42 protein-coding genes and 1 other RNA gene are annotated in these 44,238 nt (G+C 60.3%); 25 read left to right on the forward strand and 18 right to left on the reverse strand.

What is annotated here, in order from left to right:
- The first annotated feature begins 547 nt into the window (after window positions 1-547).
- On the forward strand, window positions 548-2,440 hold the full coding sequence (locus tag BMY98_RS22360) for a cytochrome c/FTR1 family iron permease (protein WP_074892562.1): 1,893 nt from the start codon (window positions 548-550) through the stop codon (window positions 2,438-2,440).
- 27 nt (window positions 2,441-2,467) lie between these two features.
- Window positions 2,468-2,950, forward strand: a complete 483-nt coding sequence (locus tag BMY98_RS22365; protein ID WP_074892563.1) for a YaiI/YqxD family protein — start codon at window positions 2,468-2,470, stop codon at window positions 2,948-2,950.
- A gap of 50 nt (window positions 2,951-3,000) precedes the next feature.
- Here BMY98_RS22365 and elbB read toward each other — a convergent pair whose 3' ends face one another.
- Window positions 3,001-3,681, reverse strand: a complete 681-nt coding sequence (gene elbB, locus BMY98_RS22370; RefSeq protein WP_074892564.1) for an isoprenoid biosynthesis glyoxalase ElbB — start codon at window positions 3,679-3,681, stop codon at window positions 3,001-3,003.
- Between the two features lie 135 nt (window positions 3,682-3,816).
- On the reverse strand, window positions 3,817-4,446 hold the full coding sequence (locus tag BMY98_RS22375; RefSeq protein WP_245760108.1) for a DedA family protein: 630 nt from the start codon (window positions 4,444-4,446) through the stop codon (window positions 3,817-3,819).
- A gap of 518 nt (window positions 4,447-4,964) precedes the next feature.
- Between BMY98_RS22375 and ppk1 the strand changes: the two genes are divergently transcribed.
- Window positions 4,965-7,187, forward strand: a complete 2,223-nt coding sequence (gene ppk1, locus BMY98_RS22380) for a polyphosphate kinase 1 (protein WP_074892566.1) — start codon at window positions 4,965-4,967, stop codon at window positions 7,185-7,187.
- Here ppk1 and ppx read toward each other — a convergent pair.
- From ppx to BMY98_RS22405, 5 genes are all read right to left on the reverse strand, one after another.
- Window positions 7,174-8,676, reverse strand: coding sequence for an exopolyphosphatase (gene ppx / locus BMY98_RS22385; RefSeq protein WP_074892567.1), 1,503 nt, complete (start codon window positions 8,674-8,676; stop codon window positions 7,174-7,176). The two genes, ppk1 and ppx, sit on opposite strands and share 14 nt — an antisense overlap.
- Before the next feature lie 322 nt (window positions 8,677-8,998).
- Window positions 8,999-9,733 (reverse strand): amino acid ABC transporter ATP-binding protein, encoded by a 735-nt coding sequence (locus tag BMY98_RS22390; protein WP_074892568.1) that lies wholly within the window; start codon window positions 9,731-9,733, stop codon window positions 8,999-9,001.
- Complete coding sequence (locus BMY98_RS22395) at window positions 9,720-10,370, reverse strand: amino acid ABC transporter permease (RefSeq protein ID WP_074892598.1); 651 nt, start codon at window positions 10,368-10,370, stop codon at window positions 9,720-9,722. Before BMY98_RS22395 ends, BMY98_RS22390 begins: the two co-directional genes overlap by 14 nt.
- Window positions 10,367-11,032, reverse strand: coding sequence for an amino acid ABC transporter permease (locus BMY98_RS22400; RefSeq protein WP_074892569.1), 666 nt, complete (start codon window positions 11,030-11,032; stop codon window positions 10,367-10,369). Before BMY98_RS22400 ends, BMY98_RS22395 begins: the two co-directional genes overlap by 4 nt.
- A 23-nt stretch (window positions 11,033-11,055) precedes the next feature.
- Complete coding sequence (locus BMY98_RS22405; RefSeq protein WP_074892570.1) at window positions 11,056-11,841, reverse strand: transporter substrate-binding domain-containing protein; 786 nt, start codon at window positions 11,839-11,841, stop codon at window positions 11,056-11,058.
- A 266-nt stretch (window positions 11,842-12,107) separates the two neighbouring features.
- Here BMY98_RS22405 and BMY98_RS22410 point away from each other — a divergent pair, with 266 nt between their 5' ends.
- From BMY98_RS22410 to BMY98_RS22440, 7 genes are all read left to right on the forward strand, one after another.
- Entirely contained in the window at window positions 12,108-12,812 is a 705-nt protein-coding gene (locus tag BMY98_RS22410; protein WP_074892571.1) for a FadR/GntR family transcriptional regulator, read from the forward strand.
- Between the two features lie 122 nt (window positions 12,813-12,934).
- Window positions 12,935-13,264 (forward strand): thioredoxin TrxA, encoded by a 330-nt coding sequence (trxA, locus tag BMY98_RS22415; protein ID WP_074892572.1) that lies wholly within the window; start codon window positions 12,935-12,937, stop codon window positions 13,262-13,264.
- A 228-nt stretch (window positions 13,265-13,492) separates the two neighbouring features.
- On the forward strand, window positions 13,493-14,752 hold the full coding sequence (rho, locus tag BMY98_RS22420) for a transcription termination factor Rho (protein WP_037016529.1): 1,260 nt from the start codon (window positions 13,493-13,495) through the stop codon (window positions 14,750-14,752).
- A gap of 96 nt (window positions 14,753-14,848) precedes the next feature.
- Entirely contained in the window at window positions 14,849-16,807 is a 1,959-nt protein-coding gene (locus BMY98_RS22425) for an acyltransferase family protein (RefSeq protein WP_074892573.1), read from the forward strand.
- A gap of 70 nt (window positions 16,808-16,877) precedes the next feature.
- Window positions 16,878-18,344: a 4-hydroxy-3-polyprenylbenzoate decarboxylase gene (ubiD, locus tag BMY98_RS22430; RefSeq protein ID WP_074892574.1), complete on the forward strand. Its 1,467-nt coding sequence runs from the start codon at window positions 16,878-16,880 to the stop codon at window positions 18,342-18,344.
- Entirely contained in the window at window positions 18,344-19,312 is a 969-nt protein-coding gene (locus BMY98_RS22435; RefSeq protein ID WP_074892575.1) for a CDP-6-deoxy-delta-3,4-glucoseen reductase, read from the forward strand. Before ubiD ends, BMY98_RS22435 begins: the two co-directional genes overlap by 1 nt.
- Before the next feature lie 212 nt (window positions 19,313-19,524).
- Window positions 19,525-20,199 (forward strand): gamma-glutamylcyclotransferase, encoded by a 675-nt coding sequence (locus BMY98_RS22440; protein WP_074892576.1) that lies wholly within the window; start codon window positions 19,525-19,527, stop codon window positions 20,197-20,199.
- 162 nt (window positions 20,200-20,361) lie between these two features.
- On the opposite strand, the gene glpT is transcribed toward BMY98_RS22440, so the two are convergent.
- A complete protein-coding gene (gene glpT, locus BMY98_RS22445) occupies window positions 20,362-21,711 on the reverse strand; it encodes a glycerol-3-phosphate transporter (RefSeq protein ID WP_074892577.1) in 1,350 nt (449 codons plus the stop codon).
- A 217-nt stretch (window positions 21,712-21,928) separates the two neighbouring features.
- On the opposite strand from glpT, the gene BMY98_RS22450 reads away from it, so the two are divergent.
- Window positions 21,929-22,918 carry a WaaS/CpsH family glycosyltransferase gene (locus BMY98_RS22450; protein ID WP_074892578.1) on the forward strand — a complete coding sequence of 330 codons (990 nt, stop codon included), beginning with the start codon at window positions 21,929-21,931 and terminating at the stop codon, window positions 22,916-22,918.
- Here the strand turns inward: BMY98_RS22450 and BMY98_RS22455 are convergent.
- Entirely contained in the window at window positions 22,915-24,057 is a 1,143-nt protein-coding gene (locus BMY98_RS22455; protein ID WP_074892579.1) for an acyltransferase family protein, read from the reverse strand. The two genes, BMY98_RS22450 and BMY98_RS22455, sit on opposite strands and share 4 nt — an antisense overlap.
- Window positions 24,058-24,310: 253 nt before the next feature.
- Between BMY98_RS22455 and BMY98_RS22460 the strand changes: the two genes are divergently transcribed.
- Window positions 24,311-24,946, forward strand: a complete 636-nt coding sequence (locus BMY98_RS22460; RefSeq protein WP_074892580.1) for an energy transducer TonB — start codon at window positions 24,311-24,313, stop codon at window positions 24,944-24,946.
- A gap of 65 nt (window positions 24,947-25,011) precedes the next feature.
- Here BMY98_RS22460 and BMY98_RS22465 read toward each other — a convergent pair whose 3' ends face one another.
- Window positions 25,012-25,989: an NADPH:quinone oxidoreductase family protein gene (locus BMY98_RS22465; protein ID WP_074892581.1), complete on the reverse strand. Its 978-nt coding sequence runs from the start codon at window positions 25,987-25,989 to the stop codon at window positions 25,012-25,014.
- A 135-nt stretch (window positions 25,990-26,124) separates the two neighbouring features.
- Here BMY98_RS22465 and BMY98_RS22470 point away from each other — a divergent pair, with 135 nt between their 5' ends.
- Window positions 26,125-26,535, forward strand: coding sequence for a flagellar basal body-associated protein FliL (locus BMY98_RS22470; RefSeq protein WP_074892582.1), 411 nt, complete (start codon window positions 26,125-26,127; stop codon window positions 26,533-26,535).
- 16 nt (window positions 26,536-26,551) lie between these two features.
- On the opposite strand, the gene BMY98_RS22475 is transcribed toward BMY98_RS22470, so the two are convergent.
- Complete coding sequence (locus tag BMY98_RS22475) at window positions 26,552-27,001, reverse strand: EVE domain-containing protein (protein WP_074892583.1); 450 nt, start codon at window positions 26,999-27,001, stop codon at window positions 26,552-26,554.
- 194 nt (window positions 27,002-27,195) lie between these two features.
- Here BMY98_RS22475 and BMY98_RS27040 point away from each other — a divergent pair, with 194 nt between their 5' ends.
- Window positions 27,196-27,345, forward strand: a complete 150-nt coding sequence (locus tag BMY98_RS27040; protein WP_108121165.1) for a hypothetical protein — start codon at window positions 27,196-27,198, stop codon at window positions 27,343-27,345.
- A 51-nt stretch (window positions 27,346-27,396) separates the two neighbouring features.
- Here the strand turns inward: BMY98_RS27040 and BMY98_RS22480 are convergent, their stop codons facing one another.
- The 4 genes from BMY98_RS22480 to BMY98_RS22495 form a co-directional block, all read right to left on the reverse strand.
- Complete coding sequence (locus BMY98_RS22480; RefSeq protein WP_074892584.1) at window positions 27,397-28,026, reverse strand: 5-formyltetrahydrofolate cyclo-ligase; 630 nt, start codon at window positions 28,024-28,026, stop codon at window positions 27,397-27,399.
- 101 nt (window positions 28,027-28,127) lie between these two features.
- Window positions 28,128-28,306, reverse strand: a non-coding RNA gene (gene ssrS / locus BMY98_RS22485) — 6S RNA.
- A 31-nt stretch (window positions 28,307-28,337) separates the two neighbouring features.
- The gene (locus BMY98_RS22490; protein WP_065987460.1) at window positions 28,338-28,661 is read right to left on the reverse strand and encodes a cell division protein ZapA; all 324 of its coding nucleotides are present in this window, start codon (window positions 28,659-28,661) and stop codon (window positions 28,338-28,340) included.
- Window positions 28,658-28,867, reverse strand: a complete 210-nt coding sequence (locus BMY98_RS22495; protein ID WP_037016503.1) for a TIGR02449 family protein — start codon at window positions 28,865-28,867, stop codon at window positions 28,658-28,660. The genes BMY98_RS22490 and BMY98_RS22495 overlap by 4 nt, the downstream gene beginning before the upstream one ends.
- Window positions 28,868-29,016: 149 nt before the next feature.
- Between BMY98_RS22495 and BMY98_RS22500 the strand changes: the two genes are divergently transcribed.
- The 8 genes from BMY98_RS22500 to gcvH all read left to right on the forward strand — a co-directional run bounded on the left by BMY98_RS22500 (window position 29,017) and on the right by gcvH (window position 38,161).
- Window positions 29,017-29,574, forward strand: coding sequence for a YecA/YgfB family protein (locus BMY98_RS22500; protein ID WP_074892585.1), 558 nt, complete (start codon window positions 29,017-29,019; stop codon window positions 29,572-29,574).
- A gap of 81 nt (window positions 29,575-29,655) precedes the next feature.
- A complete protein-coding gene (gene pepP / locus BMY98_RS22505) occupies window positions 29,656-30,990 on the forward strand; it encodes a Xaa-Pro aminopeptidase (RefSeq protein WP_074892586.1) in 1,335 nt (444 codons plus the stop codon).
- Window positions 30,987-32,174: a 2-octaprenyl-6-methoxyphenyl hydroxylase gene (gene ubiH, locus BMY98_RS22510; protein WP_074892587.1), complete on the forward strand. Its 1,188-nt coding sequence runs from the start codon at window positions 30,987-30,989 to the stop codon at window positions 32,172-32,174. The genes pepP and ubiH overlap by 4 nt, the downstream gene beginning before the upstream one ends.
- Window positions 32,175-32,223: 49 nt before the next feature.
- Window positions 32,224-33,444, forward strand: coding sequence for a 2-octaprenyl-3-methyl-6-methoxy-1,4-benzoquinol hydroxylase (locus BMY98_RS22515; RefSeq protein WP_074892588.1), 1,221 nt, complete (start codon window positions 32,224-32,226; stop codon window positions 33,442-33,444).
- A gap of 274 nt (window positions 33,445-33,718) precedes the next feature.
- On the forward strand, window positions 33,719-34,720 hold the full coding sequence (locus BMY98_RS22520) for an extracellular solute-binding protein (protein WP_074892589.1): 1,002 nt from the start codon (window positions 33,719-33,721) through the stop codon (window positions 34,718-34,720).
- A 137-nt stretch (window positions 34,721-34,857) separates the two neighbouring features.
- Entirely contained in the window at window positions 34,858-36,474 is a 1,617-nt protein-coding gene (locus tag BMY98_RS22525; RefSeq protein ID WP_074892590.1) for an ABC transporter permease, read from the forward strand.
- Window positions 36,475-36,628: 154 nt separating this feature from the next.
- Window positions 36,629-37,711 (forward strand): glycine cleavage system aminomethyltransferase GcvT, encoded by a 1,083-nt coding sequence (gene gcvT, locus BMY98_RS22530; RefSeq protein WP_074892591.1) that lies wholly within the window; start codon window positions 36,629-36,631, stop codon window positions 37,709-37,711.
- A 66-nt stretch (window positions 37,712-37,777) separates the two neighbouring features.
- Window positions 37,778-38,161 (forward strand): glycine cleavage system protein GcvH, encoded by a 384-nt coding sequence (gene gcvH, locus BMY98_RS22535; RefSeq protein ID WP_074892592.1) that lies wholly within the window; start codon window positions 37,778-37,780, stop codon window positions 38,159-38,161.
- Between the two features lie 93 nt (window positions 38,162-38,254).
- On the opposite strand, the gene BMY98_RS22540 is transcribed toward gcvH, so the two are convergent.
- Window positions 38,255-38,572 (reverse strand): DUF2388 domain-containing protein, encoded by a 318-nt coding sequence (locus BMY98_RS22540; RefSeq protein ID WP_074892593.1) that lies wholly within the window; start codon window positions 38,570-38,572, stop codon window positions 38,255-38,257.
- A 275-nt stretch (window positions 38,573-38,847) separates the two neighbouring features.
- Here BMY98_RS22540 and BMY98_RS22545 point away from each other — a divergent pair, with 275 nt between their 5' ends.
- The gene (locus BMY98_RS22545; RefSeq protein ID WP_074892594.1) at window positions 38,848-39,618 is read left to right on the forward strand and encodes a glucose 1-dehydrogenase; all 771 of its coding nucleotides are present in this window, start codon (window positions 38,848-38,850) and stop codon (window positions 39,616-39,618) included.
- A 14-nt stretch (window positions 39,619-39,632) separates the two neighbouring features.
- Window positions 39,633-40,682, forward strand: coding sequence for an L-idonate 5-dehydrogenase (locus BMY98_RS22550; RefSeq protein WP_074892595.1), 1,050 nt, complete (start codon window positions 39,633-39,635; stop codon window positions 40,680-40,682).
- 285 nt (window positions 40,683-40,967) lie between these two features.
- On the opposite strand, the gene tfpB is transcribed toward BMY98_RS22550, so the two are convergent.
- The gene (gene tfpB / locus BMY98_RS22555; protein ID WP_074892596.1) at window positions 40,968-42,752 is read right to left on the reverse strand and encodes a type IV pilus assembly ATPase TfpB; all 1,785 of its coding nucleotides are present in this window, start codon (window positions 42,750-42,752) and stop codon (window positions 40,968-40,970) included.
- Between the two features lie 112 nt (window positions 42,753-42,864).
- Entirely contained in the window at window positions 42,865-43,212 is a 348-nt protein-coding gene (locus BMY98_RS22560; protein WP_074892597.1) for a hypothetical protein, read from the reverse strand.
- 146 nt (window positions 43,213-43,358) lie between these two features.
- On the opposite strand from BMY98_RS22560, the gene BMY98_RS22565 reads away from it, so the two are divergent.
- Window positions 43,359-43,829, forward strand: a complete 471-nt coding sequence (locus BMY98_RS22565; RefSeq protein ID WP_065987447.1) for an Lrp/AsnC family transcriptional regulator — start codon at window positions 43,359-43,361, stop codon at window positions 43,827-43,829.
- The last annotated feature ends 409 nt before the right edge of the window (window positions 43,830-44,238 follow it).

Below are 44,238 nucleotides of genomic sequence, written 5' to 3' on the forward strand. Positions count from 1 at the left end.
CGACACCCTCACCTTTGCGGTGTGACGGCTGAAGTCTTCCCGGCTAAAGCCGGTCCCACTAAAAGCATCGCGCTCGTCCAGTGGAAATGGCAGTGCTTGCTCGGGAATGCATTGTGTCAGTCACCGTCATGTCACAGACCCATCGCGTTCGCGACCGTCGTAACCTCCGATTGCTCCTACAGGTGATTCGCGTGCAACGCGGATGTCGGGCGCGCACACGAAGTTGTAGGAGTGAGCTTGCTCGCGAAAGCGGTGTTTCAGCCACGGCGATCTTACAGGCCCACCGCGTTCGCGACCGTCGTAACTTCCGATTGCTCCTACAGGTGATTCGCGTGCAACGCGGATGTCGGGCGCGCACACGAAGTTGTAGGAGTGAGCTTGCTCGCGAAAGCGGTGTGTTGGACGACAGGGTTAAAAGGGTTAGTGACGTCTTCCCGGCTGAAGCCAGTCCCTCAATTGAGTCACGGTTATCAATGCAGCGCTTGAGTCCCCAGCGGCGAACATGAACAATGGCAACCCTTCGCATTCCTATTTGAGATCCACCCCCATGTTCCGCTCCCGCTTATTGCCCTGCCTGAGCCTCGTGCTGTTGAGCCTGTTCAGCTTCGGTGCCTGCGCAGCGCCTGCCGAGGACGCGGCTCAGGCTTTGCATTTACTCGATTACATCGGGGCGGACTACCCGGCGACGGTCGCGAACGGCAAGGTCGTGGATGACGCCGAATACCGCGAGCAGGTGGAATTTCTCGCGTCGCTGCAGGGCACGATCGCCGGGTTGCCGGCAAAGCCAGAGCGCGCAGAGCTGGAGCAGGGCATCTCAGCGCTGTTGAATGCGGTCAACCAGAAGCAGGAAGGGGCGCAGGTGGCTCGTCAGGCGCGTCAGTTGGGCGCGAAACTGGCAGTGGCGTACGAGGTCAGCCAGGCGCCGGTGATTACCCCGGATCCCGCACGTGGTGCGCCCTTGTATGCGCAGTATTGTTCGGTGTGCCACGGCGATGCGGGCGCGGGGGACGGTCCGGCCGGTATCGGTCTTTCGCCGCCTCCCGCCAATTTGCGCGACGCAGCGCGGCTCGACCGCCTGAGTCTCTACGACATCTACAACACCCTCGGGCTGGGCATTGAAGGCACTGAAATGCCAGCGTTCGCGGACCAGCTGGATGACCGTCAACGTTGGGACGTCGCCACTTACATCGCAGGCTTCAGCGCGGACTCCGCTGCGAAGCAGGACAAACCCTACAACCTCGCTGATCTCGCGCGGCAGACGCCCGCTGAAGTCAGTGCCGTCGAAGGGCCGCAAGCCGCAGCAAGTTTCCGTGCACAGCGCGCACAGCCGCCTCAGGTTCAACGCGGCCCGGCGCAGCTGCTCGATTACACCAGCGCAACCCTCGACAAGAGTTTGGCCGCGTACCAGTCCGGTGATCGCGAGCAGGCGTATGACCTTTCAGTCGCGGCCTATCTGGAGGGCTTTGAGCTGGTGGAAAGCTCGCTCGACAACGTCGATGCGGCCGTGCGCAAGGACACCGAAAAAGCGCTCATGGCTTATCGGCAGTCGCTTCAGGATGGCCTGCCGGCAGCCCAGGCGGCGCAGAAGCTCGCTGAGGCCAAGGTCAAGCTCAAGAAATCGGCCGACCTGCTCGGCAGCGATGGCCTGAGCACCTCATTGAGCTTCATCTCCGGTCTGCTGATCCTGCTTCGCGAAGGCCTGGAGGCGATTCTCGTGCTCGCGGCCATTCTCGCGTTCCTGCGCAACACCGGTCAGCAATCGGCGGTGCGCAGCGTCAACGTCGGTTGGGGACTGGCGTTGCTGGCGGGCCTGGGCACGTGGGCGCTGGCAGCCTACGTCATCGATGTCAGTGGCTCGCAGCGCGAGCTGCTGGAAGGCGCGACGGCGCTGTTCGCCAGCGTCATGGTGCTGTGGCTGGGTGTGTGGATGCACGACCGACGTCATGCCGCCGCCTGGCAGGATTACATCAAGAGCAGCCTGGTGGGCGGCGGCGGGCGTTTCGGTTTCGCGGTGTTGGCGTTCTTCTCGGTCTACCGCGAGCTGTTCGAAGTCATTCTGTTCTACGAAACCCTGTGGCTGCAGGCAGGGCCCGCTGGCCACAATGCCGTTGTGGCCGGGGGCGCTACAGCGCTGGTGCTGCTGGTCGGCTTGGCGTGGGTGATCCTGCGGGGTTCGGCGAAGCTGCCGCTGACGCTGTTCTTCGGCATCAATGCCGCGCTGCTGTGCGCGCTGTCGGTGGTGTTCGCCGGCCATGGCGTGAAGGCGCTGCAGGAGGCCGGGATTTTTGGGACGCGTCCGGTGCCGTTCTTTGAATTCGACTGGCTGGGCATTCATGCCGACGCCTATTCCCTTGGCGCGCAAGCCATAGCGCTGTTGGCAATTGTGATGCTGTATGGCCGCAGTTGGCTAGCGGAGAAGCGCCGCGCGGCCATTGTCTAAATTCACTTTCTGAAATCGGAGTCGCGTATGCGCGTCTGGATCGATGCCGACGCCTGCCCCAAGGCCGCAAAAGACCTCGTCATCAAGTTCGCCCTCAAGCGCAAGTTCGAGGTCGTGCTGGTGGCGGGGCAGAGCCAGATCAAGCCGAGCCTGACCTTGGTGAAGTTGATTGTCGTGCCCAGCGGGCCGGATGCGGCTGATGATTATCTGGTCGAGCACGCCGTGCCGGGCGAACTGGTGATCTGCAGCGATGTGCCATTGGCGGACCGGCTGGTGAAGAAGGGTGTTGCGGCGCTCGACCCACGGGGCAAGGAGTTCGATGCGCAGAACATGGGGCAACGCCTGGCGATGCGCAACCTCTTCACCGATCTGCGGGAGCAAGGGCAGGCCAGTGGCGGGCAGGGCGCCTATGGCGAGCGGGAGAAACAGGCATTTGCCAACTGCCTGGACCGGATCCTGACCCGGCTGGCGCGAGAGTATCCCGCGCCGCCAGCAAGCGAGAACCCTTAAAGCTGCACGTCGCTGAGCGGCAGATGCGTCAGCACCCGATCTTCAAAAGATCAGTCGTCAAGGCGGTCTTCGTTTTCCTGTACCAGCTCCAGCACCCGATCCACCAGCTTGTTGATCCCGGATGCCGCCTCACCAATGGACGTTGCAACCATGTAAGCCGGTGTGCTCACCAGTTTGCGATCCTTGTCCTCGACGATCTCCGTCACCTCACAGTCCTGATGGGTCCCGCCCATGCGGGTAATCGCTGCGGCAGTATCGGCGTCGTTGCCGATCGTGCAGGTGACGCCTGGCCCATAGATTTTGGCGGCCAGCGCCGGCGAGACGCAGATGAGCCCGATGGGCTTGCCGGCTGCTGCGAACGCTTCGGCCATCGCCAGCACTTCAGCCTGGACCTTGCAGCCAGCGCCCTGGGTAGAGAAGTTCGACAGGTTTTTTGCGGCACCGAAGCCACCGGGGATGATCAATGCATCGAATTCAGTGACGTCGGCTTCGCGGATGTCTTCGACGGCCCCACGGGCGATGCGGGCAGATTCGACCAGCACGTTGCGCGACTCGGGCATCTCTTCGCCGGACAGATGATTGATGACGTGGTGCTGAGGGATATTGGGTGCAAAGCACTTCACTGCGGCGCCGCGCTGATCAAGGCGCAGCAACGTCAGCACGCTTTCGTGAATTTCCGCGCCGTCGTAAACGCCACAGCCAGAAAGAATAACGGCCACTTTTTTGGTCATTCGCGTGTTCCTCTCTCGGGCGCTCCGGCTCGTAGCCGGTTACGCAGGTCAGCATTGCGCTGATTGTCGCAAGCCATGAGCCTAGGACAACGCCGTCAGCGAATGTCTCCAGCTCCGTAGGCATGCGCCGAGGATTTACTCGTCAGAGGTGTTCCTGGCGTCTACATGGACTTGGGCGTTGGCTGCGACGGCCAGCTTTTCTTCGCGAGCGATGCGTGCGTTTTTAATGCGCCGGCGAACCCACAGCAGCACACCGATCACCAGCAATGCGCCCAACACCCACAGTTCGTACTTCTTGACGTTGCCCAGCAGGCCTTCGAGCACGGAGCCGAACTTGTACGCCGCCGCGCCCAGCGCCGCTGCCCATACCGCTGCGCCGATGCCGTTGAGCAACAGGTAGCGCCCCGGTGGATAGCCGGACAGCCCGATAGCGACCGGCATGACCGTACGCAAGCCATAGACAAAGCGGAAGCTCAGCACCCAGATGTCGGGGTGGCGCCGGATATGCTCCAGCGCGCGATCGCCCATCAGCTGCCAGCGAGGCTTGCGCGCCAGAAGCTTGCGGCCATGCTTGCGTCCCATGAAATACCAGAGCTGGTCGCCTGCGTAGCTGCCGAAGAAGGCAACCACCACGACCAGATTGATATCCATGTATCCGCGGAACGCAAGAAAGCCGGCAAGCACCAGAATGGTCTCGCCTTCAAAAAAGGTCCCGAGGAAAAGGGCGAAGTAGCCAAATTCTTGTAAAAAATGCTGGAGCATCATTTGGGTGCTGGCGAAATGAACGCGCAGCCTAACGCGCCCAAGGCATTCAGGAAAGTATGCAAATGTGTCACCGCGTTAAAGTTTCCTACGTTCGGGAGCGATTGTTCGCGCGAAGAGCGGGTTTGTGTCGTACACGTTACGTCGCAATTACGCCTGTCACGTGAGTGTCATAATCGCCGCTTATAAATGTCACGCTTGCCCGCCTGGATGGGCGCGGATCCCTTCCTTGCACGTTGCCCTCTATCTGGCGCCACGCGAATGTTTGCAGTTCAGGGCTTGCACCGTACGGAGAAATCCGTAGCGTGGAGAGTCAAACCGCTCACAGCATTGAGCCTGACGCCGGTCGCCACGCCCCGCGATATCGACCCAGGCTGCAACTATCGTCAGAACCGCTGCCCCCTGGGCGTGACCGTTGTTCCACGCGGTACGTCACCACTGTTGTGGCGCAAGCGGCATTCCGAGATCGGCCGTATGCGCGGCCCAACTGTTACAAGGCCAATTGCCTTACAGGATTATTCATGAGCACCGAAGGATCTACCGAAGCCGCAGTCGGGCTTGACCCTCAGCCCGTCAATCAGGAAGTCACTCCTTTGGTCGAGCCGACCATTGAAGTGGTCCCCGTGCTGGAACCGCCTCATCCGGCCCCGCATGCCATCGCGGTGCCCAATCTGGATGACAGCAGTCTTTATATTCATCGCGAGCTGTCGCAGCTGCAATTCAATATTCGCGTGTTGGAACAGGCGCTGGACGAGTCCTACCCGTTGCTTGAGCGGCTCAAGTTCTTGCTGATTTTCTCCAGCAACCTCGACGAATTCTTCGAAATTCGCGTTGCCGGGCTCAAGAAGCAGATCACCTTCGCCCGCGAACAGGCCGGTGCTGACGGTCTGCAGCCTCATCAGGCGCTGGCGCGCATCAGCGAACTGGTGCACGGCCACGTGGATCGCCAGTACGCCATTCTCAACGACATCCTGTTGCCGGAGCTGGAAAAGCATCAGGTGCGCTTCATTCGCCGTCGCAACTGGAACGCCAAGATCAAGGCCTGGGTGCGCCGTTATTTCCGGGACGAGATCGCGCCGATCATCACGCCGATCGGCCTGGACCCGACGCACCCGTTCCCGCTGCTGGTGAACAAGTCGCTGAACTTCATCGTTGAGCTGGAAGGCATCGACGCCTTCGGCCGCGACTCGGGTCTGGCGATTATCCCGGCACCGCGCCTGTTGCCGCGCATCATCAAAGTGCCGGAAGACGTGGGCGGCCCGGGGGACAACTATGTCTTCCTGTCGTCGATGATCCATGCCCACGCCGATGACCTTTTCCAGGGCATGAAGGTCAAGGGTTGCTATCAGTTCCGTCTGACCCGAAACGCCGACCTGGCCCTCGACTCCGAGGACGTAGAAGACCTTGCCCGCGCGCTGCGTGGCGAGCTGTTCTCTCGTCGTTACGGCGATGCGGTGCGTCTGGAAGTGGCGGACACTTGCCCGAAACTGCTGTCGGACTACCTGCTCAAGCAGTTCAATCTGAGCGAGACCGAGCTGTATCAGGTCAACGGCCCGGTGAACCTGACGCGGCTGTTCAGCATCACTGGCCTGGACAGTCACCCCGAGCTGCAGTACATGCCGTTCACCCCGGCGATTCCGAAGCTGCTGCAGAACAGCGAAAACATTTTCAACGTGATCAGCAAGCAGGACATTCTGCTGCTGCACCCGTTCGAGTCCTTCACACCGGTCGTCGATCTGCTGCGCCAGGCGGCGAAAGACCCTCACGTGCTGGCCGTGCGGCAGACGCTGTACCGCAGCGGTGCCAACTCGGAAATCGTCGATGCACTGGTCGACGCCGCGCGTAACGGCAAGGAAGTCACCGCCGTCATTGAGCTGCGTGCGCGTTTTGACGAAGAGTCGAACCTGCAACTGGCAAGCCGCCTGCAAGCGGCCGGTGCCGTGGTGATCTACGGCGTGGTCGGTTACAAGACCCACGCCAAGATGATGCTGATCCTGCGCCGTGAAGCCGGTGAGATCGTGCGCTACGCCCATTTGGGTACGGGCAACTATCACGCAGGCAACGCGCGTCTCTACACCGACTACAGCCTGCTGACCTCGGACGATGCGCTGTGCGAAGACGTCGGCAAGCTGTTCAGTCAGTTGATCGGCATGGGTAAGACGCTGCGCATGAAGAAGCTGCTGCACGCGCCGTTCACCCTGAAGAAAGGCATGCTGGACATGATTGCCCGGGAGACGCAGTTCGCGTCCGAGGGCAAGCCTGCGCACATCATCGCCAAGTTCAACTCGCTGACCGACCCGAAGATCATTCGCGCTCTGTACAAGGCCAGTCAGACCGGGGTCAAGATCGACCTCGTCGTGCGCGGCATGTGCTGCCTGCGGCCTGGCGTGCCGGGCGTGTCCCACAATATTCAGGTGCGCTCGATCATCGGTCGCTTCCTTGAGCACACGCGGGTGTTCTACTTCCTGAATGGCGGTGACGAGCAGATGTTCCTGTCCAGTGCTGACTGGATGGAGCGCAACCTCGACAAGCGCGTCGAGACCTGCTTCCCGGTGGAAGGCAAGAAGCTGATCCTGCGTGTGAAGAAAGAGCTGGAAGGGTACCTGACCGACAACACCCATAGCTGGCTGCTGCAGCCGGACGGGCGCTACATTCGCAGCACCCCGACCGGCAACCAGAACGCCCGCAACGTGCAGGCGAGTCTGTTGGAAAAACTCAGCAACCCGGTCCTCAGCGTACGTTGAGGATGATGCCGACTCGGGTCAGCCACTCCGCTTCGAGCGCGAAGTCGGCCTGAGTCAGCTGGTTGTTTTCCAGCCAGCCATCCGGGAACACGATGTCCAGGTGGTTATCGTTGGCAGTCAGCACAGGCTGCGGCATCTCTTGGGTGCCGCGAATGTGGTGGAACAGAATCGCGAAGCGCAGCAGCACGCACAGTCGGATCAGCTTCACGCCTTCGTTGCCGAACTCGGCAAACTTATCCTTGGGAATATTGCGACGATGACCGCGTACCAGCAGCGCGAGCATTTGCTGGTCTTCGCGTGAGAAACCGGCGAGATCGGAGTGCTCGATCAGGTACGCGCCATGCTTGTGGTAGTGATAGTGGGCGATGTCCAGCCCCACTTCATGGACCTTGGCGGCCCAGCTCAGTAACTCGCGATACGCATTGTCCTCAAGCTCCCACGCCTTTGCCACTTGCTCCAGCGCCGACAGGGCCTTGCGCTCGACACGGGCGGCTTGTTCCAGATCAACGTGGTAGCGCTCCATCAGCGAGCTGAGGGTGCGTTCGCGCACGTCTTCGTGGTGATGGCGGCCGAGCAGGTCGTAGAGCACGCCTTCACGCAGCGCGCCTTCGCAGTGGTCCATGCGCTTGAGGTCGAGGGCGTCGAAGATCGCTTCGAGGATCGCTAGCCCGGCCGGGAAGATCGCCCGACGATCAGGCTTGAGGCCTTCGAAATCGATTTTGTCCACTTCGCCCAGCTTCATCAGCTTGCGCTTGAGCCAGGCCAGGCCTTCGGCGTTGACCTCGCCATTGCCGTGGCCGCCGGCTTTCAGCGCCAGGCCGATGGCGCGAATGGTGCCGGAAGAACCGATGGCCTCATCCCACGTCAGGCGATGCAGCGCGTGCTCGATGCTCATGATTTCCAGCCGCGCGGCGGTGTAAGCCTGGGCGTAGCGCGCCGGGGTGATCTTGCCGTCCTTGAAATAACGCTGAGTGAAGCTGACGCAGCCCATCTGCAGGCTTTCGCGCAACAGTGGCTCGAAGCGCTGGCCGATGATGAACTCGGTGCTGCCGCCGCCAATGTCGGCGACCAGGCGTTTGCCGGGCGTGTCGGCCAGGGTATGGGAAACGCCCAGGTAGATCAGTCGCGCTTCTTCACGTCCGGAGATGACTTCCACCGGATGACCGAGGATTTCTTCGGCGCGATGGATGAATTCGTTGCGATTGCGGGCTTCGCGCAGGGCGTTGGTGCCCACGATGCGCACGGCGCCGGGCGGCATACCGTTGATCAGTTGGGAGAAGCGCTTGAGGCAGTCGAGCCCGCGCTGCATGGATTCTTCGCTGAGGCGGCGGTCGTCATCGATCCCCGCGGCCAGCTGCACTTTCTCACCGAGCCGCTCAAGGATGCGAATTTCGCCCTGATTGGCTTTGGCGACAACCATATGGAAGCTGTTGGAGCCCAGGTCGATCGCGGCGATCAGCGAGAGGTTTTTGGCTGTGGATAGCGGCATGGTCAAAAGGTCTCGGTCGATAACTCCGACATCGTGCCACGATCCATCACTGTCGCCAAACCGGCAACGTATTTGCGCGGTATTAGTAGGACTGGCTTCAGCCGGGAAGGGGCCAGTGTGTGCGCCGTCAATGTTGCGGTGTGACACCTGACGCCTTCCCGGCTAAAGCCGGTCCCACAGAGCACGCGCGGGATTTAGTAGGACCGGCTTCAGCCGGGAAGGGGCCGTTGTGTGCGCCATCAATGTTGCGGTGTGACACCTGACGCCTTCCCGGCTGAAGCCGGTCCTACAATTTGAGCCAAAGCCGGCCCTGCACCCGGACTCACCCCTGCTCAACCGACCCGATGAAATTCGCCAGCTCGGGCGTCTTGGGATTGGCCATCAATTCTTTTGGGTCGCCGACTTCATGCACCTTGCCCTGATGCATGAACACCAGTTTGTCGCCCACCTCCCGGGCGAAGCGCATTTCGTGGGTGACCATGATCAGCGTCATCCCGTCTTTGGCCAGCTCGCGAACGACCGCGAGGACTTCGTTGACCAGTTCAGGGTCGAGCGCCGAGGTGATTTCATCGCACAGCAGCACTTTGGGCGACATCGCCAGCGCACGCGCAATCGCCACGCGCTGCTGCTGACCACCGGACAGTCGGTCAGGGAAGGCGTCGAATTTCTCGCCCAGGCCCACCCGGTCGAGCATCTCTTTCGCCAGCTTTTTCGCTTCGGCTTTGGAAACCTTCTTCACCACCTGCGGTGCGAGCATTACGTTCTCGCCCACCGTCAGGTGCGGAAACAGGTTGAATTGCTGGAAGACCATGCCGACTTTCTGTCTCAGGCTGCGCAGGTCAGCCCGCGCGGCATCGAGGTATTCGCCGTCGACCTCAATCACGCCGTCATTGATCGACTCCAGCCCGTTCAGGGTGCGCAGCAACGTGCTTTTGCCCGAACCGCTGCGCCCGATGATCGCCACAACCTGACCTTCCTCGACGCTGAGGTCGATGCCCTTGAGCACGTGGTGATCGCCGTAATACTTGTGCAGGGCGGAAATTCTAAGCAGAGGCATGAAGTCTCCTTTCCAGGTAGCGCGCGCTGAGCGACAACGGATAGCAAAGCAGGAAGTAGCCCAAGGCAACGAAGCCGTAGACCATGAAGGGCTGGAACGTAGCGTTGGCGAGCATGCCGCCGGTTTTGGTCAGCTCGGTGAAGCCGATGATCGACGTAACCGCCGTGCCTTTGACCACCTGCACCGAGAACCCCACCGTCGGCGCCACGGCGATGCGCAATGCCTGGGGCAGAATTACATAGCGCAGTTGCTCGAACGGCGTCAGCGCCAGACTCGCGGAAGCTTCCCACTGGCCGTTGGAAATCGACTCCACGCAGCCCCGCCATATCTCAGCCAGGTACGCACTGGTGAACAACGTCAGCGCCAGCGCCGCGGCGAACCAGGGCGAAATGTCGATGCCCATCAGCGCCACGCCGAAGAACACCAGAAAAAGCTGCATCAACAACGGTGTGCCTTGAAACAGCTCGATGTAACAGCGCGCAAGCCTGCGCGGGACTGGCTTCTCGGAGATGCGCAGGGTCATCACCAGCAACCCGATCACGCCGCCGCCGATGAACGCCACCAGCGACAGCGCCAGTGTCCATTGCAGGCCGGTCAACAAGTTGCGCACGATGTCCCAAAGGGTGAAATCCATCAGCGGCTCCTCGCGATGTAGCGTCGACCGATCCATGCCAGTAACTGACGCACCAGCAGCGCCATGCACAGGTAGATCAGCGTGGTAATGATGTACGTCTCAAACGAGCGGAAATTGCGCGATTGAATGAAGTTCGCGGCGAAGCTCAGTTCCTCGGTGGCGATCTGCGAGCAGACCGCCGAGCCGAGCATGACGATGATGATCTGGCTGCTCAGCGCCGGCCAGACCTTGCCCAGTGCCGGGACCAGTACCACGTGGCGGAAGGTCTCGAAGCGGGTCATCGCCAGCGCGGCAGACGCCTCGATCTGACCGCGCGGAATCGCCTGCACGCCCGCACGGATGATTTCCGTGGAATAGGCGCCGAGGTTGATGACCATCGCCAGCACGGCGGCCTGCCACTCCGATATCTGCAGGCCCAGCGACGGCAATCCGAAGAAGATGAAAAACAACTGCACCAGAAACGGCGTGTTGCGGATCAGCTCGACATAGACACCGAAAATGGCCGAGAACGGCTGGATTTTCCACGCCCTGACAATCGCCCCGACGATGCCAAGACTGACGCCGAGCAGGGTGCCGATCGCGGTCAGCTCCAGCGTGAACAGTGCGCCGCGCAGGAGCAGGTCAGTGTTTTGCAGGACCGGGATAAAGTCGAACTGGTAAGCCATTTAAGCGCCTCGGCAGTCGATGATCAGAGGTCGGCAGGCAGTGGCTGCTTGAGCCAGGTCTGCGCGTTCTTCTCCAGCGCGCCGTCTTTCTTCGCCGCTTCGAGGATCTCGTTCACTTTGGCGAGCAACTCGGGCTGACCTTTGTTCACGCCCACATAGACTGGCGAGTCCTTGAGCTTCACTTTCAGCTCAGGAATGCGCTTGGGGTTCTTCTCGCTGATGGCGACCATCACCACGTTGCCGCTGGCGATCAGGTCGGTCTGCTTGGCCAGGTAGGCCGCTATGGTCGAGTTGTTGTCTTCGAAGCGTTTGATCGTTGCTTCCTTCGGTGCGACGGCGGTCAGCTCGATGTCCTCGATGGCACCACGGGTCACGCTGATTGTCTTGCCCTTCAGGTCGTCCACGGTTTTAACCGCGTCTTCAGGCGGGCCGAACACCGCGAGGTAGAACGGCGCGTAAGCGCGAGAGAAGTCGATGACCTTTTCGCGGTCCGGGTTTTTACCGAGGCTAGAAATGACCAGGTCGACCTTGCCAGTGGTCAGGTACGGGATGCGGTTGGTGCTGTTGACCGGGGTCAGCTCAAGTTTGACCTTCAACTGGTTGGCGATGAGCTGTGCGGTGTCGATATCCAGGCCGCGCGGCTTCATGTCGGGGCCGACCGAGCCGAAGGGCGGGAAATCTTGCGGGACAGCGACTTTCAACGTGCCACGGGCGGTCACATCATCCAGACCATTAGCGTGGGCAGGGGCCTGGCCGAGCATGAGGCTGGCAAACAGTGCGGCGAGCAGGGCGCTGTAACGCTGGGTCATGTGGTGTCTCCGAATCGATCAATGTGCAGGCGAAGCCCGGGTGATGGCCAAGCACTAGTGCACAGCCCATGCCAGACGCTGGTTTGCGACCGTGGAATGCGGGCCGCAGGCGTGATCCGGTCTAACTGGTCTGAACAGTGAATAGGCGAGTCGCCCCGCTTTGGCGCGCCCGAAAGGCCCGGCGCCCCTACCTTGGGCGTCACTTGCCGGATGTCTCCGATGGGGATACAAGGGATTTTTCCTACGGTTTACGCACCTTAATTGCCATGCATCCGAGCCCTGTCGCTGTGCCTGAAGCCGCCTTCCAGGCGATCCGCAAATTGATCGCCGAGCAGGGCTATGTGCCCGGCGACAGCCTGCCATCTCAGCGGGATCTGGCGATTCGTCTGGGCGTCAGTCGCGCTTCGTTGCGTGAGGCGTTGTCGTCATTGAGCGCCCTGGGGCTGATCAGTGTGCAGCCCGGCAAAGGCGTCTTCGTACAGGCGGTTTCTGAACCACAACGGAGCACGGACGGATTTTCCTGGCCGTATGCGGCGCACGCATCACCTGCTGAGACTTTTCAGTTGCGCTATGCGTTGGAAGGTTTCGCTGCCGGGCTCGCAGCGGTCACGCTGACGGCCGACGAGCGCGATGTACTGGAAGATAACGTCGAAGCCATGCGCCTTGAGCTCAAGGCAGCGGATTTTGAATGCGCGGCCCGGCTGGACTTTGATTTCCACCGGCGCATCCTCGTCGCCAGTGGCAATCAGGCGATTCTGGGGATCATCACCACCAGCGCCGACATTTTTCTGGAGAGCCAGAAGCTGCCTTTTATTCGGGCGGGCAGGGCCATGGAAACCTGGCAGGAGCATCGCAAGATCCTGCGGGCGTTGGCGCGGAACGCGTCTGGCCCGGCGCAGAAAGCCATGCAGGAGCATATCCGTGGCGCGGCGTTACGCACCGGCATCGTGTTCGTCGCGCCCTCGGGTTGAGACCGTTGATTGACGCAACCATACCGAGTCATAGCTAGAGACAATTAACCCCGGCTTCCTGTCACCGCGTGACACAGTTATGATGGCCCACGTTTTTTTGCCTATGACCTCGGAGAAATCTCATGAGTAACGACCTGATCAAACACGTCAGCGACGCGAGCTTCGACGCCGATGTCCTGAAGGCTACCGGCCCTGTACTGGTGGATTACTGGGCTGAATGGTGTGGCCCATGCAAAATGATTGCACCGGTTCTGGATGACCTCGCTACCCACTACGAGGGCAAGCTGACCATCGCCAAGCTGAACATCGACGACAATCAGGAAACCCCGGCCAAGCACGGCGTTCGTGGTATCCCGACCCTGATGCTGTTCAAGGACGGTGAAGTCGCGGCGACCAAGGTCGGCGCACTGTCCAAGTCGCAGTTGCAAGCGTTCCTCGACGCCAACATCTGATGACGATATAGCCCCGCAAATCGCGGGGTTTATTTCTGGCGTCGTACTAGACGCTTAGAAAATCAAGTGGTACATTCGGCCCCGCAACGGCTTCTCCGTTGCCCCCTGCTAGCCGTCGCCGACGCTCTCCTTTCGATTTGTACGCGATCCTGTCGCCTTCTCTGCGGCGCGGCCTCATTAAGCCAAAAGCTTAATTTCCCCCTCCATACATGATTACGTCATTCCTATATGAACCTGACTGAACTCAAGCAAAAGCCTATTACCGATCTGCTCGAAATGGCCGAACAGATGGGCATAGAAAATATGGCCCGTTCGCGCAAGCAGGACGTGATTTTCTCCCTGCTGAAGAAGCACGCGAAAAGCGGCGAGGAAATCTCGGGTGACGGCGTGCTGGAGATCCTCCAGGATGGCTTCGGCTTCCTCCGTTCTGCAGACGCCTCCTACCTTGCCGGCCCAGACGACATTTACGTCTCGCCCAGCCAGATCCGCCGTTTCAACCTGCGCACGGGCGACACCATTGTCGGCAAGATCCGTCCGCCGAAGGAAGGCGAGCGTTACTTCGCACTGCTCAAGGTCGACACCATCAACTTCGACCGTCCAGAAAACGCGAAGAACAAGATTCTGTTCGAAAACCTGACGCCGCTGTTCCCGACCATTCGCATGAAGATGGAAGCCGGTAACGGTTCCACCGAAGACCTCACCGGTCGCGTCATCGATCTGTGTGCCCCGATCGGTAAAGGTCAGCGCGGTCTGATCGTTGCTCCGCCAAAAGCGGGCAAGACCATCATGCTGCAGAACATCGCGTCGAACATCACGCGCAACAATCCTGAAGTCCATCTGATCGTTCTGCTGATCGATGAGCGTCCGGAAGAAGTCACCGAAATGCAGCGCACCGTGCGCGGCGAAGTGGTTGCTTCCACCTTTGACGAGCCACCTACCCGTCACGTGCAGGTCGCCGAAATGGTGATCGAAAAGGCCAAGCGCCTCGTTGAGCACAAGAAAGACGTGGTCATCCTGCTCGACTCCATCACCCGTCTGGCTCGCGCCTACAACACCGTCATTCCGAGCTCCGGCAAGGTCCTGACCGGTGGTGTCGATGCACACGCCCTCGAGAAGCCAAAGCGTTTCTTCGGTGCGGCACGTAACATCGAAGAAGGCGGCTCGCTGACCATCATCGCCACGGCACTGGTTGAAACCGGCTCGAAGATGGACGAAGTGATCTACGAAGAATTCAAAGGTACCGGCAACATGGAGCTGCCTCTGGATCGCAAGATCGCAGAGAAGCGCGTCTTCCCGGCCATCAACATCAACCGTTCCGGCACACGCCGCGAAGAGTTGCTGACGGCCGACGACGAGTTGCAGCGCATGTGGATCCTGCGCAAGCTGCTGCATCCTATGGATGAAGTCGCAGCCATCGAGTTCTTGATCGACAAGCTGAAACAGACCAAGACCAACGATGAGTTCTTCCTGTCGATGAAGCGCAAGTAACACCCTGCGCTGAACCGACCGTAGAAAAATGGTGTCCTTCTGGACGCCATTTTTTTTGACCTTTTCTGTAGATATCTCCCGTAGACAAGGAGCGTCATGCACACGTTTGGCAATCGTCGCGATATCGATGGACTTCGCGCCCTGGCCGTGGTCCCGGTGCTGTTGTTTCATTTCGGTCTGGGCCTGAGCGGCGGCTTCGTCGGTGTTGATGTGTTCTTCGTCATCTCCGGCTACCTGATCACGTCCATCATCTTCCGCGAGATCAGTGCAGGGCGATTCAGCTTTGTCGATTTCTGGGCCCGTCGCGCGCGACGCATAGTCCCTGCCGTGACCGTTGTCGTACTGGCCACGTTGGCGTTTGGCTGGATCTTGCTGACGCCCAAGCACTACGCCGAGTTGGGCCGGGAAGTGCGCTATCAGTCGATGTTCATGTCCAACCTGCTGTTCATGCGGCAGGACGGCTACTTCGATTCCGCCTCAGACTTCAAACCGCTTCTTCACACCTGGTCACTGGCGGTGGAAGAGCAGTACTACATTTTCTTCCCGCTGCTGATGGTTTTGGCGACGCGGTACGTGCGGCACTGGCGCTGGTTGCTGCTCGGCTTGCTGGTGCTGTCGTTCGGGCTGAACATCTGGGCGATCAAGCACAAACCCGAAGCTGCATTCTTTCTGCTGCCGATGCGTGCATGGGAACTGCTGTGCGGAGCGATGCTGGCCATCGCGCCTGCGCCTAAACGTCCGCTGCCGAGCTGGGTGTACCAGACGGTCAGCCTGAGCGGCTTTGCGGCGGTCGTGCTGGCGATGCTGAGTTTTGACAAAACCACGCAATTCCCCGGCTGGGCGGCGCTGCTGCCGGTTCTTGGCACCACGGCGATGATCTGGGCCAACGGTCATCCCGCGTCATGGGTTGGGCGTTTGCTGAGCATCAAACCACTGGTGGCAATTGGTCTCATCTCCTACTCGCTGTACCTGTGGCATTGGCCGATCCATGTCTACGCCAACGCGATCTCCGTCGACGGTATTTCCGACCTGGAAGCGATCGGCTGGATCCTTCTGGCGGGCGCGCTCGCTTGGCTGAGCTGGCGCTTCGTTGAGCTGCCATTCCGTGAGCGCCGCGTGCTGGCTGGCCGCAAGCCGGTGCTGATTGGCGGCTTGATTACCTTGGCCGTTTTAGCGCTGGTAGGGCAGGCGGTACGCTCCAGCGATGGTGTGCCGCAACGCATTTCGGGTCAGGCCCTTGCGTATGCGCAGTCGCAGGAATGGAACGCCGGGCAGATGGACTGTTTCTTGCTGGGATCAAAGAAGAGCCAGGGGCTGGACAAACTCTGTCGGGCAGGTGGGAAGGAGGACGCGCCGCCATCTCATCTCATCTGGGGCGACAGTCATGCGGCCGCCCTTTGGCCTGGCGTGAAAAACGCAGCCGAGCGGGCGCATGTGCCTGTCTGGCTCGCGAGCTTGAGCGGCTGTCCGCCCCTTGTCAGCACCGCAACAAGCAAGCGCTGCCAGGACTTCAACGCGTTGAACGTCGAGCGCGTTCGGGCACAGAAAATCTCTGACGTGACGCTGGCCGCGCGCTGGAGTTTGTACATCTACGGCCTGGAAGACGGCAACAAGAGCAACGTGCTGCTGAAAAACGAATCCATTGCTCAAAACCAAGCGTATTTTGCCGACGCCTTAAAAGCCCAAATCGCCGAATTGCGGGCGGCCGGGGCGCAGGTCTGGTTGTTCAAGGAAGTGCCGCAGCAACGCAAGGGCGCTATTGAAAGACTGAGCAGCCTTGCGAGAGTCGGCCGCTCGGCTGCGCAGGTTGGACGTCCGCTGGCAGAGCTCGATGCTCGGCAGGCATTCATCAATCAGTTGTTCGCCAGCCTGAGTGAGGCGGATGCAGGCATTCACCTGATCGATCCTAAACCACTGCTGTGCGAAGGCGGCCTGTGCCGTGCCGAAGTTGACGGGCGTTCGCTGTACAAGGACGAAGATCACCTTTCGGATCTGGGCGGCGAGAAGATGGAGCCGCTGTTCACGCCGATATTCCGCGAAACACCGCGTATTTGAGTTGGACACAAGCTGCCCTCTGCGGTCATAGCAGGTAGGATGTGCATCTATTTGGTGAGTGGCCGGGTTAATGAAATTCAAGGATCTACGGGATTTCGTGCAGCAGCTTGAGCAGCGCGGAGAGTTGAAACGCATTCAGGTACCCATTTCCCCTGTACTGGAAATGACCGAAATCTGCGATCGGACCCTGCGCAACAAGGGGCCGGCGTTGCTCTTCGAAAAGCCAACGGGCTTTGACACCCCGGTGCTCGGCAATCTGTTCGGCACGCCCGAGCGGGTTGCCATGGGCATGGGCGCCGAGTCGGTGTCCGAGCTGCGGGAAATCGGCAAGCTTCTGGCCTTCCTCAAAGAGCCCGAGCCGCCCAAGGGCTTGAAAGACGCCTGGTCCAAGTTGCCTATCTTCAGAAAAGTCATCGCCATGGCGCCGAAAGTCGTCAAGGATGCCCCATGTCAGGAGATCGTGATCGAGGGTGACGACGTCGACCTCGGCATGCTGCCCGTGCAGACCTGCTGGCCCGGCGATGTAGGCCCGCTGATCACGTGGGGCCTGACGGTCACTCGCGGGCCCAATAAGGAGCGGCAAAATCTTGGCATCTACCGCCAGCAGGTGATCGGCCGCAACAAGGTGATCATGCGCTGGCTCAGCCACCGCGGCGGCGCGCTGGATTTCAGAGATTGGTGCAACAAACACCCGGGTCAGCCATTCCCGGTGTCCGTGGCGTTGGGCGCTGACCCCGCCACCATTCTTGGCGCCGTGACGCCAGTGCCCGACAGCCTGTCCGAGTACGCATTCGCCGGCCTGCTGCGTGGAAACCGTACCGAACTGATCAAGTGCCGTGGCAACGACCTCCAGGTCCCGGCCAGTGCAGAGATCGTCCTCGAAGGTGTGATTCATCCCGGCGAAATGGCCGACGAAGGCCCTTACGGCGACCACACGGGCTATTACAACGAGGTCGACAGCTTCCCGGTCTTCACGGTCGAGCGCATCACCCACCGCATCAAGCCGATTTACCACAGCACCTACACGGGCCGGCCACCTGATGAGCCCGCCATTTTGGGCGTGGCGCTCAATGAAGTGTTCGTGCCGATACTGCAGAAGCAGTTCCCGGAAATCGTCGACTTCTACCTGCCGCCCGAGGGTTGCTCGTACCGCATGGCGGTCGTGACGATCAAGAAGCAGTATCCCGGCCATGCCAAGCGCGTGATGCTGGGCGTCTGGTCGTTTTTGCGACAGTTCATGTACACCAAGTTCGTTATCGTCACCGACGACGACATCAATGCCCGTGACTGGAATGACGTCATCTGGGCAATCACCACGCGCATGGACCCCAAGCGCGACACGGTGATGATCGACAACACGCCAATCGACTACCTCGATTTCGCCTCGCCGGTCTCCGGTCTGGGTTCGAAAATGGGGCTCGATGCCACGCATAAATGGCCGGGCGAAACCACCCGTGAATGGGGTCGCGCTATCGTCAAGGACGAAGCGGTGACCCGCCGGATCGATGAAATCTGGACTCAGCTGGGAATTGATTGATGCGTGTAACCTTGCAGCCATCGGGCGCAGTCATCGAGACATTGCCGGGCGAGCGGATCCTCGACGCTGCGCAGCGGCTGGGCTACGAATGCCCTCAGAGCTGTCGCAACGGCAATTGCCATATCTGTTCCGCGCTGCTGGTTGAAGGCAGCGTTGAACAGGCGGGAGAAATCCGCAACCACGGCGAAATTTACACCTGCCTGGCGGTGCCGCAGCAAGACTGCGTCGTACTGTGGGACAGCGTGCTGCCCCTTGGGGAGCTGCCGATGGGTACGTTCGCCTGCCAGGTCAGTGAGTGTGTGGAAGTCGGCGGCGATGTATGGCGCGTGATGCTCCGCGCGCCTGCGGGCAAACCGCCGCGTTATCACGCCGGTCAGTACCTGATGATCCATCGGGACGACGGGGAGAAATCTGCATTTTCCATGGCCTCAGCGCCGGAGAGCGGGCGAGATCTGGAATTTCACGTGCTCGCCCGCGAGGCGAGTGCGCAAAATCTGATCAAGCAGTTGCAGCGCGATGGCATGGCGCGAGTTGACCTGCCCTTCGGTGATACTCACTTGGGCGAATTGCCCGATGGCCCGCTGGTATTGATCGCGGCAGGCACCGGTATGGGGCAGATGCACAGCCTGATCGAGCATTGCCGCTCAAAAGGCTTTCCGTATCCGGTGCATGTGTATTGGGGAATGCGCCGTCCGGAAGATTTCTATCAGCTCAAGCATTGGGATGAATGGCAGACGCTGCCCAACCTGTTCCTGCACAAGGTCGTCAGTGATCTGTGCGGTTGGGAAGGGCGCTGCGGCATGCTGCACGAGGCGGTCTGCGAGGACTTCAGCGATCTGAAGTCGCTTTATGTATACGCCAGCGGTTCACCGGCGATGGTCTATTCGACCCTTGATGCGCTGGTGCTGGCCGGCATGGATGCGCATCAGATGCGTGCCGATGTTTTCGCGTACGCCCCGAGGCCCTGAAGCGCAGCCACTCGTCGACACAGGATGTGGACAGCGTATTGCATGACTGTTTGTCAGATAACGGTTTTTCCGGCGTGACCCATGCGCCGGTGGCCGAGTCACAACGTCAAACTGCCTGCGATGCCGTCTGATTGTTCATTCGTTGTTGCCAGACCCGTTTCATGAGTGTTCAGCGTTGCACCGGCGTCAGCCTTGTCGGTGGGGGGAACCAGATGGGGAATCAAATCAATATCCTGGCGGAAGCCGTCCATGACGGCCTGGGGCTGTCATACCCGCCGGTCATCGATCTCGGGCCGAAACTGAGCCGCGAACAGTTGCTTGCCTCCATCCACGCCACGATGAGCCGCCATCAGGGCGGTCCGATCTGGTTGTTCGCGTACGGATCATTGATCTGGCGGCCCGAGTGCAGCGCCGTCGAGCGTCAGCGCGGTCGGGTCCACGGCTATCACCGCGGTCTCTATCTTTGGTCCCACGAACACCGCGGCACCCCCGAACAGCCAGGGCTGGTGTTCGGTCTGGATCGCGGCGGCTCCTGCAGCGGATTCGCCTACCGATTGCCCGAAGACAATATCGACGAATCACTGCTGGCGTTGTGGCAGAGAGAAATGCCTTTCCCGTCCTACCGCCCGCACTGGCTTAACTGCCGGCTGGAAGACGGCACCAAGGTGCAGGCTTTGGGATTTGTGCTGGAGCGACATCTGCCCAGTTACGCCGGCAACCTGCCCGACAGTGTGCTCACCCAAGTGCTGGCCAATGCCAGCGGGCGATTCGGGACCACCTGGGAATACGTCGAACAAACCATCCGCGCACTGCGCACTCACGCCATGCCGGACTTGAGCCTGGAAGCGCGGTTCAAGCGGTGCAGGCCGGTGTTGTTGGCGATATAGCCGCCTGATTCGCTCACGTTGGGTCTGACTGATGGGCACGCCTCAGCACTTCACCTGTAGGAGCGCGCTTGCCCGCGAATGCTTTGTGTCAGTCAATAAATCTGTCTCAGACAGATCGCAATCGCGGGCAAGCGCGCTCCTACATTCTCGCTGAGAAAGATGCTAAGCCATTTCCTCTCGCGACTGGCTCGCCACCCGCGTATGCCGCAGCGTTGGTATCAGGAACGCTATTGCGAGGATGCAAGCGGACACCAGCAGCACGAAGCCGCCGTCCCAGCCAAAGTGGTCGACTGTGTAGCCCATCAGCGCGCTGGCGGCGACCGAGCCACCGAGGTACCCGAACAGACCTGTGAATCCTGCTGCCGTACCGGCTGCTTTCTTCGGTGCCAGCTCAAGGGCCTGCAAGCCGACCAGCATGACCGGGCCGTAGATCAGGAAGCCGATCGAGACCAGAGCAATCATGTCGACGGTGGGGTTGCCTGGCGGGTTGAGCCAGTAGACCAGCGTCGCAACAGTCACCATTGCCATGAACACAATGCCGGTCAGGCCACGGTTGCCACGGAAGATCTTGTCGGACATCCAGCCGCACAGCAGCGTGCCCGGAATGCCTGCCCACTCATAGAAGAAGTACGCCCAGGACGTCTTGTCGACGTCGAAGTGCTTGGCTTCTTTCAAGTACGTTGGTGCCCAGTCCAGCACGCCGTAGCGCAGCAGGTAGACGAACACGTTGGCCAGCGCGATGTACCAGAGCATTTTGTTGCGCAGGACGTATTTGACGAAGATCTCTTTAGCGGTGAATTCCTCTTCGTGGCTCGCGTCGTAGCCTTCCGGGTAGTCGTTCTTGTAGTCCTCGACTGGCGGCAAGCCCACGGACTGCGGGGTATCGCGCATGGTGACGAAGGCGAACAGGGCGACAAACAGGGCAACCGCCGCAGGCACATAAAACGCGGCGTGCCAGTCGTTGGTCCAGCCAAGTCCGAGCAGGAACAGCGGGCCGATCAAGCCACCGCCGACGTTGTGCGCCACGTTCCACACCGACACTACGCCACCACGTTCCTTCTGCGACCACCAGTGCACCATCGTGCGTCCGCTCGGCGGCCAGCCCATGCCCTGGGCCCACCCATTGATGAACAGCAGTACGAACATGATGGTCACGCTGGACGTCGCCCAGGGCGCGAATCCGAACACGAACATCACCAGCGCGGAAATCACCAACCCGAATGGCAGGAAGTAACGCGGGTTTGAGCGATCCGACACCAGCCCCATCAGGAACTTCGACAGCCCGTATGCAATGGCAATCGCCGAGATCGCAAGCCCCAGTTGACCGCGGGTGTATCCCTCATCGATCAGGTAAGGCATGGCCAGCGAGAAATTCTTGCGCAGCAAATAGTAACCGGCGTAGCCGAAGAAGATGCCGGCGAAAATCTGCCAGCGAAGGCGGCGGTAGGTGGAGTCGACACGCTCCTCAGGCAGCGGAGCCTGATGGGCGGCAGGACGAAAAAAGGCAAACATCGGGACACTCCATTTATTTTTTTGTTATGCGAATCCGAATATTACATTTTCGTTACAGAAAATAGGAAGGCTTCTCATCGGATAATAAGGCCGTAAATATGGGGCGAGAGGGAATTCCTTTGCGAACATCGCCTTTGTTCAGTGCTGCCCCTGGGTGCGTTTCGGTGCGTGGGACAGGTAAAGTGCGCGCTCATGGGCTCAAGATTGGCAAACCGACATGCAGTCACCCCCGCTTGGGATTCGGAATCAAAAAATCATCATTCTGTGCCGCGATGTCGGCGGATACCTTGGTCGGCTGAGCACCTTCCTCGGCAAGTCGAACGACGTTGTGTTCATTGACCTGACCCAAGGTGGGAAGGAGATGTCCTGGCTTCCGGGAAAAATGCGGCGATGGCTGAAGAAGTACCTGATCATTCGACGTGCCCACGCTGAGATCCGGGCAGCAGGGCATGTCGACGCATTGCTGGTGGTGAACCCGAGTCAGCTGGATGAGGGCCTGGTCCTGCAGGCGCAATCCGCCGCGAGGCTGACCATTGCGTACCTGTCAGACGGCATCGCACGGCTGGCCATGCCGCTCGATCAACTGGCGACCTTTGACAAGGTCTACACCTTCGATGGCGCTGACGCCCGCGAATACCAACTGCGCAAGCTCTACAACTACATCTACGAAGAACACGCCGACTTCAAAACGACGTCCGACTTCAAGGCTTTCGTGGTGATGGGCGGCAAGCACCGCGTTGATGTGCTCGGCCGGGTGGCTCAAGCGTTTGAACAATTGGGCTACAGCAGTACCTGCAAGTTTCTGGTGCAAAGCAAGCCTGTGCCGGGAGCCAGTCCATTACTGACTTTCTTTCGCCAGCGCATGGGCATCGATGAAACGGCCGAATACGTCAGGCGTTCGGAAATACTGATCGACATCGTCCGGCCGGGCCACGCGGGTTTGAGCTTCCGTTTTTTCGAAGCGCTGCTCTATCGCAAGAAAATGATCACCAACAATGCATCGGTGGCGGATTACGACTTCTACGATCCTCGCAACATCTTGATTATCGACAGCGATCACCCCGTGATCCCTGAATCGTTCATCAGCGGCGAATACGTGGACCCGCCCGAAGAGGTCGTGCAGCGGTACAGCATGGCCAGCTGGACTAACGAGGTTTTCAGTTCGCCGCCGGCCGGCCCGAATCGATTACCCATTACCGAATCTTAAGCGTCCGGCAGGGCCGCTTTGGCGCTCGGCGTTGCCTTGCGCAGGAACGGATGCTCGATGCACCAGTACGTCGCGACGCTGATACTGCTGGTCAGCAGGATGATCAGCGGTAAGTACAGTGCGTAGCTGAGCGGATCCGGTGTGGTGAAGTCGTACACGCCCAGCAGGCTGAACATGCTGTATATGACGATGCCGTGCAGCAGGTAAATGCTGAAGCTGGCCTCGCCCAGAATCTTCAATCCTCGAATCTCCAGTACCCCGTGCAAGCTGTTGCCGAGCACAAACAGCGCAAACGGAATGCCGAGGATCAGCATCTGCAGCGTCGAATACGACTTGAGCCTCATGCTGATCAGCAGTATCACGACCGCAACCAGCGTACAGCGCACGCCCGTGAAGTCGATTTTCCACTGGCGCATCCGGTCTTCAAAGACCGCCACCGCGATGCCGACAGCGAACAGTTTGATGAACCGGTTGTGAAAGTGATGGTGGTATTCGCCCCACAGGCACGCTAGCGCAATCAGCCCGACCAGGACGGCCATGCCGGGGAGCTTGCGCCGAAGCAGGCAATACAGCACCGGCAGCGACAGGTAGAAGACCGCTTCATAGAGCAGCGTCCACTGCACCGAGGCGTTGATACGCACGGTATCCGGAAAACCATTGATGGGGCTGCCGATTAAAATCAGCCATCGACCGAGCGACTTGATGGTGTCCATGATCGGTGCGCTGATGTCAGCGGATTGATACAGCGCGATGGCCGTAATCAGCGCGACGCTGAAGAGGTACATCGGGAAGATCCGCCGTAACCGTGACGACAGGATCAGCCGCCATTTCGGCTCGCTTCGGTAGATCTTCGCGGTAAACAGGTAACCCGTGATCATGAAAAACAGCGACACCGGTACCGTGCCCATGTTGTTCAGCACGCGGCTGTCCGTGGTTTCCCAGACCCCGTTGACGTGCCAGTAATAACTGACGATGAAGTGATGAACGATGACTGCGGTGGCGAGCACGCCGCGCAGTCCGTCCAGCGACGAAATGCGGTGGAGGGCGTCTTGGGAGAGGATCGGCAGGCGCCGGGTGGCAAGGCAAAATATCGCGATCGACAGCGCGTGCAGCGTAATCAAAATCAGAGTGACGGTCATCAATACTGGGTCCGCAGTTCGTATGGGAGTCGATACCGAATGACTCGTGTTCGGTATGTATCGGCCGTGAAATATACGGAACACATTAAGTGCCGTCGCGGGTTGTTTAGCGACGTGTTGATTTTGGGAGCGATCCTACGCAGCTCTGGGAAGTCATGAGCTATTGCCGCAGCAGGCCCGCGCACAAAATGCGCGCCAGCTTTCTGCACCCACGCAGGAGGCACATGGGAAAAGTGTGCAGGTGACAGCAGTGATGAGCAGATGGGTTTTATGCGTGATGTGTGCGATTTGTATCGAGGCAAGCGCGGAAGAGAGCGATGTGGAGTATGACTATCGCAGGGCGCCCGCCTGGCCGTATTCGCTGCTGAAATCGGGCGTATCCGGGTGGGTCGTCTACGACCTGAAGGCGCACCACGACGGAAGGGTTTCCGCGCCTGAGGTGCTGGACAGCTCGCATCCTCTGTTTTCCCTCTCCGTCGTAAACGTGGTGCCGACGTGGCGCGTTAAACCCTGGGTCGTCAGTGAGCAGCGCCCGGCAGTCATTTCGCTGCGTCAGGAGCATTACTTCGTCCACCCGCGTGAAGGAAATGCTCACGTGCCTTGGCTGCATCGGAGTCTGCGCCACCTTTCCTGCGCGAAATTCAACACTCGCTTCGACGACTTCCAGCAGAACTCGTCTGATCTTGAACAGGTGGAGATGAGCGTGTTTCGGCACACCTACAGCGTACTCGCGAGGGTGGCGACTTACAGAAAGCTGCCCGACGAGCAAAGGTTCGCGCTGGGGGATGCGCTGGCAGATGCAGTTCCGGAGGTGATTCAGCGATGCCGGGCGAATCCGGAACTGCGTTACAAGGACGTGTTGCCTGATCAAGTCAGGATGATGCTGTAAGTGCGTGCAGAGAACTCCGCGAAGTGAGCTGCGTTTCTTCAGAACGGGGTCGGTCCCGATGCACGTTAACTGACGCTCACCACGACTTTGCCAACCGCTTTTCTCTGCGCCAACGATTCAATGGCTTCCCCCGCCTGCTCCAGCGGGTAAACCTTCGACACCAACGGCTTCAGCTTGCCCTCGCCGAACCAGGCGAACAGTTGCTGGAAATTCGCCGCATTGTCTTGGGGCTGGCGTTGGGCAAATGAGCCCCAGAACACACCTACAACCGAGGCACCTTTCAACAGTGCGAGATTGACTGGCAGTTCGGGGATACGACCACTGGCGAAGCCGACCACCAGCAGTCGACCGTTCCAGGCGAGGCCGCGAACAGCCTGATCAAAAAGGTCGCCGCCCACCGGGTCATAGATCACATCGACGCCGTTACCGTTGGTGAGGCGTTTGATTTCATCCTTCAGATTGCTTTCGCTGTAGTTGATCAACTCGTCGGCGCCTGCGGTTTTGGCGACCTCCAGCTTTTCTGCGCTGCTGGCGGCGGCAATCACGCGAGCGCCCATGGCTTTGCCGATCTCAACCGCAGCGAGGCCCACGCCCCCGGAGGCGCCGAGGACGAGGAGCGTTTCTCCGGCCTGCAGATTGGCCCGCTGTTTGAGGGCGTGCATGGACGTGCCGTAGGTCATGCTGAAGGCGGCGGCGGTGGTAAAGTCCATCGCCTCCGGAATGGGCAGGACGTTGTAACCGGCCACGGCGATCTGTTCAGCGAAGCTGCCCCAGCCGGTCAGCGCCATTACCCGGTCACCGACACGCACATGGCTGACCTTTTCGCCGACAGCGGTCACAACGCCCGACGCTTCACCTCCGGGCGAGAACGGAAAAGGCGGCTTGAACTGGTATTTGCCTTCGATGATCAGCGTGTCCGGGAAGTTGACCCCGGCAGCGTGCACGTTCAGAAGAATCTCGTTCTTCTTCGGCTCCGGGCTGGGGATGTCCTCCAGCACCAGATCTGCAGCGGGACCGAAGGCTTTACAAAGCACGGCTTTCATCGAGGGCTATTCCTTTTTCGGCGATGGCCGATAAGTACAGGTAGCGAGGTTGTGGGGTCAATGAGCATGGCCCGGCCTGATAGGTATGCATAAGCTGAAGTAAGCTATGCGGCGAAGCGGATTGAGGAGCGGACTGTGAAAGCGTGGATTGTTATGTTGATGGCATTGTCGATGCCTGTTGCGGCGCTGGCCGAAGAGGGCGGCGAGAAAGAAGATCCAAACAAGGTTTCCTACGTGGCGTTGACGCCACCCTTCGTAGGCAACTACTCACTGGATGGCAGCTCGAAACTGCACGTCTATAAGGCTGACGTCGCCTTGCGCGTGACTGGCGCCGAAGCGCAGAAACTGGTGAAGCAGAACGAGCCGCTGATCCGCAATCAGCTGGTGGCGCTGTTCACTCAGCAAACGGTCGACAGCATGGGCAACGTCGATGCCAAGGAAAAACTGCGTCAGGAAGCACTGAAGCAGACCCAGCAAGTGCTGACCCAGGAAACCGGCAAGCCCGTGGTTGATGATCTGCTGTTCAACAACTTTATCGCCCAGTAACACGCCCATTCTGAACTCAGCGCAAGCCCAGTACGGCAGCCCATTGTTCGTCCGTCACCGGCATCACAGACAAGCGGCTGCCTTTCTGCACCAGAGGCATCTGCTCCAGCGCGGCTTGTTGCTTCAGATAACCCAGCCCGAGCACGTTTGAAAACGCTTCGACGAATGCCACATCAAGAGCGCTCCAAGGGTTTTTCTCCTCGGTGGCTTTGGCGTCGAAATAGTGGCTTTTTTCGTCCAGCGCGGTGGGATCCGGATACGCGGCCTTGACGATTTCTCCGATGCCGGCGATTCCCGGCTCCGGGCAGCTGGAATGGTAGAAAAAGAACTGATCGCCCACGGCCATCGCTCGCAGAAAGTTGCGGGCCTGGTAGTTACGGACACCGTCCCAGCGTGTCTGCCCGAGCTTTTCAAGCCCGCTGATCGAGAGCTCGTCGGGCTCGGATTTCATCAGCCAATAAGCCATTTCTAAGGTTCCTGAACAGGTCTTGGGAAAGTTGTCCTACGCTTTGATGACAAACCGACAGTCGGCTGGCGTCAGTATTTGCGTGTTGCGTCACGTTGCCGCAGAATGCCGGCATTTTAAGGGCTGCACTATCTGGCAGCCTTGTTTAAACGCTATCGATTTCAGATTCTGATTCGTTACAAAGGGGACGATCAATGCGACGCAAGCCGGATGTACTGTGGGTTTTGGCAATTTTGTTCGGCTTGGGCATCGTCACCACCGGTTACGCGCAAAGTTTGTGGGCCGCCAAGGCAGATGCGCCGGTCGAAATCACTCAGCAACAACAGCCACAGCTCCGCCGCTAAACCGCGTTTTCGCAGCGCGCTTTTCTTGCAGAAGCGCGCATCGCTGACGATTCATTCCGCCATATACCAACGCTTATCCGTCACCGTTCCTGCCAACGGAACATCCCAACTGGCGACCGCCAGCTTCCCTACCTTCTGACACTCGTGGGCCAGTCCCAGCAGCACCGGCTTGCGCCAGGTTTTACGACGCGCGAGATAAGCCAGGCTGCGGTCGTAAAAGCCGCCACCCATGCCAAGACGTCCGCCTTCCGGATCGAATCCCACCAGAGGCATCAGCACCAGGTCCAGCGTCCAGATCTTGCGCTGTCGCCCGGCATTGATACGTGGCTCCGGGATACGGAAGCGGTTCGGCTTGAAGTTCTCCCCGGGGCGCACACGCTGAAACACCATTTTCGTTCGAGGCCAGGCACTGAGCACCGGCAGGTACGTGGTCTTGCCACGTTTTTGAGCGGCACGAAGCAGCAGGCGCGGGTCGATTTCACCGTCCATCGGAAGGTAGAGAGAAACGTGCCGGGCGCGGCGAAAGAGTGGGTTTTGCGCAAGTTGACGGTACAAGCCCTGTGCCGCCTGTCGCTGTTCTGCCGGGCTGAGCGCGCGACGATTATGGCGAAGCAGTCGACGTAACTGAGGCCGGGAGAGACTTGAAGAATCTGGGAGGGGAGCGGCGCCGGATGAGGTCATGCTGGCGGGTCCGTGAGGCTTTGAGAAGTGATGTCGTGGAATCAGGCAGATTCACGATGCCCACCGCCAGACGGGGCGCCTGGCGATGGGTAGAAGGTTCGAGACTCCCCGACGAACCGCTGTCGGTGTAGCCCTTGAACCCGAAAGTTCAAGGTGGAGATTGCAGGAGGTTTTAAGGCTTTCCGTCGAGCGGACATGCACACCAACCCCAACGTGCAACCCCCGTGGTTGTGCGTATCGGCTCAGGGACATGACCGACTGGCAAGCACTCCAGGGAGCGGTCGCAAGTATACCGAATCATGTCCGAACAATCAGCCTTGTGCTTTATCCGAATCCGTGGCAAGGACCAGGTCTACGCGGTCCAGTAAATCGCGAACCTGCTCACTGTTGGCACCATTGGCCTGAGCCTTTGCCGGTGGCAGTTCCTGTTTGTGCAGAAGGTCATGGGTAATATTCAGTGCGGCCATCACCGCAATACGGTCGGCGCCGATGACTTTGCCGCTGCTGCGGATCTCGCGCATTTTGCCGTCTAGATAACGCGCGGCGCTGACCAGATTGGTGCGCTCCTCTTGCGGGCAGATGATCGAATATTCTTTGTCGAGGATTTGCACGGTGATGCTGTTGCCATTACTCATGAGTCTTGCTCCAGGGCCTTGAGGCGCGAAATCATGGACTCGACCTTTTGCCGGGCGATTTCGTTTTTTTCAATGAGTTGAGCGCGTTCCTCGCGCCAGGATTTTTCCTGAGCTAATAGGAGTCCGTTTTGACTTTTTAGTTGCTCGACACGATTGATCAATAACTCCAGTCGGGCCATCAGCGCTTGCAGGTCGTTGTCTTCCATTGTTTTCCACTGATTACTTTCAGATGAGTGGTGCAGGCGCTGGCGTCTGGATTCGCCCCGGACATCGCCTGATAGCTTGGGCGCGTCTGCCGGTGCTACGATACAAGGCCTTCATTCTAGACATTGCGCCGCTTGGCGCCTAGTTGCCCATGCCTATTCAGAATTCCCCGTACAACGGCTTCGCCACCCTGCTCACCAGCAGTGGTCATCATGTATCTCCTGCCGAATTGCACGGCCTCTTGCTGGGCCGCAGTTGCGCCGGCGCTGGCTTCGATGCGGAAGAGTGGCTGGCCGACGCTCACCTGCTGCTGGAAACAGAGCCTGACGACAAAGTGCGCCAGGCCCTGATCGGCCTGCAGGCAATGGTCAAAAGCGAACTGACCGGCGACGACATGACCGTCGTGTTGCTTTTGCCCGGCGATGATGAGCCTCTCGCTGCCCGCACCGCCGCCATGGCCCAGTGGTGCCAGGGTTTCCTCAGCGGCTTCGCCCGCGTTGGTGGTCAGTCACTGAGTGATGATGCCAGAGACGTGCTGCAAGACTTGGCCGCCATCGCTCAGGTTCATGATGCGCTGGACGAGTCCGAAGACGGCGAGAGCGACTACATGGAAGTCATGGAGTACCTGCGTGTTGCGCCGTTGCTGCTGTTCACCGAGTTCAACCAGAAAACCGACGCTGAAGACGAAGCCAAACCGTCTTTGCACTGACCGCGCCTCATTGCTGCTTCGGCTACGCCGCCTTTGCGCGGCGGTGGCCGAAGCGCACCTCCCGGAGAACCGCACTTGCCGATGATTCATATCCCGAAAGCCGAATATGCCCGCCGCCGCAAAGCGTTGATGGAGCAGATGGAGCCCAACAGTATCGCCATTCTGCCCGCGGCAGCTGTGGCGATTCGAAATCGGGACGTTGAGCATGTGTACCGCCAGGACAGCGACTTTCAATACCTGAGCGGTTTCCCCGAACCTGAAGCGGTGATCGTGCTGATCCCCGGCCGCGAGTACGGTGAGTACGTCCTGTTCTGTCGCGAGCGCAACCCCGAGCGCGAGCTGTGGGACGGCCTGCGCGCAGGTCAGGACGGCGCGATGCGCGAGTACGGCGCCGACGATGCCTTCCCGATCACCGACATCGACGACATCCTGCCCGGCCTCATCGAGGGGCGCGATCGGGTGTATTCGTCCATGGGCAGCAATCCCGAGTTCGACCGCCATGTGATGGAGTGGATCAACGTCATCCGCTCCAAGGCCCACCTGGGTGCGCAGCCGCCAAAAGAGTTCGTGGCCCTGGATCACCTGCTGCACGACATGCGCCTGTACAAATCGGCGGCCGAAGTGAAGGTCATGCGCGAGGCTGCGCAGATATCGGCCCGTGCCCACGTGCGGGCGATGCAGGCCAGTCGCGCGGGGCTGTACGAGTTCAGCCTTGAGGCGGAGCTGGATTACGAGTTCCGCAAAGGCGGCGCGAAGATGCCGGCCTATGGTTCCATCGTTGCGTCGGGGCGCAATGCCTGCATCCTGCATTACCAGGAAAACGACGCGCCGCTCAAAGACGGCGACCTGGTGCTGATCGACGCCGGTTGCGAGATCGACTGTTACGCCAGTGACATCACCCGTACCTTCCCGGTAAGCGGCAAATTCTCCGCTGAACAAAAAGCGATTTACGAGGTGGTGCTCAAATCCCAGGAAGCGGCGTTTGCGGCAATCAAACCCGGCAATCACTGGAATCAGGCCCACGAGGCGACGGTTCGGGTCATCACCGAAGGCCTGGTTGAACTTGGTCTGCTGCGAGGCGCGGTGGATGAACTGATTGCCGCTGAAGCGTACAAAGCTTTTTACATGCACCGCGCCGGGCACTGGCTGGGCATGGACGTGCACGACGTCGGCGAATACAAGGTCGGCGGCGAATGGCGCGTGCTGGAGGCCGGGATGGCGCTGACGGTCGAGCCCGGTATTTATGTGTCCCCTGACAATCAGACCGTCGCCAAAAAATGGCGCGGGATTGGCGTTCGAATCGAGGATGACGTCGTGGTGACCAAAAAAGGCTGTGAAATCCTGACGGGCGATGTGCCAAAGACCGTTGCCGATATCGAGGCCTTGATGGCCGCCGCACGAACCCAAGCCGCATGAGCCGCTTCAATCTGGCCATCGTCGGTGGCGGACTGGTCGGCGCAAGCCTGGCGCTCGCCTTGCAAGCCGGTGCGAAAGCGCGCGGCTGGAAAATTGTGCTGATTGAGCCGTTTGCACCCGGCGACACCTATCAGCCCAGCTACGACGCTCGCTCCTCCGCGCTGTCGTTCGGCGCGCGGCAGATTTACGAACGCCTGGGCCTGTGGCAGCAGATCAGCCGCCGCGCCGAGCCGATTCTCAAGATTCACGTTTCCGACAAAGGCCGGTTTGGCGCAGCGCACCTGTCTTCGATGGAGGAAGGCGTTCCGGCCCTGGGCTATGTGGTTGAAAATGCCTGGCTGGGCCAATGCCTGTGGCAGGCGCTGGACAAGGACGTGATCAGTTGGCGGGTGCCGGCCGAGGTCACGCACATGCAGGCGCTGCCCGACGGCTACCAACTGACCCTCAATGACGAAACTCAGCTCACCTGCGACCTGGCGGTACTGGCCGATGGTGGCCGTTCCAGCCTGCGCGAGCAGTTGGGCATTGCCGTGCGACACACGCCGTATGATCAGAGCGCGCTGATCGCCAACATCACGCCGGGAGACGCACACGGGGGTGAGGCCTTCGAGCGGTTTACCGAAAATGGCCCGATGGCGTTGCTGCCACTTCCGGATAACCGTTGCGCATTGGTGTGGACGCGCACCGGCGATGACGTTCAACGGCTGATGGCGCTGGACGACCGAAGCTTCCTGGAAGAACTGCAGGGCGTCTTCGGCTACCGGCTGGGCGCGTTGAAGCAAGTGGGTGCGCGCCATAGCTATCCGCTGGCGCTGATCGAAGCCGAAGAGCAGATCCGCTCTCATCTGGTGGTGCTCGGGAATGCCGCCCACAGTCTGCATCCCATTGCGGGACAGGGCTTCAACCTGTCCCTGCGTGATGCTGCCTCCCTGGCCGAGGCGCTGCTGGCCAGTGATGCATCGCTCGGCGAGCTGTCGACGTTGCAGGCCTATCGCGAGCGCCAGCGGGTTGATCAAAAACTGACCGTCGGCTTTTCCGATCAAGTCACCCGGCTGTTCAGCAGTCAGCAGTCACTTGTAACTGCGGGCCGTAATCTAGGGCTCCTGGGCCTGGATCTGTTGCCTTCGGCCAAGAACTGGTTCGCCCGTCAGGCCATGGGCCTGGGAACACGAAGCGATGTCTGAACACTCCATTCATTCGTGGCCTTTGCCACAACCGAGAACGATTTAAAGCATGGAAACGCGCGCAGATCTGCTGATTGTCGGGGCCGGAATGGTGGGGAGTGCGCTCGCGCTGGCGCTGCGAGACAGTGGGTTGAACATCCTTGTGGTGGATGGCGGTCCCCTGACGGTCAAACCGTTCGTGGCCGACGCGCCATTCGAAGCCCGGGTCAGTGCGCTGTCCATCGCGAGTCAGCGCATTCTTGAGCGGCTTGGCGTCTGGGAAGGCATCGTTGCGCGGCGCGTCAGCCCCTACAGCGACATGCACGTGTGGGACGGCAGCGGCACGGGCAAGGTGCATTTTTCTGCTTCCAGTGTTCACGCCGAAGTGCTTGGGCACATCGTCGAAAACCGCGTGGTGCAGGATGCATTGGTCGAACGTCTGCATGACAGCGGCATTGGCTTGTTGGCAGACGTGCGTCTGGAGCAGATGCGTCACTCCGGCGATGACTGGCTTCTGACGCTCTCCGACGGCCGTACGTTGCGCGCGCCGCTGGTGGTCGCGGCCGATGGCGCCAACTCGACCGTGCGGCGCATGACGGGCACCGCGACGCGGGAGTGGGACTACCTGCATCACGCTATCGTGACGAGCGTGCGTACGGCGGACTCCCATCGCAAAACTGCATGGCAGCGTTTCACTGACGACGGCCCGCTGGCTTTTTTGCCCCTCGACCGAGAGGGTGAGCATTGGTGTTCCATCGTCTGGTCGGTGACGCCGGAGCATTCCGAGCGCTTGATGAAGCTTGACGACGAACCCTTCTGCCGCGAGCTGGAGAACGCGTTCGAAGGCTGCCTCGGGCAGGTGATTTCTGCCGATTCGCGGCTTTGCGTACCGCTGCGTCAACGCCATGCCAAGCGCTATGTGGCGCCCGGCCTCGCGCTGATCGGCGATGCCGCGCACACCATCCATCCGTTGGCGGGGCAGGGCGTCAATCTGGGCTTTCTGGACGCAGCGGTGCTGGCCGAAGTGCTGCGTGGTGCGTTCGAGCGCGGCGAACGTCTGGCCGATGAGCGTGTGTTGAGCCGTTACGAGCGTCGGCGCATGCCGCATAACCTGACGTTGATGGCGGCGATGGAAGGTTTCGAACGACTGTTCCAGTCCGACGCGCTGCCGGTTCGCCTGTTGCGTAACGCCGGGCTGAAGATGGTCGATCGTTCGGCAGAAGCCAAAGCGTTGTTCGTGCGCCAGGCCTTGGGCCTGACCGGGGATTTGCCAGCCCTTGCAAAGCTCTGACGGCACAGCACTTGTCCGCGCTTTACCGTGGTACCGGCTTTAGCCGGGAAAGCGCCCTTCGTTACGCCGGAAATCTGATGGCGTTCATGCTGGCCTCTTCCCGGCTGAAGCCGGTCCCACTGAAATGCGCGCGTATCCAGTGAGTGTGGGTGTGGCACCGCTGGTACTCCGCAACATTCGGTAACGGCTCAATCCTGACTTCGGTTGAGATGGCAGATGCGATTCACTACCATTTCGCCTCGTTTTTCCCCTCTCTCGAATCAGGAGAACCTGCATGCAGGCGAGCAAGCGTCTTTTGGCTGCCCTGGCATTAACCGTGCTCGGCAGCACCGCCCAGGCCGCAGATGAAGTGGTGGTGTATTCCTCCCGAATCGATGAGCTGATCAAACCGGTGTTCGATGCCTATACCGCCAAAACCGGCGTGAAGGTCAAGTTCATCACCGACAAGGAAGCGCCGCTGATGCAGCGCATCAAGGCCGAGGGCCAGAACGCAACGGCTGACCTGCTGCTCACCGTCGACGCAGGCAACCTTTGGCAAGCTGAGCAGATGGGCATCCTGCAGCCGTTCACTTCGCCGGTCATCGACGCAAACATTCCGTCGCAATACCGTTCTTCCACCCACAGCTGGACAGGTCTGAGCCTGCGCGCGCGGACCATTGCCTACTCCACCGATCGCGTCAAACCTGAAGAACTCACCACCTACGAAGCGCTGGCTGACAAACAGTGGGAAGGGCGTCTGTGCCTGCGTACCGCCAAGAAGGTCTACAACCAGTCGCTGACCGCCACGCTGATCGAAACCCACGGCGCCGACGCATCTGAGAAGATCCTCAAGGGCTGGGTGAACAACCTGTCGACCGACGTGTTTTCCGATGACATCGCAGTGCTGGAAGCCATCAATGCCGGCCAATGCGACGTCGGCATCGTCAACACCTACTACTACGGTCGTTTGCACAAGGATAATCCGGACCTTGCTGTACGCCTGTTCTGGCCCAATCAGTCGGACCGTGGCGTGCACGTCAATCTATCCGGCATCGGCCTGACCAAGTACGCGCCCCACCCCGACGCGGCCAAGGCTCTGGTGGAATGGATGACGGGCCCCGAAGCCCAGACGATATTCGCCGGCACCAACCAGGAATTCCCGGCCAACCCGAAAGTCGCACCGTCTGAAGAAGTGGCGAGCTGGGGTGCGTTCAAGGCCGACACGATCCCGGTTGAAGTGGCGGGTCGGCGGCAGGCCGAGGCGATTCGCATGATGGACCGTGCGGGCTGGAACTGACCGCATCCAGGCAGCACCCGTCTGTAGGAGCGCGCTTGCCCGCGAAGGGTATGTGTCTGTGACCTGAAAGGTGTCCGACACAATGTCATCGCGGGGCACGCGCCTACAGCCGATATCTAACTCCATGAGTATTCTCCTTGGCCCACTCCCCCCAGCATCGCTGGTACCCCCTGGTGTTCAGCATTGCCGCGCTGGTGTTGCTGCCGTTAAGCGTGCTGCTTTTCTCCTGGCAGACCATTGATCAGCAGATCTGGTCGCACCTTTGGGAAACCCAGATGCCACGGTTGCTGGGCAACACCCTCACCCTGGTGATTGGCGTAGGGCTGGGCGTTACGCTGCTGGGCGTGAGTCTGGCGTGGCTGACGGCGCTGTGTGAGTTTCCGGGGCGGCGTTGGCTGGACTGGGCGCTGATGCTGCCGTTCGCCATCCCGGCGTATGTGCTCGCGTTTGTGTTTGTGGGTTTGCTGGACTTTGCAGGGCCGGTGCAGACGCTGTTGCGCGAGTGGCTCGGTTCCGGCCTGCGTCTGCCTCGGGTGCGTTCGACCGGCGGCGTCATCATCGTCTTGGTGCTGGTGTTTTATCCCTACGTGTACCTGTTGGCGCGTACGGCATTTCTGGCCCAGGGCAAAGGGCTGATGGAGGCCGCCCGCATTTTGGGGCAGTCGCCGTGGCAAGCGTTCTGGCGCGTGGCACTGCCCATGGCGAGGCCGGCGATCGGTGCCGGTGTCGCCTTGGCGTTGATGGAAACCCTGGCGGATTTCGGCGCGGTGTCGGTGTTCAACTTCGACACCTTCACCACCGCAATTTACAAAACCTGGTACGGCTTCTTCAGCTTGTCGAGCGCCGCGCAACTGGCGAGCCTGCTCCTGCTGGCCGTCATGGTCCTGCTGTACGGCGAGCATCGCGCGCGGGGGGCGAGCCGGCCAAGCAACGAGCGCCCGAGGGTCAAGGCGCTGTATCACCTGCACGGATTAAAAGCTGCCGCCGCCAGCACGTGGTGTGGACTGGTGTTCGCCTGCGCGTTTGTGGTGCCGCTGTTGCAGTTGATTGTCTGGGTCTGGCAACGCGGGCGCTTCGACCTCGACGAGCGCTACGCCGGGTTGATTCTGCACACGCTTTATCTGGGCGGCATCGCTGCGCTGGTCACGGTGTGCGTCGCGATGATCCTCGTGTTTGCCCGGCGTCTCGCCCCCACACGCGCCATTCGCTCAGGCGTCAGCTTGGCCAATATTGGCTATGCGCTGCCCGGCTCCGTGCTGGCGGTGTCGATCATGTTGGCGTTCAGTTATCTGGACCGGGAGCTGGTCGTGCCGTTATCCAGCTGGCTGGGCGGCGCTGGCAGGCCTTTGCTGCTGGGCAGCCTGGGGGCGCTCGTGCTTGCGTACCTGGTGCGCTTCATCGCGGTCGCTTACGGGCCGCTCGAGAACAGCCTGTCGCGCATTCGCCCTTCACTGCCTGAAGCCGCCCGCAGTCTGGGGGTCAGTGGACCACGATTGTTTTTCAGGATTTATCTGCCGCTGCTCATACCCGGTACGTTGAGCGCTGCGTTGCTGGTCTTCGTCGATGTGCTCAAGGAAATGCCCGCCACGCTGCTCATGCGCCCGTTTGGCTGGGACACGCTGGCCGTGCGCATCTTCGAAATGACCAGCGAAGGTGAGTGGGCGCGTGCGGCTTTGCCTGCGCTGACGTTGGTGCTGGTGGGGCTGCTTCCGGTCATCGGTTTGATCAGACGTTCGGCCAAGCCGATTGGTTAGGTGCGGGGTCCTAACCTTGCGGCTACAATGCGCCGCAATCGACTCGGTCTGTCAGACAATTCCACAAATTAGCAAAGGTTTCAGACCCCAATTCACGGGGGATTTGCGGGATTGCCAGTGACTGTGTCTTCGCCACGCCCGGAAGGAGAAACCCATGGGACAGCGTACGCCCCTCTTTGACCTGCACCTCGCGCTTGGCGCGAAGCTGGTCGATTTTGGTGGTTGGGACATGCCCTTGCACTACGGCTCCCAGGTCGAGGAGCACCATCAGGTGCGCCGGGACTGCGGAATTTTCGACGTGTCGCACATGCATGTGCTCGACGTATCCGGCAGTCAGGCCAAGCCCTGGCTGCAGCATCTGCTGGCCAACGACGTCGGTAGGTTGCAACAGACCGGGCAGGCGCTTTACAGCGCGATGCTCGACACCCATGGCGGCATCGTCGACGACATGATCGTTTACCAGACCGACGAAGGTTATCGACTGGTGGTCAACGCAGCGACCGGCGACAAGGACCTGGCCTGGATGAACGCCAACCTGGCCGGCTACGATGTGCGCATCAAGCACCGCTCGGAGCTGGCCATGCTCGCCATTCAGGGCCCTAACGCCCGGCAGAAGATCGGCGAGCTGGTCAATCAGGAACGCACCGCGCTTATCCACACCCTCAGACCCTTCGAAGGTCAGCAAGAGGGCGAGTGGTTCATTGCCCGCACGGGCTATACCGGTGAAGACGGCCTGGAAATCATCTTGCCAGCCACCGAAGCCTGTGCCTTTTTTAATGACATGGTCGGCGCCGGCATTTCACCGATTGGATTGGGCGCCCGCGATACGCTGCGCCTGGAAGCGGGCATGAATCTGTACGGTCAGGAAATCGACGAGCAGGTTTCTCCGCTGACCTCCAATATGGCCTGGACGGTCGCGTGGATGCCTGAAGACCGCACGTTCATCGGCCGCGCTGCACTCGAAGCAGAGCGCGTGCGAGGGATTACCTCGAAGCTTGTAGGGCTGGTCCTTGAAGAGCGTGGCGTTTTGCGCGCCCATCAGGTCGTCCGAATAGCGGAAGTTGGCGAAGGAGAGATCACCAGTGGTAGTTTCTCTCCTACGCTAAGCAAGTCGATCGCGCTGGCGCGAGTGCCGATGGCCACCGCTGACCGTGCCGAGGTGGAAATCCGGGGCAAGTGGTACCCGGTCCGAGTGGTTCGACCCGCATTCGTGCGTCACGGCAAGGCCCTGATATAACCCTGATTTGAAAGCCATCCCTGGCGGGTTTTTCCGCTGACCTGATGAAGTAGAGAGGATAAGAACATGAGCACTATTCCCGCCGAACTGCGTTTTGCCGAGAGCCACGAATGGGCCAGGCAAGAGGGTGATCTGATCGTTGTCGGTATTTCCGATCATGCGCAGGAAGCGCTGGGTGACGTGGTGTTCGTCGAGCTGCCTGAGGTGGGTAAAGTGTTCGCGGCCGCAGGTGATCAGGCAGGTGTCGTTGAGTCGGTGAAAGCTGCGTCTGACATCTACTCGCCAGTGGCGGGCGAAGTCGTCGAAGTCAACGAGGCGCTGGCCGATGGGCCAGAGGCATTGAACGAGGCGCCATACGACTCATGGATCTTCAAGGTCAAGCCGGCCAATGCCGCAGATCTGGGCAAACTGCTCGACGCAGCCGGCTACAAAGCGCTGATCGGCGAATAAGCCCGTCGGCCACAAAAAAGCCGCTCAAGTGAGCGGCTTTTTATTGGGAGCGAGATTGGCGTTATGCCGCCCACCCATTTCGACGGTTCTGACTTATTGCTCGGCAACCAGATTCTTGGCCAGGATGGCGTTCGCCAGGTCCATGTCCGATGCCTTGATGGCCGGATTGTCTTTGCGCACTTGATCCATGGCTGCTTCCAGGTATGGGCCACGGATTTCGCCGTTGCTGGCGACGAAGCTGCCAGCGTCGTCTTGCGCAGCAACGATCAGCTTGTGGTGACGAAAGGTGAGATAGGTGGAACCGGTTGTGGCGCCAGACGAAAGCACATCCCGCAGAAAACCGTCGGCCATTGCTGAACCGACCGGCAGGGAAAGCAAGGCTAACGTGGCTACAGCAAGTTTGAGACGCATGAGAGGTACTCCGATGTTTGTTTGTTCTGAAACGATTTGATACGCCATCCCCCGCTCTAGTTCCCCACCCGCAGTGCGTCATGGCGTTCCGCCTTACAAAATCTCCCGGTTCGGGAGTTCATCAACGTTCATGGCGTCACCATTGATGACGGTGGGAAGTCGATCGGGCAGAGTAAGGTGACTGCAATCTGCGCGGCGAACCTTTTGTATTGGCGGGAAGAACAGCTGACGCAGCCAACCAAGGCTCAAGCCGCAAAAAACAATAGGAGGGCTTCATGGCTGTTCTGGAAAGTTTTCGTCTCGACGGCAGGGTGGCGCTGATCACCGGATCCAGCGCAGGCATTGGCCTGGCGATCGCCCGGGGCTTGGCCGAAGCGGGCGCGACCGTCGTGCTCAACGGCCGTAATGCCGATACGCTGCAATCGGCTGCCCAGGCCCTTGCGGCCGAGGGGCATGCGGTTCACACACAGCGTTTCGACGTGACGGACAGCACGGCGGTCGCCGCTGCGGTTCAGGACATCGAAGAGCGCGTCGGACCGCTGGATATCCTGGTCAACAACGCCGGCATACAACGCCGTGGTCCGCTGGCGGAGTTCGCCGAGGCGGACTGGCACGAGCTGATGCGCACTAACCTGGACAGCGCGTTCTTCGTCGGCCAGGCGGTCGCGCGTTGCATGATCCCGCGTGGGCGTGGGCGCATCATCAACATCTGTTCGGTGCAGAGCGAGCTGGGCCGCCCGGGTATCGCGCCGTATACGGCAAGCAAGGGCGCGCTGAAGATGTTGACCAAGGGCATGGCGATCGACTGGGGCCCGTTCGGCCTCAACGTCAACGGCATCGGCCCGGGCTACTTCAAAACCGAGCTGAACGCTGCGCTGGTGGCCAACGCCGAATTCAGCGACTGGCTTGTGCAGCGCACGCCGAGCCGTCGCTGGGGCGAAGTGTCTGAGCTGGCGGGCGCGGCGGTGTTTCTGGCCTCGGACGCGGCCAGCTTCGTCAACGGTCACATCCTTTACGTCGACGGTGCCATCACGGCATCGCTGTAATCCGGAGAATGACCATGCAAGCGATTGTCTGCCATGCCGCGAAAGACCTGCGTGTCGAGCCCGGCAACGAAGCGTTGCCGCTGTCCGCCGGCCAGTTGCGCGTACGCGTTGCTCGCGGCGGTATCTGCGGCTCGGATCTTCACTATTACCAGCACGGCGGCTTCGGTGCCGTTCGGCTGAAAGAGCCGATGGTCCTCGGCCATGAAATCTCGGCGGTCATCGAGGAAGTCGGCGACGCGCAGAGCGCTTTCAGTGTCGGACAACGAATTTCCGTATCGCCGTCACGGCCGTGCGGCGACTGCAAATACTGTCACGAAGGCCTGCCCAACCATTGCCTGAACATGCGTTTTTACGGCAGCGCGATGCCGTTTCCGCACATTCAGGGTGCGTTCCGCGAGCATCTGGTGATCGAGTCTGGCCAGGCGCATCTGTTGGCCCCGACCACTAGCCTGGCTGAAGGCGCACTGGCCGAGCCCTTGTCGGTTGGCCTTCATGCAATCCAGCGTGCCGGCGGCGTGTTTGGCAAGCGCGTGCTGGTGACCGGCTGCGGCCCGATTGGCAACCTGTTGATCGGCAGCCTGCGCGCGGCGGGTGCGTTGCAGATTGTTGCCGCAGACCTTAGCGACAGCGCCTTGGCGTGCGCGCGCCGCATGGGCGCCAGCGAAACCCACAATCTGCGCGACGAGCCCGAAGCACTGGCGCGCTATACCGCCGACAAGGGTTATTTCGACGTGATGTTCGAGGCTTCCGGCAGCGCCCACGCCTTGCGCGATGGCCTGACGTGCATGCGCCCGCGCGGGATTGTGGTGACGGTCGGGCTCGGCGGCGATGTGGCGATTCCGCTGAATCTGGTAGTGGGCAAGGAAATCGACCTGCGCGGGACCTTTCGCTTCCACCCCGAATTCGCCCAGGCGGTGGACTTGCTCAATCGCAAGGTGATCGACGTGACGCCAGTGATCTCCCACACCATTGCATTTCAGGAAGCAGTCCAGGCGTTCGAACTGGCGGGGGACAAGCAGCAGGCGATGAAAGTGGTGCTGGATTTCGGGGTGCCGGACCAGTGAAAGCACGGCGTTTATGAAGGTCTGACCGGGGATTGCCGGCGCGTAAACCTGTAGGAGCGCGCTTGCCCGCGAAGGCGTCAGATCCTCCAACACACAGGTAAGTTGACCCACCCGAAACCCGGAGCTGGCTTGCTGGCGAAGGCGTTACGTCAGTTACGAATGCATCGACTAACACGCCTCATTCGCCAGCAAGCCGGCTCCTACAGCGATTGCGGTTTGCCCGTTAACTCGGTGATGAATCATCTGACGCTTTCGCGGGCAAGCGCGCTTCTACAGTCGGCGGGGCTAGCGCTGCTCGCTCTGGGGTGTCACGCGCAGCACCTCTTCAACCGTCGTCAGGCCCGCCGCGACTTTTTGCGCGCCGGACAAGCGCAGGCTGCGCATGCCGTCCTTGAAGCCCTGGCGACGCAACGCCGTCAGGTCCAGGTCCGCCGTGATCAGCGACTTCACGGCGTCCGACATCAGCATGATCTCGTACACCCCCGCACGCCCGCGATAACCCGTGTCGCGACACTCCGCGCAACCCACCGCCCGGTGCGCGCCGCTTGGCACGGGTGCCTGCCATGGCCGCGTCAGGGTCTGCCAGTCAACCTCATCCATTTCGATCGGCGCCTTGCAGTGCGGGCACAGCGTACGCACCAGACGCTGGGCCATTACGCCGAGGATCGTCGCTTTGAGCAGATAATGCGGCACGCCCAACTCCAGCAGACGGCTGATGGCGCTGGGCGCGTCGTTGGTGTGCAGCGTCGACAGCACCAGGTGACCGGTCAACGCCGCCTGAATCGCCATTTCTGCGGTTTCCAGGTCGCGAATCTCGCCGATCATGATGATGTCCGGGTCTTGCCGCATCAGCGCGCGCACGCCGCTGGCGAAGGTCAGGTCGATGTTGTGCTGCACCTGCATCTGGTTGAACGCCGGCTCAACCATCTCGATCGGGTCCTCGATGGTGCAGAGGTTCACCTCCGAAGTCGCCAGCATCTTCAGCGTCGTGTACAGCGTGGTGGTCTTGCCGGAACCGGTCGGGCCGGTCACCAGAATGATGCCGTTGGGCTGTCGGGTCATACCCTCCCAGCGGCGCAGGTCATCGCCAGAGAACCCAAGCTGGTCGAAGTCCTTGAGCAGCACTTCCGGGTCGAAGATACGCATCACCATCTTCTCGCCGAAGGCCGTGGGCAGCGTCGATAACCGCAGCTCCACTTCGCCACCGTCCGGCGTCTTGGTCTTCACCCGGCCGTCCTGGGGCTTGCGCTTCTCGGCCACGTTCATGCGGCCAAGGCTTTTCAAGCGGCTGGTGACGGCCATCGCGACCTGCGGCGGAAATTGATAAACGTTGTGCAGCACGCCATCGATGCGGAAGCGGACGGTACCGGCCTCACGGCGGGGCTCGATGTGAATATCGCTCGCCCGCTGCTGGTAGGCGTACTGGAACAGCCAGTCGACGATATTGACGATATGCGCGTCGTTGGCGTCCGGCTCCTGATCGCTGGCACCGAGCTTGAGCAACTGTTCAAAGTTGCCCATGTTGCTGACTTTCTGGTCGCTGGCACTCGCGCCGCTGACTGATTTCGCCAGCCGGTAAAACTCGACGGCCAGTTTCTGCACGTCGACGGGATTGGCGACGACGCGCTTGATCGGCATCTTCAGCACGTGGGTCAGGTCGGCTTCCCACGCATTCACGTACGGTTGCGCGCTGGCGATGGTTACTGCGTCGCGATCGACGTCCACCGCAAGAATCTTGTGGCGCTGGGCGAAGGCGTAGGACATCAAGGGCGTTACGGCGGCGACGTTAATCTTCAGCGGGTCGATGCGCAGGTACGGCTGGCCGGATTGCTCAGCCAGCCAGGCGGTCAGGGTTTCGAGGTCGAGTTTCTTGCCGGGCCGCTTGTGGTTATCGAACTGCTGGGTGGCGATGAGTTCGAGCGGGTGGGCGTGGAGATTCTGCGCGGCTCGGCGCAGCGTGAGCGCATATTCGGCGTTGTCCTGATCGAGGTATCCCTGCGCGACGAGGTCACGTAATACTTCGTTCAGATCCAGCCAGCGGTCCTGAGATGATGAGGCGAGGACGGACATGCGGGCTCCTTCGGACGAGACGGCTTACTTCGGTGATGAGCAAGAGTAGTCCCAAGCGTGCCAGTTGTTGCGCCCTGTCGGTAGCGAAGCGTTGCCAATATTTTCGGAGCACTCAACTGGCGGCGAGTGAGACGGCCTCGGTTACGACGTGGAAATCGCCCATGGGTTCAAGTTCGACCGAGCAAACGCTGACAAGGTTGCGCATTTTTTCGCCAATGATCTGAGCGCGGTGCCACGTCAAGCCGCCCACCTCTACATTCACCATTAGCATGCCGTCCTGCTGCAGCACGCCGACCTGTTGGGGGATCAGGTACTGCATCGCGAACAGGTTGAGCAGTCGGCAGAGTACGTCAGCTTCTGCCTCGGCAAGGATTTGATAGCGCGACAGGCAATGAGCGTTGCCGACGGACCAGGCATCATGGCGAAGAGGTGCAGAGCTGGCGGGTTCGAAATGCGGCATGGAGTCTCTCCTGGGGCTTGTCGTTGGAATGACGTCTGATGGGAGAAATTTTTACACGCTGAAAAAGAAATTTCTGATCGAAGATGCGCTGTATTAGGCTGTATGAGACTTGTTTATGTGCAGCAGCCGCCTTTCAGGAATTGATTATGCAGATAGAGCTGGATGCCTACGATCGGAAGATTCTGGCGCTCCTGCAAGAGGATGCGTCGCTGTCCAGCGCGCAGATCGCCGAGCAGGTCGGCCTGTCGCAATCACCTTGTTGGCGGCGGATTCAAAGGCTCAAGGAGGAGGGCGTGATCCGGCGACAGGTGACACTGCTGGATCGCAAGAAGATTGGCCTGAATACGCAGATTTTTGCTGAGGTAAAACTCAACGCCCACGGTCGGTCCAACTTCACTGAGTTCACCGAAGCGATCCGCGGCTTTCCCGAAGTGCTGGAGTGTTACGTGCTGATGGGGTCGGTGGATTTTTTGCTGCGCATCGTCACGCCGGACATCGAAGCGTACGAGCGATTCTTCTTCGAAAAGCTCTCGCTGGTGCCGGGGATTCAGGAAGTGAATTCAACGGTCGCGCTGTCGGAGATCAAATCGACGACGAGCTTGCCGATTGGCAGATAAAGAGTCAATTCCGGGCTGAAGCCGGTCCCACTGACACACCGCATGCACTTAGTGGGACCGGCTTCAGCCGAGAAGGCGTCGGTAGGCACACTGCAAAACTGAGGGTGCTGTAACTGGCCCATTCCCGGCTAAAGCGGGTCCTACTGACACACCGCGTGCCTTTCGTAGGACAGGCTTTAGCCGGGAAGGCGTCGGTAGGCACACTGCGAAATTGAGGGTGCTCAGGCTGCCCTCTTCCCGGCTAAAGCCGGTCCCACTGACACACCGCGTGCACTTAGTGGGACCGGCTTCAGCCGGGAAAGCGTCGGTAGGCACACTGCAAAATTGAGGGTGCTCAGGCTGGCCTCTTCCCGGCTAAAGCCGGTCCTACTGACACACCGCGTGCCTTTCGTAGGATTGGCTTCAGCCG

Origin of the sequence: Pseudomonas graminis (assembly GCF_900111735.1) — a bacterium.
GTDB lineage: Bacteria > Pseudomonadota > Gammaproteobacteria > Pseudomonadales > Pseudomonadaceae > Aquipseudomonas > Aquipseudomonas graminis.

Excerpts from the sequence above, each read along its gene's own strand:
- BMY98_RS22565 (WP_065987447.1), top strand. The coding sequence starts at position 43,359 with ATGCAGATAGAGCTGGATGCCTACGATCGGAAGATTCTGGCGCTCCTG.
- BMY98_RS22495 (WP_037016503.1), bottom strand. The coding sequence starts at position 28,867 with ATGGAAGACAACGACCTGCAAGCGCTGATGGCCCGACTGGAGTTATTG.
- ubiD (WP_074892574.1), top strand. The coding sequence starts at position 16,878 with ATGAAATTCAAGGATCTACGGGATTTCGTGCAGCAGCTTGAGCAGCGC.
- BMY98_RS22480 (WP_074892584.1), bottom strand. The coding sequence starts at position 28,026 with ATGACCTCATCCGGCGCCGCTCCCCTCCCAGATTCTTCAAGTCTCTCC.
- BMY98_RS22465 (WP_074892581.1), bottom strand. The coding sequence starts at position 25,989 with ATGAAAGCCGTGCTTTGTAAAGCCTTCGGTCCCGCTGCAGATCTGGTG.
- BMY98_RS22400 (WP_074892569.1), bottom strand. The coding sequence starts at position 11,032 with ATGGCTTACCAGTTCGACTTTATCCCGGTCCTGCAAAACACTGACCTG.
- BMY98_RS22560 (WP_074892597.1), bottom strand. The coding sequence starts at position 43,212 with ATGCCGCATTTCGAACCCGCCAGCTCTGCACCTCTTCGCCATGATGCC.
- elbB (WP_074892564.1), bottom strand. The coding sequence starts at position 3,681 with ATGACCAAAAAAGTGGCCGTTATTCTTTCTGGCTGTGGCGTTTACGAC.
- BMY98_RS22460 (WP_074892580.1), top strand. The coding sequence starts at position 24,311 with ATGAGCAGATGGGTTTTATGCGTGATGTGTGCGATTTGTATCGAGGCA.
- BMY98_RS22550 (WP_074892595.1), top strand. The coding sequence starts at position 39,633 with ATGCAAGCGATTGTCTGCCATGCCGCGAAAGACCTGCGTGTCGAGCCC.
- ppx (WP_074892567.1), bottom strand. The coding sequence starts at position 8,676 with ATGCCGCTATCCACAGCCAAAAACCTCTCGCTGATCGCCGCGATCGAC.
- BMY98_RS22520 (WP_074892589.1), top strand. The coding sequence starts at position 33,719 with ATGCAGGCGAGCAAGCGTCTTTTGGCTGCCCTGGCATTAACCGTGCTC.
- BMY98_RS22405 (WP_074892570.1), bottom strand. The coding sequence starts at position 11,841 with ATGACCCAGCGTTACAGCGCCCTGCTCGCCGCACTGTTTGCCAGCCTC.
- BMY98_RS22450 (WP_074892578.1), top strand. The coding sequence starts at position 21,929 with ATGCAGTCACCCCCGCTTGGGATTCGGAATCAAAAAATCATCATTCTG.
- BMY98_RS22475 (WP_074892583.1), bottom strand. The coding sequence starts at position 27,001 with ATGGCTTATTGGCTGATGAAATCCGAGCCCGACGAGCTCTCGATCAGC.
- BMY98_RS22540 (WP_074892593.1), bottom strand. The coding sequence starts at position 38,572 with ATGCGTCTCAAACTTGCTGTAGCCACGTTAGCCTTGCTTTCCCTGCCG.
- BMY98_RS22455 (WP_074892579.1), bottom strand. The coding sequence starts at position 24,057 with ATGACCGTCACTCTGATTTTGATTACGCTGCACGCGCTGTCGATCGCG.
- pepP (WP_074892586.1), top strand. The coding sequence starts at position 29,656 with ATGATTCATATCCCGAAAGCCGAATATGCCCGCCGCCGCAAAGCGTTG.
- BMY98_RS22435 (WP_074892575.1), top strand. The coding sequence starts at position 18,344 with ATGCGTGTAACCTTGCAGCCATCGGGCGCAGTCATCGAGACATTGCCG.
- BMY98_RS22490 (WP_065987460.1), bottom strand. The coding sequence starts at position 28,661 with ATGAGTAATGGCAACAGCATCACCGTGCAAATCCTCGACAAAGAATAT.
- BMY98_RS27040 (WP_108121165.1), top strand. The coding sequence starts at position 27,196 with ATGCGACGCAAGCCGGATGTACTGTGGGTTTTGGCAATTTTGTTCGGC.
- BMY98_RS22410 (WP_074892571.1), top strand. The coding sequence starts at position 12,108 with ATGCATCCGAGCCCTGTCGCTGTGCCTGAAGCCGCCTTCCAGGCGATC.
- ppk1 (WP_074892566.1), top strand. The coding sequence starts at position 4,965 with ATGAGCACCGAAGGATCTACCGAAGCCGCAGTCGGGCTTGACCCTCAG.
- BMY98_RS22365 (WP_074892563.1), top strand. The coding sequence starts at position 2,468 with ATGCGCGTCTGGATCGATGCCGACGCCTGCCCCAAGGCCGCAAAAGAC.
- gcvT (WP_074892591.1), top strand. The coding sequence starts at position 36,629 with ATGGGACAGCGTACGCCCCTCTTTGACCTGCACCTCGCGCTTGGCGCG.
- BMY98_RS22440 (WP_074892576.1), top strand. The coding sequence starts at position 19,525 with ATGGGGAATCAAATCAATATCCTGGCGGAAGCCGTCCATGACGGCCTG.
- BMY98_RS22515 (WP_074892588.1), top strand. The coding sequence starts at position 32,224 with ATGGAAACGCGCGCAGATCTGCTGATTGTCGGGGCCGGAATGGTGGGG.
- BMY98_RS22360 (WP_074892562.1), top strand. The coding sequence starts at position 548 with ATGTTCCGCTCCCGCTTATTGCCCTGCCTGAGCCTCGTGCTGTTGAGC.
- ubiH (WP_074892587.1), top strand. The coding sequence starts at position 30,987 with ATGAGCCGCTTCAATCTGGCCATCGTCGGTGGCGGACTGGTCGGCGCA.
- trxA (WP_074892572.1), top strand. The coding sequence starts at position 12,935 with ATGAGTAACGACCTGATCAAACACGTCAGCGACGCGAGCTTCGACGCC.
- gcvH (WP_074892592.1), top strand. The coding sequence starts at position 37,778 with ATGAGCACTATTCCCGCCGAACTGCGTTTTGCCGAGAGCCACGAATGG.
- BMY98_RS22390 (WP_074892568.1), bottom strand. The coding sequence starts at position 9,733 with ATGCCTCTGCTTAGAATTTCCGCCCTGCACAAGTATTACGGCGATCAC.
- BMY98_RS22375 (WP_245760108.1), bottom strand. The coding sequence starts at position 4,446 with ATGATGCTCCAGCATTTTTTACAAGAATTTGGCTACTTCGCCCTTTTC.
- glpT (WP_074892577.1), bottom strand. The coding sequence starts at position 21,711 with ATGTTTGCCTTTTTTCGTCCTGCCGCCCATCAGGCTCCGCTGCCTGAG.
- BMY98_RS22500 (WP_074892585.1), top strand. The coding sequence starts at position 29,017 with ATGCCTATTCAGAATTCCCCGTACAACGGCTTCGCCACCCTGCTCACC.
- tfpB (WP_074892596.1), bottom strand. The coding sequence starts at position 42,752 with ATGTCCGTCCTCGCCTCATCATCTCAGGACCGCTGGCTGGATCTGAAC.
- BMY98_RS22545 (WP_074892594.1), top strand. The coding sequence starts at position 38,848 with ATGGCTGTTCTGGAAAGTTTTCGTCTCGACGGCAGGGTGGCGCTGATC.
- rho (WP_037016529.1), top strand. The coding sequence starts at position 13,493 with ATGAACCTGACTGAACTCAAGCAAAAGCCTATTACCGATCTGCTCGAA.
- BMY98_RS22425 (WP_074892573.1), top strand. The coding sequence starts at position 14,849 with ATGCACACGTTTGGCAATCGTCGCGATATCGATGGACTTCGCGCCCTG.